Below are 57,671 nucleotides of genomic sequence, written 5' to 3'. Positions count from 1 at the left end.
TTACATGGAGGATGGAACCTATGAGGTCTCCTTGACTGCAACCAATGCAGGTGGTTCTAGTATAGAAACTCAAACTATTACCATCGAATTGATTGTCATCATAACCGATGAAGATCCTCCGGTGATTACCCTTACAGGTGAACCTGTGATTGAACTTGAAATCGGTGATGAATTTACCGATCCAGGGGCTGTGGCCAATGATGAAGTCGATGGAGATATTTCAGAGAATATCGAGGTGACTGGGGAAGTAAATCCACTTCAGCCTGGAGAATATGTCCTTACTTATAATGTATCAGATGCTGCTGGAAATGCAGCAGAAGAAGTGACCCGAACCGTCACCGTAAATTATGATGATGGGCTATTGGTCAATGGGGACTTTGAGCAGGGAGAGGAAGGCTGGATTGGTAATGGCCTGGAAGTTAGAGAAGAAGGTGGTAATCAGTTTTCTTTTTCAAACGTCACTACAGCTGGCAATCCATTTGATGTCAATGTCAGTCAGGTACTACCTATCCGTTCAGGTAGTACTTATCGACTTTCTTTTAATGCCGTCACAGACGTGGAAGATGGGAGAACTATTTTGGCTGGTATTGGTCTCAATGAAGATCCCTTTACTAATGTAACCGAGGAGTTTTCCTTGACCACAGATGAACAGCGCTTTAGTGCTGAGTTCACTGCAAATTTTGATAGTGATAACAGTCGAGTAATTTTTGACATGGGGGCTGAATTGGGAGTAGTTGTTTTAGATAATGTTTCTCTGGAGCTTCTATCTCAAAATATAACCTCCCTCCCGCTAACTTTTGAAGACGGTGAAGTGCAAACTACCGTTTTCAATGGAGCCGCATTCGAAGTCGTTGAAGATCCTGAAAATTCAGGTAATACAGTGGGTAAGTTGACCAATTCTGGAGTTGAGTTCGAGGGTATGTTCTTTTCACTGTCTACACCGGTAAATTTCAGTAGTGATAAATTGATCTCAATGCGATTCAATACTTCTACAGCGGGTGTGCCGGTTTTGATGAAGTTTGAAGGCGGGACCGCAGATCCTGTAGAAGTTTCAGTGGTAGCAGAGACCACAGGTTGGCAAAACCTTATTTTCGATTTTGATGCTGCGACAGCCTCGTATTCGCAACTTACCCTTTTTGTAGACGGTCCGGGAGCTACTGCTGGAGACTTTTACATAGATGATATTACTCAGACTAATGGCCAAGGCTCGGGAGGCGGCGGTGAGGCTGGCTGCGAGGGAGAACCAGTTGCTGCGGTTTCTTTTCCAGTGACTTTCGAGACTTGCGAGTCTTTCATCAACACCTTCTTTGGTGAAGGCAGCCTAACTACTGAATTGGCCCCTAACCCATCTCAATCCGGTAACAATACCTCTGCCAACGCTCTGAAAGTAGTCAAAGCTGCTGGAACCAATCGATGGGCTGGTTTCCAAAATCCTTTCCCTGAAAACTTTGATACCAATAAAGCACTCAGGCTCAAAGTTTATTCATCTAAACCAAACACAGTATTTAGATTTGAATTGAATAGCTCACCACAGCCAGAAGGGTCTGGCAATCCTGGACCCCAATTCCGTACAGTGGAGGAAGCCAATACTTGGGTAGAATTAGAAGTATTGTTTACTGGTATTCCACCATCAAATACTGGCCTGAATCAAATAGTAATCAAGCCTGATAATCCCGATGGATCGGATGGAACATTCACAGAAACTACCGAGACCTACTACTTCGATGATATCACTTTTGTCGATGTTCAAAATGGAGGAGGAGACAATGGCGGTGGTGATAATGGTGGTGAAAATGAAACGGACAGTGGAACCAACATAGCCATCAATGGTGATTTTGAAACGGGTGATGATACTGGATGGATTTTGTTCCAAAATGGAGGTTTAGCTGAGCTAGACAATACCGAAAACAACGGCGGGTCTTGGTCTGGAAAATTAGCGACCGGAGGTCCAAGTAATCCAGCATTTAAGCAAGAAGGAATCGGTGCTGGTCAGGTGAGTGCAGGTGATGAGATTAGAGTAAGATTTGATCATAAAGGAGTCATCGTTCCACCTGGAGGAGTATTTAACGTATTGCTATTCGGAGAAGGAGCAAATGGTGCTTCATTCACTCACGTGTTTAATCCTGCTCCAGTCCCAGGAGAAGACTGGACTACCTTTACAGGATCCTTCACAATCCCCGCTGATGCTGATGTATCAAATGGGCTTTCTTTGTTGATTGAGGCTGTTTGTGGAGGAGATGCAGGATGTAGCGTAGAAGCTAATATTGACAATGTGAGGGTTTTTATAAATCCTTAATTAAATTACTCTTCTGAATGTATTTTAAAAGGTCAGGCCTAAAAACCTGACCTATTTCTAAAAATTATTTAATACGAACCCAATTAATATTGATTTCTAGTGAAGAAAAGTGAGTCTACCCAACTAAAGCAAGTTGAGATTAACAAGGAGGTTTATTATCAAATTTCAAATGTTGATAGCATCCCTCCCTTTTTTATAAGCCTTATCAGTCCGTTTAATCACTGGATCTTCATAGGAAGTAATGGTGGATTGACAGCTGGAAGGAAAGATCCTGAAAATGCCTTGTTTCCTTATTATACCGACGATAAGATTATCGAGTCCTCTGAGGTAACTGGCTCTAAAACGATTTTTAGGGTCCAAAAAGATGGTCAAACCTTCGTTTGGGAACCGTTTTCGATTCACTTTGCTACCCAATACAGATTGAGAAGAAATTTTTATAAAAATGTTCTCGGTAATAAAATCCTTTTTGAAGAAGAAAATCTTGACCTAAATCTCAGTTTTCAATATCAATGGGCTAGCAGTGACGTTTACGGCTTTGTCAAAACAAGTAAAATCACCAATCTCTCTAAATCCAACAGAAATATTTCATGCATAGACGGCATTCAAAATATCATGCCGCATGGTGTGGGAAGTGCGCTTCAAGGCATTAGGAGTAATCTGGTAGATGCTTACAAACGAAACGAATTAGAATCAGAAAGCGGAATAGGGATTTTTGCCTTGAGTGCAATCATTGTGGATAAAGCCGAACCTAGCGAGGCATTGAAAGCGAGTATTGCTTGGTCGGTAGGATTGGAAAATGGAAAAAGGCTTCTCTCCTCTTCTCAGCTCGATGCTTTTAGAAGTGGACAATCCATCAAAGAAGAAACTGATATCAAAGCTCAAAGAGGAGCTTATTTCGTAGTCAAAGATTTTGAATTATCGGCTGATGAAAGCAAGGAATGGATGATTGTAGCCGACATCAACCAAAATGTCTCTCAAATTATGGCCTTGGCTAAGGCGATCAAAAATGATTCTGAATTAATTTCAAAAGTCAAAGCTGATATCCGTAGGGGTTCTCAGGAATTGATCAAACTTAATGCTGCTTCGGACGGATTACAATTGACCGCCGATAAGTTGAAAGATACCCGGCATTTTGCCAATACGATGTTTAACATCATGCGAGGCGGGATTTTCGATAATAATTATCTAATTGAAAAATCTGATCTAAAGAACAATCTCCTGAATGCCAACCGTGAGCTTTTCGCACTGCACAAAAGTAGTGTTGAAGCTCTTCCTGACGTATTTCCAATTTCTCAATTGAAAGAATTGGCTAATAAATCTAGCGATCAGGATTTCAAGCGACTCTGTCTTGAATATCTTCCCTTGAAGTTTAGCCGAAGACACGGAGATCCTAGCCGACCTTGGAACAATTTTTCTATTAACACACGCAACGAATCCGATGGATCCAAAGTGCTGGATTATGCAGGAAACTGGCGCGATATTTTTCAGAATTGGGAGGCTCTAGCACTCTCCTACCCTGAGTTCATCGAAGGGATGATTCTAAAGTTTCTAAATGCCTCAACATTTGATGGTTATAACCCCTATCGAATTACCAAAAATGGGATTGATTGGGAAAGAATCGAAGAAGATGATCCTTGGTCTTACATTGGATATTGGGGAGATCATCAGATCATTTACCTACTCAAGTTTTTGGAGTTTGCGGAAAATTATGCACCCGGTCGGTTGTCTCAGTATTTTTCCGAGGACATTTTTGTTTATGCCAATGTTCCATACAAGATCAAGCCCTATGAGGACATTTTGTCCAATCCAAAGGACACGATAGACTTCGATCATGAACTTGACCATGCTATCCAAAAGCGCTGGACTACAATTGGTTCGGATGCTGCTTTATTGCAAAATCGAAAGGGCACTATCCATCATGTCAATTTTATAGAAAAGATTTTGTGCTCTGTCTTGGCCAAAATCTCCAACTTCATCCCTGAAGGAGGAATTTGGATGAATACCCAAAGACCTGAATGGAATGATGCCAACAATGCCTTGGTGGGCAATGGGGTGTCAATGGTTACTCTTTATTACTTGAGGAGATTCTTAAGCTTCTTCGGTACTATTCTTGGCAAAAGTGCGAAAGGAGATGTCCAAGTTTCAGCGGAATTATTAGAATTTTTTAAGGGGACTTTCAAAGCGCTGACTGAAAGTCAACATTTGCTTTCCGGCAAAATCAGCAATAGGGATAGAAAAAGGGTTTTGGATAATTTGGGTATTGCAGGAAGTAAGTATCGCTCAAAAATCTATAAGGAGTCCTTTAGCAGTCAGCGGAAAGCATTGAGTATTCAAGAGGTGATTGATTTTTGTTCACTTTGCCAAAACTATCTAGAGCATACTATCCAAGCCAATAAGCGTGAGGATAATCTCTATCACGCTTACAACTTGATGACTTTAGAAAATGAAGAGGAAGTTTCTATCTCCTACCTCAGTGAAATGCTTGAGGGCCAGGTTGCGGCGCTTAGTTCTGGATACTTGAGTTCAGAAGAGGCACTTTCTACTTTAGACAGTCTCCGAAAGAGCAAATTGTATAGAGAAGATCAAAACAGTTATTTGCTTTATCCGAACAAGGAGTTGCCGGGCTTCTTGGAAAAAAATAACATCTCTTCTTCAGATGTGGCCAAGTCAGGGCTTTTGAAGCAATTGCTAGAAAATGGAAATAAAACGATCATTGAGCAGGATGTCAATGGAGACTACCATTTCAATGGGTCTTTCAAAAATGCAGCTGATTTAGCTTTGTCCTTAGAGAAGCTTGAGCAGGAGGAATATTCATTGACCCAATCGGATAAAAAAGAAGTATTGGACATCTTCGAAAAGGTCTTTAACCACAAGGCTTTCACCGGTCGATCAGGTACATTCTATGGGTATGAGGGGCTTGGATCCATTTATTGGCATATGGTTTCCAAACTTCAGCTTGCCAGTCTCGAGTGCTGTATCAAGGCTTCAAAAGAAAATGGTACCGATGAGACTCTCGCTATGTTAATCTCTCATTATTATGAAATTAACGAAGGAATTGGGGTTCACAAATCTCCGACAGCTTACGGTGCATTTCCCACTGATCCTTATTCCCACACTCCTGCAGGTAAAGGTGCTCAGCAACCTGGAATGACAGGTCAAGTAAAAGAAGACATTATTAGCAGGTTTGGAGAACTTGGAGTTTTTATTTATCAAGGAAAACTCATCTTCGATCCATTTATGCTAAAGAGATCAGAATTTTTGACCAAGAGTCAGATTTTTGAATATGTAGATGTACAGGGTGAATCTATCAAAATCCCAATAGGAGAAAATGCACTTTGTTTTACGTTTTGTCAAGTTCCTATGATATATGAATTAGGTACAGAAAACTCAATAGAGATATTCCTAGAGAAGGGAATCAAAAAGTTACAAGAGGACACATTAGAACTAAACAAAGACTTAAGCCAAAAAATATTCAACCGGACAGGAGAAATAAAGAAACTAGTGGTCCGCCTCAAAAAATCGGATTTGAAGTAAGGAATCTTTTTTCAAAATTTCATGACAAAAAAATTCAACACGGAACAGGACCATTCGCAAAAAGTCGAGACACTTATTGCTCAGATGACTCTTGAGGAGAAAATCGGGCAAATGAGTCAAATACGGCATTTTGATGAGGGCTCTCCAGAAGCAATCAAGACCAAATTTATCGGTTCGGTGATCCATACCCAAGGGCCGCTACCGGGAAAAGATGCCTTCGAGTGGCAGGCTACGTTTATTGAGCTTCAAAAAAAGGCTTTGTCCACTCGACTAAAAATACCTCTACTTCTGGCAGTCGATGCAGTACATGGACAAAATACCTACGAGGGAGCGACTATTTTCCCCCATAATATCGGTTTGGGTGCCGCTGGAAATGCGGATTTGGTAGAAAAGGCAGCCGCCATCACAGCCATTGAGTCCAAGGCAACCGGCTTCAATTGGGTATTTTCTCCCTGTGTAGCTATTCCCTTCAATGAAAAGTGGGGACGATTCTATGAGGCGTTTTCTGAAAGTACTGATCTCACCACTAAGCTGGCCCAAGCTTCAGTATTGGGACACCAAGGCCACAATGGAGTTTTGGGAGTAATGGCTACGGCCAAGCATTTTATCGGAGATGGTGCGACCGACTTTGGGCTAGAGGGTGGCAGTACCAGTCTTAGCCAAGAGGAAGTGATCGAGCGATTACTCCCCCCCTATCAAGCTGCCATCCAATCAGGTGTAGCCAGTATCATGGCCTCTTTCAATACCCTAGATGAGATTTCTATGCATGCGCACAAGGCTATGATTTCGGGTCTTTTGAAGGAGCGTCTTAATTTTCAAGGAATAGTAGTATCGGACTGGAAGGCCTACTCTCGTTTTGGAGAAAATGATATTATTAATGCCGGTATTGATATGGTAATGGCAGTTGATGGTGACCTGGATGACTTTCAAAATGGACTCCAGGAGGCTGTAAGGCAGGGAATAGTTCCCATGGAGCGAATCAATGATGCAGTGAGAAGAATTTTAAGACAGAAATTCCGCTTCGGTCTTTTTGAAAATCCTTTTCCCGAAAAAAGTCTCATTACCAAAATAGGCATTCCAGAACATAGAGAAGTTGCCAGACAAGCAGTACGAGAATCCTTGGTGCTTCTGAAAAACGTAAATAATACGCTACCCTTAAACCCAACTTCTAAACTAGTGGTGGTGGGTCCATTTGCTGATAACTCCGGTTTACAATCCGGTGGTTGGACAGTTGATTGGCAGGGAACTTCTGAAAATTATACTGGAGCGACTACGATTTTGGATGGTATCAAAAAGTTTTCACATCAAGAAGTGATATACGACCCAGAGGGAAAAGCAGAGGTAGAAAATGTAGATGTCGCTGTGATAGTAGTTGGAGAAAATCCCTATGCAGAGTTTTTTGGAGATGTAGGTGGGGAAATGGACCTCTTTCAACTTTCACTTACTGAAGAGCATCAGCGTTATATCAAAGCCTATCAAGAAAAAGGGATCAAAACAGTAGTAATTCTGATTTCAGGCAGGCCGCTGCTCATCTCTCAAGAGATCGAGCAGAGTGATGCTTTCGTTTCGGCCTGGCTTCCTGGTTCAGAAGGGGATGGAATAGCTGAGGTACTTTTTGGCCTATTTGATTTTAAGGGAAAGCTTCCTCATTCCTGGCCAAAATCACTTAACGATTTTAAGGGAAAGTACGGCCCTAATTTTTGGGATGTGTCTATCAAACCTCTTTTCCCTTTGGGTTTTGGCTTAAACTATTCATCGTCGAAATGAAACTGAAAATACATAAGTACTCGCTCACCAAACTATTTTAGCATGCATTCGATCTTCAAATCATTTATTATCGGAGCAGCCGTAATGGCTAGCTTTTCCTGCAGCGAAAAATCAACCGATGTTCAATCAGAAAAACCAAAAGAAGTGACCGCAAAAGACATTTTAGGAAATCCCGCATACCAAGCCATATCATTCGGAGGCTATAGAGAACGATCAAGGGATATACAGCCTACAGTAAAACAACTCAAGGAAGACATGAAAATCTTGTCGGCTATGGGTATCAGAATCGTGCGAACCTATAATGTGCAGTTGCCTCATGCTTCTACCCTACTGAAGGCGATTAGGGAACTCAAGAACGAAGATGAAAATTTTGAAATGTATGTGATGCTTGGGGCTTGGATAGATTGTAAAAATGCATGGACAGATTTAGAGCCCGACCACAATGTGGAAAGCGAGCAAAACGAAGGAGAAATCGAGCGAGCCGTCGAACTTGTCAATCAATATCCTGACATTATCAAGATTCTGGCCGTAGGCAACGAAGCGATGGTCCGATGGGCTACGAGTTATTTTGTACAACCCTCTGTGATTTTGAAATGGGTCAATCATCTTCAAAGCTTAAAAGATGCCGGAGAGCTTCCAAAGGATCTTTGGGTCACCAGTTCGGATGATTTTTCATCTTGGGGTGGCGGTGATCCAAGTTACCACACCGATGACTTGATGAAGCTTGCCCATGCCGTTGATTACGTTTCTATTCATACCTATCCGTATCACAACAGCCATTATAATCCGGATTTTTGGAGAGTACCTGTAGAAGAATCTAAGCTTTCAGAACTGGAAAAAGTCGATGCGGCTATGCTTCGTGCACGGGATTTTGCCAAAATGCAATATGACTCCGTGGCCAATTACATGAAAAGTATAGGAGTAGAAAAACCTATTCATATCGGAGAAACCGGTTGGTCTAGCGTTTCTGACGGGTTTTACGGTGATGAAGGTTCTCGTGCTGCCGATGAGTATAAACAAGCGCTCTATTACAAGCACATGCGGGAATGGACTAATGAAGCGGGGATTTCCCTTTTTTACTTTGAAGCTTTTAATGAGCAGTGGAAAGATGCTGCTAACCCCATAGGTTCAGAAAACCACTTCGGGCTTTTTGGATTAAAAGGCGAAGCCAAATTTGCGCTGTGGGACTTGGTCGATCAGGGGATTTTTGAAAATCTTACCCGTGATGGTAACCCTATTGTGAAAACTTATAATGGAGAAAGAGACAAGTTGCTCAAAGAAGTAAAGGCACCACCTGTCAAATGGAATCAGTAAAAATCTAATTCAAATTCAATCTAACCATGTAATCACCAAACCCTAAATAACTATGTCAACCACATCTAAAACAGTTCCGATGGGCCAAAAAATTGCCTTCGGAATGGGTATGTTAGCCAATCAAATGTTTCCTGCTTCTCTAGGAATATTCATGGTGGTGCTGGTACAGAACTTGGGATTCCCAGGCTGGATGTGGGGAATGGTTTACTTCCTTCCTCGCGTTCTTGATGCTGTAACAGATCCTATTATGGGCTTCATCTCAGATAATACCAAATCTGTTTGGGGAAGAAGGAAACAATATGTGTTTTTAGGAGCTATCGTCATGGGAGTCACCTTTTCAGTGATGTGGCAACTCTACGGGGAAAATAGTGTGAATTATAACTTCACCTATTTCCTACTTTGTTCATTTGGTTTTTATATAGGGCTTACCATTTTCAGTGTGCCTTATGTGGCTATGGGCTATGAGATGAGTGAGGATTTTCATGAACGTACTCAAATTATGGCCATAGCTCAGTGGATTGGACAGTGGGCTTGGGTGATCGCTCCATGGTTTTGGGTCATCATGTATGAGCCCTCTTGGTTTCCTAGTCCCGAAGCAGCTACCCGTCAGCTTTCAATTTGGGTAGGTGTCATCTTTGCCATTTTTGCCATGGTACCGGCTATTTTCATTCCCAGTAAATCGACCAAAAACGAGAACTTTTCTCCACTGACTTTCAGTGCAATAGGTGATAGTGTCAAGCAAATTATCAAGGGCTTTAAAGAAGCTTTTTCTTCTCGACCATTTAGAAAACTGTGTATCTCTACATTTTTCATTTTTAATGCTTTCAATACTGTTGCTGGCTTTGTGTTTTTTATAGTGGTTTGGCATTTGTTCAGCGGAGATGCAGGAGCTGCCGGCTATTGGACTCCCATATTCGGGAGTGTTGGGGCTTTGGTAACTACTTTTATTGTCATTCCTATCGTTGCTTGGATGTCTAAAAAAATCGGTAAGAAAAATGCCTTTATGGTGTCTCAGGGTATCGCATTGGTAGGTTATGCATCTCTTTGGTTTCTTTTTGTGCCTGGCAAGCCTTGGATGTTTATTTTTTCTCTTCCGTTCCACTCTTTTGGTATCGGTAGCCTTTTTGTCTTGATGATGTCCATGACTGCCGATGTGATTGACCTCGACGAATTAAACTATGGTGTACGTCGTGAAGGTGTTTTTGGAGCTATTTACTGGTATATGGTAAAGTTCGGATTTGCTATTGCCGGTGGATTGAGTGGTTTGATTTTGACAGTAGTAGGCTTTGATGGAAATGCTGCAGTACAACCAGAAGGTGCAGTAGAAGGGCTTAGACTTTTCTTCTCAGGGCTTCCTATGCTTGGAACTATCGCTGCAATGTACCTTATGCATGACTACGATGTGGATGAGAATAGAGCTAATGAGATTCGTGCAGAGCTAGAAAAAAGAAAAGCTGAAAAGCTGAAACCCGAAAATATCTATACCTCCTATCAAGAAGCACCGCCTATTTGGCTTTCTGAAGTAGATAAAGCTGAAGTAGCAAAACTCAAAAGTAAATTTGAGGGTAAATCAACTGCTGATATCAAAGCGATGTTTGCTCAAGTCCTAGAGGGTGGATTTCATGGTTTATGTTTCAGTCCTTACCTGCAGGGTCAAAACATCGGTGATACCCTTTCCGAAGAACAGATTAGACGTAGGATGGAAATCATCGCACCACATACCCAGTGGGTACGCTCTTTCTCCTGTACGGATGGCAATGAACTGATTCCAAAAATAGCACGTGAAAAAGGCTTGAAAACGATGATTGGTGCTTGGCTAGGTACCGATAAAGCCAAAAATAAAGCAGAAATAGAACAACTCATCCTTCTGGCTAAAGCTGGTCTTGTCGACATCGCTGTGGTCGGGAATGAAGTATTACTTCGAGGCGAACTTACCGAAGCTGAAGTCCTTCAGTACCTAAAAGAAGTAAAACAAGCGCTTCCCGATGTGCAGGTGAGCTATGTGGATACTTACTTCCAGCTTTCGCAGCGGCCAGATGTTGTGGAGGCTTGTGATTTGGTCCTGGCCAACTGCTATCCATTCTGGGAAGGTTGTAGCATAGATCAAGCGCCTGTCTACCTACAGAAAATGCATGAAATGGTCAAAAATTCAGCCCAAGGCAAAGAGGTTATCATAACAGAAACAGGGTGGCCTGACTCAGGAGAAGCAATGCATGCGGCACTGCCTTCTCCAGAAAATGCAATGAAGTACCTTACTGCTTCCAATGAATGGGCACAGAATGAAGGCATAGCTTTGTTTAACTTCTCTTCATTTGACGAACCGTGGAAAGTGCATCATGAAGGTGAAGTAGGGCAAAGCTGGGGAATTTGGAACAAAAACGAAACCTTAAAATACTAATACCTATGTCATTTAATGCTGACAAAGTGATGGCTCTTGCCGGCAAAAACCTGCAAGGACTACCCTATCAACAATTAGCAGAATCCCTCAACGAATTGCTTCAAGAAGGAATGCATGGAATCTGTTTTAGCCCCTATGTGGAGGGACAGCAGCCCGGAGATACGCTGACTGAAGAGCAAGTGCGCAGAAGACTTGAAATTATCCGTCCATATACCAATTGGGTGAGGTCATTTTCCTGTACCGATGGAAACGAATTGATCCCTATTATCGCAAAAGAATTGGGAATGAAAACACTAGTCGGAGCCTGGCTGGGAAAAGATGATGAGATTAACCAAAAAGAAATTGAAGGGCTGATCAAACTAGCCAAGGAAGGTCATGTGGATATTGCTGCTGTGGGAAATGAAGTCATGTACCGAAAAGATTTAACTGAAGATCAACTGCTTGAATTTATCGATAGGGTTAAAAAAGAGCTTCCCAAGACTCCGATAGGCTATGTCGATGCCTATTATGAATTTGAAAATAAGCCAAGAATTACCGACGCCTGCGATGTGATTCTTGCCAATTGCTATCCATATTGGGAAGGTTGTGCTTTAGACTACTCCTTATTGTACATCAAAGACATGTACCATCGAGCAGTAAGGGCTGGAAAAGGAAAAAAAGTAATTATTACGGAGACTGGCTGGCCAAGTCAAGGAACACCTCTATACGGCGCTGTGCCCTCCGATGAAAATTTTATGAAATATTTCATCAACATTCAAAGCTGGTCCAAATTGGAATCTGTTGATGTATTTTATTTCTCCTCTTTTGATGAGTCCTGGAAAGTCGGTGCTGAAGGAGATGTCGGTGCTTATTGGGGGATTTGGGATAAGGATGAAAAGTTGAAATACTAAAGTCACAAGGGCTATTTTGATTTTGAAATAGCCCTCTTTTATTTTTTTTGGTAAATGAAGGAGTGATTTTTTTGATTTTCCACTAAATTTTTTCCCGACTTGCCTAAATAAATCTAAGGATTTTTCCGATTTGATTTCTAAAGAAAATTTTGGCCTTTTCTCCTGTTTAAGAGAAACATGATGGTTGTATATATCCAAATCTTCCTATTTGGTTGGATTTTAATTTTAGCTTAAAAAATTAGCTGGGTCAGGTTTTTTCAGATTTTAATTCCTAGAACCAGCTTAACATGTCCGGCCTCAATTCAAAAAAATTGAAATTTTTCTGTGGTCACACAATCCAATACGCTATACCACTGCGTAATTCCCTACATCAAGATCATATAGATCTTTTCATTCTAACCCTTTATAAACATTTAACTATTATTTATTATGAACTACAGCAAACAAATTTTTGGAGGACTGTTAATACTCTTCTCCGGATTGTTTTTCGCTTGTAATGACAACGAAGAACCCATGATGCCCGCACCCATGCCAACGGGTGATTCGAAAACATTTCAGTTAGGCTCAGTTTCTAATCCTTCTATATCCGGAACGGCTGAGTTTATTGAAAACGATGATAATACAACTACTATCAATCTACGACTTTCCAATACTAGTCCTGGAGGAATGCATCCTGCACATATTCATATGAATACTGCGGCTGAAGGTGGTGACATTGCCTTGACTTTAGGTGTAGTAGATGGAAGTACAGGTATGAGTACTATTACTGTGGATTCGTGGGACGATGGTACGGCAGCCTCCTATTCGGATTTTCTTTCCTATGACGGTTATATCAATGTTCACAATTCTATGCAGGATTTAGGAACATTGCTAGCTCAAGGCGATATCGGGGTAAACGAACTCACAGGAGAAAGCAAAACATATAATCTAGCCGCCGTAGACATAGAATCCATCAGCGGTACGGCGACCTTTAGTAAGCGTGTTAATGGTGAAACATTAGCTCAAATCATGCTGATGAATACTCCTGAAGATGGAATGCATCCAGCCCATATTCACTTCAATACTGCAGCTGAAGGAGGAAATATTGCAGTTTCTTTTAATCCAGTCGATGGAGCAAGCGGAAGAAGTGTGACGAATATTTCAAGCCTAGATGACGATACTGCCATTTCTTATGATCAATTATTAAATTTTGATGGCTATATCAATGTACATCTCTCGATGGAAGATTTGGGTACTTTGGTTGCTCAAGGTGATATTGGACAGAATGAACTCACAGGAGAATCAAAAGAATATGCGCTTGGTGAAAGAGACGTGGAAGGAATTTCCGGTACGGCTACATTCTTTGAGCGAGTAAACGGTGAATCATTGGCTGAAATCATGCTCATGAATACTCCTGAGGACGGTATGCATCCCGCTCATATTCATTTCAATACAGCTTTAGAAGGTGGAGATATAGCCTTTTCATTTGAACCGGTTAATGGCGCCACAGGTATGAGTAAGACGAATGTATCTACGCTAGATGATGGTACAGCTATCTCCTACTCAGAGATTCTTGATTTTGATGGCTACATCAATGTGCATTTGTCAATGGATCAATTGGCTACTATCGTAGCCCAAGGTGATATTGGATCCAATGAGTTAACGGGTGAGTCCATGAGCTACAACTTGATGGAAGTAGATTTGCCAGGAGTAAGCGGAACGGCCACATTCAGAGAGCGTAAAGATGGCTCCACACTAGCTATTATTGCTCTTGAAAATACAGAGGAAGGTGCTATGCATCCTGCTCATATTCATGAAAACAGTGCCGCTGAAGGTGGAGATATCGTCTTCACATTTAACCCTATCGATGGCACAACAGGAATGAGCATGACCAATATCATGACGCTGGATGGCGGTATGGCAATTTCTTACAGCGATTTATTGGATTACAACGGCTATATCAATGTTCATCTTTCTATGGAACAGTTAGCCACCCTAGCAGCTCAGGGTAATATCGGAAGTAATGTGAATTAATTAGGTTTTTGGTTAGAGTTGGGAAGGCTCGGTTCATTGGACCGGGCTTTTTTTATTTTTCCAGATCCTCTAACCTCAAACTCAAATCGTACTGCAAATCTTCATGGAGTCCTGAAAGCAATTTTTTCGCTTTGCCTACTTGAATCTGGTACAAGTTGTCAATCACCAGATTGCGAAAATTTAAAAATCCATATTCCTTCAAGCGCTCACAGAAAAAAATGATTGCTTCTACTTGATCTTCCTTCTTTTTAGAGAGCTTGAGCAGCTTATTCAGTTTCCTTCTAATAGCTTGAGCCGATTTTTTTGCATAATAAGCATGATTCGTATTAGACTTTTGAAATTCCATTTCCAATTCCTCCTGAACCATTTCCAAGTAGAGATTTGGATTGTCTTTTTCCTGAAGTTTGAAAAATAAATAGGCTTTGTTTTCTCTATTGAACTTAGCTAAATCTGCTATAACCTCAATTAATTCTTTTTCTGACAATAGCCCTAACTCTTTTTTTATTTGGGCAAGACTGGGGAAATTCATCATCATTTACTTTACGAGTACCTACTTTTAAATTTGGTTTTGAAGGTATAAAAATAGCCAGAGATAAAGTTATTCGTTTATCAATTCAATTTTGCGCTAGATCAATTTATAATTACCGCTTACCAAAATTTATTGATGAAATACCATCAAAGTAGTAAGTTTAAGACAACAAATAGGATAAGATGGAAGCTTACGGGCAAATATTATTGATAGCGATGCCAGCCTTTTTTGGTTTGGTCTTGTTTGAGAAGTTCTACGGAATTTGGAAAGGAAACGATACCGTTCCTCTCAATGATATGATTGCCAGCCTAAGTTCGGGCATTACCAATGTCACTAAAGATGTTCTAGGTCTCAGTTTGGCTGTAATTTCTTACCAATGGCTACACTCCAAGTTGGGTTTTTTTCAGATTGAAGACAGCTGGCTAGTTTATTTGATTGCTTTTTTCGCTTTGGATTTTGCCGGTTATTGGACGCATCGAATCGCACATGAGTACAATTTGTTTTGGAATAATCACATCATCCACCACAGTAGTGAGGAGTTTAATTTAGCCTGTGCGCTGAGACAGAGTATTTCATCTATAGTGAAGATTTTTGCCATCTTTCTACTGCCTGCAGCGCTTTTGGGGGTTCCGCCTGAGGTAATCGCTATCGTGGCCCCTTTACATTTATTTGCTCAGTTTTGGTATCATACCCGACATATCGGCAAGATGGGTTTTTTGGAAAAAATCATTGTCACTCCCTCTCACCATCGTGTACACCATGCCATCAACCCAGAATATTTGGATAAAAATTACGGACAGATTTTCATCTTTTGGGACAAATGGTTTGGTACGTATCAAGAAGAGCAAGATGATATTCCTGCTGTCTACGGGGTCACACGGCCTGTCAGGACTTGGAATCCGATAAAGATTAACTTTATGCACCTGTGGCTATTGATCAAGGATGCATGGAGAACAGAAAAGTGGTCCGATAAACTTAAAATCTGGTTTATGCCCTTAGGTTGGAGACCAGACGATGTCACAGAAAAGTATCCGGTCGATAAAATCGAGGACGTTTATCATTTCGAAAAGTACAATCCCGAACTATCAAAAGGTCTGTTGATCTGGAGTTTTGGACAGTTGATTGTTTTATTACTACTTATCAGTTATTTATTTAGTAATCTCGCAGCTATTGGCTCACCAGGCATTTTTTATTATGGCGCTTTTATCTTTTTGACGGTTTACTCCTACACTGAACTGATGGATAGAAATCCAAATGCCTGGGCTTGGGAACTCTTAAAGAGCGCATTTGCTTTTTATATCTTATTGAGTTCGGGAGATTGGTTTGGTCTTAATTCCTATTTACCCGGCGCTGTTTATTTCTTGGTTTTCTACCTTGCTTTGTCTTTCATACTCTCGATTTGGTTTTCCTCCAAAAAGGAAAGTATGGTCATCGCCAATTAACCCATTCCCCTTTTTATGAAAGAGCTTCGAGATATTATCCATGCTTACGAAGTGTCAAAATCGGAAAATCTCGCTGTTGCTTTGGCTACGGTGGTCAAAGTCGATGGTTCTGCGTATAGGCGTCCCGGTGCACGGATGCTTGTGACTCAGGAAGGAAATCTCACTGGAGCAATCAGCGGGGGCTGTTTGGAAGGAGATGCGTTAAGAAAGGCACAAGCGGTTATTTTTCAGCAAAAATCAATGCTTGTAACTTATGACACCACGGATGAGGATGATCAGAAATTTGGAGTGGGTTTAGGATGTAATGGGATAATTCATGTCCTCATAGAACCAATAGAATTTGAAAATCCTGAAAATCCAATCGAATTAATCAAGTTGGCCTTGTCTGAAAGGACTCCTTCTCTACTCCTTACCTTGTTTTCTGTTCCTAATTCAAAATCTGAGCAGGTTGGAACTATCTATTTACAAAAAGCTGATCAAAGCTATGGGAACTTAGATTCCTTAGAGCCCGAATTTAAGGCTTTGCTTTTGCGAGAAATGGAGTTAATCGAGCCTTCCCAAAACCGGATAAAAGAGTATCCGGGTGAAGCTCAATTTTCTGTTTTCTTTGAATTGATAAAACCTGTGACTCGACTATTACTTTTTGGTGCAGGCAATGACACCATGCCCCTCGCCAAAATGGCTGACATCCTGGGTTTTGAATTGATCTTGGTAGACGGAAGAAAGAATCTGGCAACTAGTAGCAGATTTCCTTCTGCAAAAAGAATCATTCAAGGGCCAGCAGAGGAAATTATTGATCAAATTGAAACGGATATCTATACCGTGGCTTTACTGATGACCCACAATTTCGAGTACGAGGCTATTGTTCTCAAAAAGTTACTCGGATTCATGATCCCCTATATTGGGATATTAGGGCCGAAAAGGAAAACCGAAAAACTAATTCAACGATTGGAAAGTCAAGGGATTCAAGTTAGTACAGCTAATATCTACGCTCCTGTGGGGCTGGAAATTGGTGCAGAGACTTCTGAAGAAATTGCACTTTCTATTCTAGCTGAAATCAAAGCTGTTTTAACTAATAAGAATCCCATATTTCTTCGAGAAAAGCCAGGGCCTATTCACGAGGAGTTATTATGAAAACCGGGTTGATACTATTGGCTGCAGGCTCATCTTCTCGTTTAGGTAGTCCAAAGCAACTGATTGAATTTCAGGGTAAAAAGTTGCTACAAAAAGCTGTAGAAGAAGGGCTTAAAAGTAAGGTAGATTCGATGGTAGTTGTACTAGGCTGGAATCCAGAACTGATCAAATCAAGTTTTGATCCTAAAAAAACTCCTTTTGTAGTCAATACCAATTGGGAAGAAGGTATGGCTTCCAGCATGCAGACGGGACTTCGGTTTTTGATGGAGAAGGAAGATCCCGACCAAGTTATTTTGATGCTATGTGATCAGCCTTTTGTCGATGTATCTCTTTTGGATCGGATGATATTGGATAAAGAAGAACCTCGTAAAGGTATAGTGGCATGTGCTTATTCAGATACTTTGGGAGTTCCCGCCTTATTCGACAAGCATTATTTTGAGGAGTTGATGGCTCTGAAAGGTTCTGAGGGTGCCAAAAAAGTAATTCTCAGCCATGTAGAAGAGGTAATTGCTATAGATTTCCCTGAAGGTGAAATCGATTTGGATACAAAGGAAGACCTTATTCGGATACAAAAGTTATTTCCTTCCACCGAAGAATAAATACTTTTAAGCGTCTCTTAATTTATGGATAACTTGTCTGACCCAATTCACCGCTTGCTCTACCTCTTGGGAAGTGGTGCTTCTTCCCAAACTAAACCGAATCGAGGCCCTACCCAAATCTGAATCCAATCCCATAGCCTTGAGCACATGACTGGGTTTTGGTGTAATCGAAGTACATGCCGAACCCGAGCTCACCGCTACTTTTTGGTTAATTTTTTTGAGCAGCTCCTCTCCTTCTACGCCTGCAAATGCTATATTGGTAACATGCGGAAGCCGATTGTTTTGACTACCGTTCAAAAATGTATCTGAAAGCTCTAAAACTTGATTTTCTAATTGATTTCGAAGGACTTCTAGCCTCACCACCTCCTCTCCCATTTCTTGGTTTCGTAGGGAGCAAGCCTTTCCAAAACCCACGATTCCAGGAACATTTAAGGTTCCGCTTCGCATATTCTTTTCGTGACCACCTCCATGTATTTGTGGCCAAGGTTTTGGGAGTGAATGATTATGGCGTACGTAAAGTGCTCCAATTCCCTTTGGGCCATAAAGTTTATGTGCAGAAATAGCCATTAGATGAATTCCCTGAGTGAAAATCGGAATCTTTCCAGCTGCTTGTACTGCGTCCGTAAACAAGATAATATTCCTCGACTCAGCTAGCTGTGCAATTTTCTCGATGGGATGAATTATCCCTGTCTCATTGTTTGCCCACATGAGACAAATCATTTTGGTATGTGGAAGAATAGCTTTTTCCAGTCCTTCCAAATCAATTTCGCCAAGGGAATTAACGGGTAAATAGCTTACTTCAGCACCTTTTTTTTCGATTTCCTCAAACGTGTCAAGTACTGCTTTATGCTCAGATTTTGCAGTAATGAAATGTTGTCTTTCTCCTTGAAAAGCCTCAAATATTCCTTTGATTCCCAGATTTATTGATTCGGTAGCTCCAGAAGTAAAAACGATTTCTTTGGATTTGGCACCGATCAACCTAGCCACTGCTTCTCGAGCCTCTTCCACCGCATTCTCAGCTATCCAGCCATAGGGATGATTTTTACTTGCTGCATTACCAAAATGCTCAGCAAAAAATGGAATCATGGCTTCAATCACTTCAGGCGCACATGGAGTTGTAGCATTATAATCTAGATAAATGGGATAGTTCATGGCTTGAAATTAAGGATTCTACTCCTTTTACTTAGGAGAATTGAGGCTCTTTTTCTTGTAGAATGTGATAAATAAGTTGAAATTCGATCATGCAAGAAACTTGGACCATAGATTTTCCCGCTACTACTGAACCTCTAGCTCTACTTCAACAGACCCTGAAGGAAAAGCAAATAGAGTTGGGTATTTTTCTCTCCTACTATTACAAAAGTGAAGGAGCTGTGGCAGAAAAGGCTGTTCTAGTGGAAACTCCTGAGTTTAGCACAGAAACAAGTGGTAATTTTACACTACAATTTGATTTGATACATTTTAATGCTTGCTTGGCCATTCATGAACAGGCCAAGGAAGAGATGAAGATCAGTTTTGAAATAGATGTGCAAAATGAAACTTTGCTGCTGAAAGGTGCCTACTGGCCGAGTAGGGAAATGGATGAAATTTAGTGCAAATTTCCAATGGATAAGAATCGAATCCCTATTTTATTGTAGTTGTAAATCCCTTCATTTAAAGTAATTTTGGCTTTGAATTTTAGGTCTGAAGCCTTTTATAATCAATTGTAATCACGTGAAAGAATCTACCGAATCACTGAATTTTATAGAACACATCATCGAGGAGGATTTAGCAAATGGTTTTGCTAAGGATAATCTTCGATTTCGTTTTCCACCCGAACCCAATGGATATTTGCATATAGGTCATGCAGCCTCAATTTGCCTAAATTTTGGTTTGGGAGAAAAATACAATGCACCCGTTAACCTTCGATTTGATGACACCAACCCTGCCAAAGAAGAGCAGGAATATGTCGATGCTATCAAGAGAGATATTGCATGGTTGGGCTTCAAATGGGCCAAAGAATGCTATTCTTCTGATTATTTTCAGCAGCTCTATGATTGGGCCATCCAATTAATCAAGGAGGGAAAAGCCTATGTAGATCAGCAGTCTTCAGAGCAAATTGCAGCTCAAAAAGGAACTCCGACTAGCCCTGGTAGTCCTAGTCCCTACCGAGATCGATCTGTCGAAGAAAATTTGGATCTATTTGAAAAAATGAAGAATGGGGAGTTTGAAGCAGGTTCTTATCTTCTTCGTGCAAAAATCGACATGGCTTCTCCTAACATGCACATGCGAGATCCTATCCTTTATCGAATCATCAATAAAGCGCATCATAGAACCGGTACGGAATGGTGCATTTATCCTATGTATGATTGGGCTCATGGACAATCTGACTATGTAGAGCAGGTTTCGCACTCTTTGTGTACGCTGGAATTTAAAGCACATAGGGAATTATACGATTGGTACTTGGATCAAATTTATGATTCTAAGTTGTTGAGGCCTAAACAGCGAGAATTTGCCCGAAGAAACTTGAGCTTCACAGTGATGAGTAAAAGAAAACTGCTCGAGTTAGTACAGAAGAAGATAGTGGCGGGTTGGGATGACCCTCGAATGCCTACTATTTCCGGCTTGAGAAGAAGAGGATATACTCCTGACTCTATTCGTAAATTCAGTGATGTGGCAGGGATTTCCAAAAGGGATAATGTCACGGAGGTTTCTCTTTTGGAATTTTGTATCCGAGAAGATCTCAATAAAACTGCCACTCGTGTCATGGGAGTCTTGAACCCTGTCAAACTCATCATCACAAATTATCCTGAAGGAAAGTCTGAAATTCTGGAAATGGAAAATAATCCTGAATTACCCAATTCAGGAACCCATGAAGTACCCTTCTCTAGAGAATTGTACATCGAACGTGAGGATTTCAAGGAGGAGGCAGGAAAGAAATTTTTCCGTCTTTCTTTAGGAAATGAGGTTCGGTTGAAGAGTGCCTATATCATCAAGGCCGAATCGGTAAAAAAAGATGAAAATGGGAATATTCTTGAAATTCACTGTACTTATGATGCCGACTCCCGGTCTGGAAGTGGCACAGAAGCTAGTCAGCGAAAGGTAAAAGGTACCTTGCATTGGGTATCCATAGCACATGCAATCAAAGCAGAAGTTCGTGAATACGATCGATTGTTTTTGGATGAAGCCCCCGATTCGCATGAAGACAAAAATTTCTTAGACTTTGTCAATCCTGATTCTTTGAAAATTATCAAAGAAGCTTATCTCGAACCTTATTTGGCAAATGCATCTATGGATGAGAAGTTTCAGTTTCAGCGTTTAGGGTATTTTTCCCTAGATCCTGATAGCAAGTCTGATGCGTTGGTTTTTAATAAAACCGTAGGATTGAAGGATACTTGGGCAAAACAAAACATCGAAAACCCACCTCAAAATCAGCCAAAACAGCCACAAACTCAAACTTCAAACCAAGGCAAGCGCAAAGCTTTGAATGAGATTCAGCAAATCAGTAAAAAGTTGACGAATTTTTCTGGCGAAAAATTAAATGGGGCAATGAGTTCAATTTTAGAACTAGCGGAGGAAGTCAGCTACGAGGAACTGTCTCCATTATTCAATACAGCTGCCAAGAAAGTGGGAACGAGAATTGGCGTGATGCTTACGCTAAGTGTACTGTTGAATAAGGGTCAAGAAAGAAATGCTGAAATTGACGCCTTTATTCAGTCTGGACTAGAGGATGAACATGAGATTTTAAAAGCGGAAGCCCAAAAGTTGGTTTAGTCAATCTATACTAACATAAAAAAGCCACTCAATTTAATTTTGAGTGGCTTTTTGTATTTAAACCAAGAGATTTATGCTCTTTTGATTTCCAGTTTGATATCTGAGAATTCCTTTTGCTCAATAAAAGGCTGACTTCTTAGCCTTCTACCGGTTGCAGCAAAAATGGCATTTGCGATAGCTCCACCCGTGGGAGGAAGTGCCGGTTCACCCAATCCCGTCGGGTCAAATCCAGTATCCAAGAAATGGGTTTCGATTTCTGGCACCTCTTTCATTCTAATCAACCTGTAGGTATCATAATTTTTCTGTTTTGGAACCCCATTATCAAATGTCAGATTCGTGTACATTGCATGGCCCATTCCATCTACAATACCTCCCCTCACTTGATGATTGGCCCCTGTAGGGTTGACGACCATTCCGCAATCAGTCACTGCAGTGATTTTTTTCAAAGTGGGAGTACCATTCTCCATGGCAATATCTGCCACCTGTGCTACATAGGATCGATGGGAGAAATAGACACTAAAGCCTTGTTTAACATCGGTGTTTTTACCCCAATTGGATTTCTCAGCTGCAGCTTCTACCACACCAATCATTCGATCCACATCGTAGCCTAGTTCACCGACCGGATTGTTTTTTGCACGACTGAGAAGCTCTAACCTAAACTGAACAGGATCCTTACCAGCGGCTAATGCTACTTCATCTAAGAAGCTTTGCTCTGCATAGGCTAGGAAATTGGTGATAGGAGCTCTCCAAGCATTGGTAGTGATACTAGATTCATAATTGATATTTTCTATTAGCACATGGTCTACAGCGCCGGAAGGGAAATTATTTTCTCTGGTACTGTTTCCAGCGTTCATCCCAACTCCTCTCAGTTTATATCCAATCATCGTTCCTGATTGATCTAGTGCCGCTTCAAATCGATAGCGAACAGCTGGTCTATAAGCACCACCAGTCAGTTCATCTTCTCGATCCCAAACCACTTTCACAGGTGCATTGACTGCTTTGGATATATGTACTGCTTCTTCTACGAAGTCCGCTCTAAGTCTTCGACCAAAGCCACCGCCGAGGCGCGTGATCTCCACGGTCACATTTTCAGCAGGTATACCTAAAATTCCAGCAGCCGTTTGTCTGGCTCTATCAGGAGTCTGTGTAGGACCTATTAGTTCACATTTATCACCTTTTACATGTGCAAAGAAGTTTTCAGGCTCCATGGGTGAGTGTGCCAGGAAGGGACACTGATATTCTGCCGTAACTACCTGATCAGCAGAACTGAAAGCTTGCTCCACATTTCCGTCTTTTCTTCGGACTTCAGCTTTTCCGTTGGTGATGAGGTCTCTGAAAATCTCCTCATGGTCGGATGAGCTCTCCACATTTCCATCGGGTTCATAATTTATTTTCAAAAGCTTTTTGGCTTTTAACAGAGGCCATGTTTTATCTCCGACGACAGCCACACTATTGCCAAAAGTGACCACATCTTTAATTCCATTGACACCTCTTGCTGCACCATCATCCACTGATTTAATTTTCATTCCAAAAGGAGCTCGTTGCACCATTGCATGGAGCATTCCTTCCCGATAGAAGTCCAAGCCATACATAGGCTTACCAGTGTACATCTCCTTTGCGTCAACATTTTTGACAGGAGTACCGATGATCGTAAAATCTTTTTTATCTTTCAGTTTAATATCATCGGGAGCAGTCATAGTGGCTGCCTCTGTGACAAACTCCCCAAAATGTCCTTTTTTATTGGAGCCTTTGTGGGAAATCATTCCTTTCTCTACTGTGATTTCTTCAGCAGGAACATTCCAAGTTTTGGCTGCAGCAGCTATCAATACATACTTGGCTGTAGCCCCTGCTTTTCGAAGTCTCTCCCAGCTATGGGGCATGGCTCCTGATCCTCCAGTAAGCTGACGGTCGTATTTTTCAGTATCTAAATTGGCTTGTAGTACTCTTACTTTTTCCCAATCTGCCTCCAGTTCTTCGGCCACAACCATAGGGAATGAAGTTTTGATATTTTGACCCAATTCAGGATTTGGGGAGTAAATTACCACATCGCCACTAGGTGAAATGGACAGGTAGCTATTAAAGCTTTTAGCCTGAGCAAGTACCTCTTCAGTGCTAAGTACTTCCACTTTTGGAGAGTCACAGCTAAACATATTAAATCCGATAAATAATCCCCCAGCACTTGTGCCGGCTATCTTCAGAAAGTCCCTTCTGCTTGTTTTTGTAAGTGATTTCATGATTATTTGGATTTAGCGGCTAAAGCTACTGCCTCGCGGATTTTGTGATAGGTCCCGCATCGGCAAAGATTTCTATTCATTGCATTGTCAATTTCCTCCATGCTTGGACTAGGATTGTTTTTGAGAAAAGCTACCGCTTGCATAATTTGACCGGCTTGACAATATCCACATTGAGCGACATCTACTTCTTCCCAAGCTTTCTGAACGGGATGATCTCCTGCTTCCGAAAGGCCTTCTATGGTCACAATTTCTGATTTTCCGACACTGGATATGGGCGTGACGCAGGAGAATGTTGCATTTCCATTTATATGTACGGTGCAAGCTCCGCATTGGGCGATTCCACAGGAAAACTTAGTACCCACCAAATCAAGATGGTCTCTCAACACCCACAACAAGGGGGTATCATCATCGACGTCTACTTGATGGCTTTTCCCGTTTACTTTGAGATTAAATATGGCCATGATTTTTGTTTTGATTCTGTCCTAATTTAAAGAAAATCAGTTCATCATAAAAGAATAATATTTGGAAGTATGGATAATTTACATGATCTGCTATGGGCATTTTTGAATGAAAGTACTCCCATTGTCACAGAGATGGTTTTTTAAAAAGGAAGTTTGAGCTATATTTCTAATCCAAATCAATTTCAATTATCCTAAAAACCTATTATGAAAAAGATCAATGCGGCAATTGTGGGGACTGGTTTTATCGGACCGGCTCATTTGGAAGCTTTGAGAAGAATCCCTAATGTAGAAGTCACTGGATTGGTAGAAGTCAATCAAGAATTGGCTGATCAAAAAGCACAGCAGCTAGGAATTCCCAATGCTTATACCTTCGAAAAAATGCTGGCTGATGATACCATCGATGTAGTACATATCTGTACTCCTAATTTTCTTCACTTTAGCCAAGCCAAAGCCGTCTTAGAAGCGGGAAAGCATGTGATTTGTGAAAAACCTTTAGCAGTCAAAATTGAAGAGGCTGAGGAATTGGTTGCTCTAGCAGCCCAAAAAGGATTGGTCAATGCGGTTCATTTCAATTTGCGCTATTATCCCATGGTACGTCAAATGAAAACCATGCGCGAGAAAGGAGAATTGGGAGATGTATATGCGATCATGGGATCTTATCTTCAGGACTGGCTCTTTTTGCAGACGGATTACAACTGGAGACTAGAGCCGGATAAATCTGGTGATTCCAGAGCGATTGCAGATATTGGTTCTCATTTGCTGGACATTACAGAATACGTGACAGGATTGAGAATCACCGAGGTAATGGCTGACTTCTCTACCGTTCACAAAACTAGACTGAAGCCACTGAAAGACATCGAGACCTATTCGGGTAAGATGCTTTCTATGGAAGACTATGAGGAAGTTCCAATCAATACCGAAGATCACGCTACAGTTTTGCTTCGGTTTGACAATGGTTCCAAAGGTTCAATTACAGTTTCGCAGGTCAATGCCGGTCGAAAAAACCGTTTGAATATCGAAATAGCAGGTTCTAAGTCTAATTTTGAATTTAATTCAGAAAGACCAAATGAGCTTTGGATTGGAAAAAGAGAAACAGCCAATCAGCAATTGATGAAAGACCCTGCCTTGTTTCATCCCGAAGCTTCGGCATTGATTTCTTTTCCAGGAGGCCACAATGAGGGATTCCCTGATACCTCAAAGCAAATGTTTAAAGAAGTATATGCGGCAGTGAGAGAAGGTAAGCCTTTCTCCAAACCCTCTTATCCGACTTTTGCTGACGGGTTAAGAGAATTGATCATTGGAGAGCGCATTATTGAAAGCAACAAAAAGCAAACTTGGATTAAAATTTAAAAACCTTCTGAAGCTTTTGTCAGTATTTGGACATAGTGATTATTAACCTTTCCCTTTATTTACCAAAAATTTAAACTTATGAATTTAAAGAAAAGCCTTTTTGCATTTACCATGGCTGTATTTACAGTTTTATCTGTAAATGCCCAAGAAAAAGCAAGCCCCGCGAGAACTGCCTCTGGCACTGCGGCAGGATCTGAGATTACGATTAATTATTCCTCTCCAGCCGTGAAAGGCAGAGTGATATGGGGTGATTTGGTACCAATGGGTGAAGTTTGGAGAGCGGGTGCGGATGATGCCACTACTTTCACGACTTCAAAAGACATCACGGTACAAGGTCAAAAATTACCTGCAGGAACCTATTCCTTTTTTGTAATCCCAGGAGAATATGAGTCTACTTTCATCTTCAATAAAGTGGCCAAGCAGTGGGGAGCCTATTCCTATGATGCCAAAGAAGATGCCCTGCGCGTGTCCGTTCCTTCAGAGCAAACTTCTACTATGGAAGAGAATTTGGTGTATGAAGTAAATTCTGACAGCTTTGAGATTCGTTGGGAATACGGTAAAGCTAAGGCCAAAATCGGTTCTTAACTACCATTAGAGCCAATGTTCAAAAACCACTGCCCTTTAGGGGTAGTGGCTTTTTTATTTTCAGTCAACTCAAATTCAAGTGAAACATTCTCAGAGAAGCTATAAATTTGCCACTGATGGCAAATTTTGATCCTTATTCTTTCGATCTTCCGGTAGCGGAGATTATTTCCGATGTCAAATCACACTTCTCTGAATTTAATTCGCTGATTTTACAAGCTCCTCCCGGCGCGGGTAAAAGTACTCTCCTACCCCTTGCTTTATTGAATCAGTCCTGGCTTAGAGGAAAAAAGATTCTGATGCTGGAACCACGTAGACTAGCCACAAAAAGCATCGCAGAACGAATGGCCTCCATGTTGGGTGAAAAAGTAGGCCAAACAGTGGGTTATAGAATCCGTTTTGAATCGGCGGTTTCAGAAAAAACTAAAATAGAGGTGATTACCGAGGGCATTCTAACCCGTATGATGCATCAGGACAATGCCTTGGAGGAAGTAGGGTTGATAATTTTTGATGAGTTTCATGAACGCAATCTTTTCTCTGAAGTTGGACTAGCCCTTGCTAGGGAAGTGCAGCAAATCCTACGTCCAGATCTGAAAATTCTTTTAATGTCTGCTACTATAGACGCGGATCAACTCGGGAAATTACTAGGCGCTGAGATTATACAAAGTAAGGGTAGGCAATATCCGGTAGCTATTCATTACCTCAGTGAAGTAGACGAATACGCTATAGGAGAAGATACAGCAAGACAGATTATACCGTTAACCAAAAAGCACTCAGGTGATTTTTTAGTGTTTTTACCGGGCCAGGGAGATATCAAAAAAGCGGAAGCTGTTCTAAGAAAGGCTCTGCCAGAAGACATGATTCTTCCTCTCTATGGACAATTATCTCCTTCGGATCAGCAAAGAGCCATTCTTCCACACCCCAGCGGAAAAAGGAAAATTGTACTGTCAACTGACATAGCGGAAACTTCTCTTACTATCGAAGGAGTGAGTGTGGTCGTGGATAGTGGCTTTGCCAAATCCAATCGTTTTGATACTAGGACAGGTCTTTCGAGATTAGTACTACACCGAATCAGTGCGGACTCTGCGGATCAGCGAAGTGGTCGTGCAGGACGCTTGACGGCCGGACACGCCTACCGACTCTGGACAAAGGCTATTCAGAATCAATTGGTTGAATTCAGAATCCCTGAAATTTTAGAAGCAGATCTTACGGGCTTGGTGTTGGATATGAAAGCTTGGGGAAAAGAAGATATTCGGTCGATGACTTGGCTTACACCCCCTCCCTCAGGCACTTTGGCTTTGTCAGAAAGGGTTTTAGAGGCTATAGATGCGGTAGAAGAAGGTACGCTGACTGAGCATGGTAAAGAAATTCACAAGCTTCCCGTTCATCCCCGAATCGCCCATATGCTTATTTATTCTAAGCGTATGGATCAGTTGGCTCTTGCAACGGATATAGCTGCTATTTTGGAAGAACGAGACCCCTTAACGTCTGATGCCGGTGTTGACCTTAATTTGCGAATAGATGCATTGAGAAGATTTAGAGATCGAGGTGTTAGCATAGCAAGGATCAAGAAAATCGAAAAAGTTGCTGCTCAATACAGAAAGCTTTTCGGAATAAGGGCCGAAAATTCACCTGCTGATCCTTGGGCCACGGGATTATTGCTGGCTTATGCCTACCCTGAAAGAATTGCCGCCGCTAGGCCGGGAAATAATGCTCAATTTCAGCTATCCAATGGAAAAATTGCACAAATAGGACATCGAGATGATTTAGCTCATGAATCATGGCTGGCTGTAGCTCACGTGGATGCCCGAGAAGGAATGGGTAAAATTTGGCTAGCCGCTCCTCTAAACCCCAAAGATCTAGCACCACTTCTCAAAACTCGCGAGGTCTTAGAGTGGAATAGAAAAAAGGGTGGATTAATAGCAAATGCTGAAGTTAGAATTGGAGCAATTATTTTGGGTACTAGGCCTTTAAAAAGTTACAGTAGTGATACGGCTTTGCAAGCTGTTCTTGATGCGATCAAAGAAGATGGAGAGTTATTACTAAATTGGGATGAAGCTGCCCTACAACTTATTTATAGAATTCAATCTCTGAAAGCTTGGAATCCCGGACAGTCTTGGCCTGAATGGAGCATCCAACGGCTTTGTGATCGTGCTGATCAGTGGCTCGCTCCCTACCTATCAGATGTTTCTAAAAATGAGGATTTGAAAAAGTTGAATATAAGTCAAATCTTGGTGCATAGTCTGGATTTTGACAGGCAGAAAGAATTGGAAAAGCTAGTTCCTTCAAAAATATCTGTTCCTTCTGGAAGTCAAATACCGATTACCTACAAGGAAAATGGAGACACTCCCCTATTGTCAGTTCGATTGCAAGAAATCTTTGGTCTTTTAGAAACCCCTAGAGTAAATAATGGAAAAGTCCCTGTTTTGATCGAGCTTCTCTCTCCAGGGTTTAAACCAGTCCAAATCACCCAAGATTTAAAAAGTTTTTGGGAAAATGGCTACTTTGAGGTTAAAAAGGAACTAAAGAGAAGATATCCCAAGCATGAATGGCCCGAAGACCCTGTAAGTGCAGAGGCAGTGAGAGGTGTAAAACGCAAAACCTCCTAATATTTTGAATCTAGAAAATTCAGAAATTGTAAATAGGAGGCTATAGTAATGGGGGTAATTCCCTGATTTTCCAATTGAGAAAGAAAAAAAGATCTCAACTCGTGGTATTTTTCCGGTGCTACTAATTTTGATAAGGCTGTGGCTCGGAATACGTGAAAGGCATAGTTCTGGTTGACAAAACCTTTAGCTTTCTTCGTCTCAAACTCCTCTTGTAATCGCTTGACCTGAACTAAATCATCCAGCCATTTGAAACCCTTTTGAATAAAAAAGTTTTCTATTTCTTTTTGAGCTTTTAGCAATGGATTAGCTGCATCGAGGATAAACCTCCTAGGTAAATTTTGATCAATTTTATTAAGAGGTTGAATGAGGGTCAACGAACGGTCTTCATAGCCTTGGAGACTTGGAAGAAATTGATGGACCATCAACTCGACTTGGTCGATTCTCACCCCTATATTATACTCTAAAAAAGCCTCCTCTTCGTATTCGGCATAATGAATAAAGATGGCTTGCTTTCCTTGGGGAAAATCCTTGTAAAATAACCCATGGGAATTGTGGTATTCAAAACCAAAATCCTGAAAAAAATCAAAATGGCGCGCTATGACAACATCCTTTTCCACGTAGTAAAAACTCCAATCCGCTGTCGAATGTTGTATCTTATTATGAAAATAATTCCTTCATTTCCAGAAGCATAGGCTCTATTTCAGATTTTTTGATAGCCACACTGTCCTCATCTTCGGGATTATGAAGGTAGTGTTTCCAGTGTTTTTCTGCTTTTCGGATCGTTCTGGGAGTAATATCAAATTCCACTCCATCAAGATAGTCCTTGGCCAAGGTACTAGCTTTGAAATTACCGAAAAGATAGATTTTAAAAATATCTACAAAGCGCTGACTGAGATCAAACTCCTCAAGAATCTGAACAAATGCACCTTGTCTTTCTTTATTTTTGCGATCAAAAATCACTGAAAATATCGCATCCAGGGCTTCTTCTTGCCAATGAGTTTTAGAAAGTGCCCTGCATGACAAATAAGCGACTTCCCAATCCTCCCCCTTAACCAGCTCGATCAATCGATTTTTAGCTTCTTCATCTGCTTTGATTCCCAGCTTATCTGCAAATACATAGGCATCAGATTCCTTAGGGTCACACATTTTTTCGAAAAGTCGCTCAAGCTCTGCTTCCATTATTTTTTGGTTATTTTGTACAAATATAGGCCAATAAAATCGGCTTTGCATGAAAATACCCAATACTCAGACCGTACAGATAGATCAAATCAAGCCACTTATTGATTTTTCAAAGAAAATGAATTGGCTTCTTGAATATGATTCTGATAAGCATCAATTGATTGCCAACAGTCAAGGGGGTTGGCTTTTTAAGCTTTTTCTTCCTTGGAATTATCAAATCAATTCGGATTGGGAGTTAATAAAGCTTCCGGACTTTCATCTTGGGGTAGTGGCCATCAGATCAGGGCAAGCGGTATGTGCTTATTTTCACCAGGATGAACTGCTTGACCATAAAGTTTTCAGAGCTTACATGGTACGGAAAAAACAAGGTAAATCTCAAATTAAATACCTGAATACCAAAGGTAAATCTAGGGCAGGTTCTAGGATTCGATTGGAAGAGACTGAGCGGTTTTTTGAAGAAATTAATGGTAGACTCCAATATTATCATAGCACCTATCCTATCGAACGCTGGGGAATTGCTTGCTCCAAAACACTTTGGCCATATTTTTTTCAATCTGAAATATCCCCGCCATTTGATCAGCAGTCCTCCTCTTTATGGCAGCTCCCCGTACATTTTAATCAAGCCTCCTTTGAAGAAATAAAAGCTTTAGGTAAGGTACTTTTCCAAGGCCACCTACTTTTAGCTGAGGAGAAAGAAAATGCATTAGCAAATCTCAAGCTAACCAAATCTCAAGATGATGAGAACACTGATGAGGATTGGTAAAAAAAAAGCCCCAAATCAATGGGGCTCAAGTTGGTGGTAAAGGGTATTAGCTTGCACTATTTCCAGCATCCATAGAAGGATAATTGTTGCTCAGCATAGCTAGAGTTTCATGAGCCATTTTGACATTGTATTCATAGGCCAAACTTTTATAGTTAACTAAATCTACTATAGTACCTATAAAACAAAGTCCTACAGTCAATATGTACAGGATTCCTAGTCCTATTTGACCTAAAATGAATCTGTGAAGGCCAGCAAAGCCAAAGAAACCTAAGAGAGTCAAAATTAGAATCATTTGAGAGTCTTTTCTTCTTGCTCTGTAGACTTGAGCAAAAAGTGACGCTTGATCATCATCCATATTTTTCATCAATCCCTGGATATATCCCAGTTCCATTCCTTCCAGTTCAGGAAGATGTCTTAATACATTAGCCATAATTGTGTGTTGTTTTAAGGTTGTTTATTAGTTTCCAAATCCGTGAAAGAATTACCAAATAAGCTAAAGAAGCCAGAGGGTGCATTTCCCATGATGCTCGAAAATCTCCATGGGCCATCAGGCTCATTGATCTCCCAAGACCGCATCCAGGACACCAGTCAAAACCCAGTTGATCTAAGGGGCATAGACTAAAATGATGAGCCGAATAAGGGTCGATGAGCAGCACTCCTATGATACTTCCTATCCAGAATAGAAGCTCAAGGGGTAGCTTATTTATCCAATTTTGGATTGCTTTCATGCCAAGAAAAGTACGAAAAGGATGCCAGCCGACAAATTCCCCTCAGATTGGTTGGAATCGCAGTTTACGTTTTTGGACTGCTTAGCTAGCGTACAAAAATATGTCCGATTATGGACGTTTTAGGGTCGGGATTTTGATTTTCATCAGCTCTCCAAATTGTTCGAGCTGTTGAGTTTCCATCATTTTTTGAATAGATGCATGGCTTTTTGTATTTCCGTAAGATTTCCAACCGGAAAATTTAAAAATCAAATTCAACAATTCGGGCGGAATTTGATTCTTGACGGGTATTGCTAATGCAGCAGCCACTTCTTTTCCCATAAAAAAATAAAAGATATCATCTACTTGCCTATTCAGTAATGGGTCAGGAATTGAGAGTTTGTAGTAGTTTCTCAGTGCTCCTATGAGTCGTAAGCCTGCATCAGATTTTCTTAAGTGTCTTTTTCGAATCAGCTTATCCAATTCAAAGGCTTCTTTAGCTGTTTCAGGCCAATACTCTATTTGTAGGCCCATAAGATTCCCAACCCACTTCCAATAGGCTAAAAGTGATGCAATTTGATTTTGATTTACGGTTTTGCCCAGTTTAATCAATCCTCGGATGACAATAAAGCTGAAGGCCAAGTTGGTCCCGATCAAATCCTCCTGATTGATAGGTCTCCCAAATTTTGGGTCCCAATCCTTGGCATATTTTTCAATAAAATACCGGCTGAAGGCATGAATTAGCCTCACTTTGGCACAAGTCAAAAATGCCGAACGATGACTGTAAAAGGCACCTGGTTTGAAAATTTCCAAAACAAACGTACCTGTTTCCGAAAGCCGCTGTCCAATTTGGTTTACAATTCTCTCAGAGCGTACCAATACTTCTGCCCCATCTCCGAAAGCATAGCAATAAGGCAAGGAATAAAAGCCCAACATTCCCAGATAAATATCACCTTCTTTAGAAAAAAAATCCTGTCCAGCCTTTAAGGTATCTTGAGGTGCTAGCTCATATTGATCAAGGTAAAACTGAAGGTAATTCTTCAAAGAGACAGGAATCTCTGAAGGTAATGGACTGGGGATTTCTTCCCATTGATTAATGATATCAGACCATTTGGGGGATTTGACGATGTCTACTACTGCAGCATCAGCGAGTGGATCTACCTGATTCCTCAAGCGATCAAAATTTGAATTTGTATAAAGGTTCAATTTATCCACAGCATTCTAACTGGCATTTTGTAATTTGGTTGCCGAAGTCACAGAATAGTATGCAAAAGAAACTCACTTCCCTATTCATCCTTACTTATTTTATCTCCCAGTCTTTACTCATCGGGCAAACATCTTTCGATCTTTGGACCGTGCAAGTTAAAGGCAAAGGAGCTCGGATTCAATTAATTGAAGGGACTGAAAAAGCCCTCACTAACCGTGAAGAATATGACAATCAGCCGTCCTTTATCAATGAAAACCAAGTTGTATTTTCTGCTGCTGATGAAAATGGTAATCATGACATCATTGTCTATAATTTCGAAAATCAAAAATTCACCAATCTGAGTAAAACCTTAGATCGGAGTGAATTTTCCCCAACGATTACGGATTGTGGTCAGTACATCTCTACAGTAGTCGTTGAACCGGATGGAAAACAACGACTTTGGCTTTATCCCACCAATTTTGGGGAACCTGAATTGCTCTATGATGATATTGCACCTGTGGGATATTATGATTGGTATGACAATAAAGCAGCGATGTTTGTCTTAGGTAGCCCCAATCAGCTCATCTATGCCAATGGAAGAAATGATCTCATCACCATCGATCAAAATGTAGGTAGAGCTATCCAAAAACGCCCCAAGTCTGATCAAATCACCTATTTGGATCAAGATGCAGGGCTTGAGTTTCCTGACGGGGAGGCTTTCGAAGTGAAATCTTATGATTTTATCAAGAAACAAAGCTACGCCTTCGGTTTAGGATTGCCAGGCTCTCAGGATTTTATCTGGCTGGATAAGAAGACGTTGATGATGGCGAGAGGAAATTCTTTTTATGTTCGCAAGTGGAATGAAAAGAATTGGCAACTGGCAGGAAGAATCTCATCTGATACGCATAAAAATATCAGTAGAATTGCCTACTCTTCAGATCAGGAAGTACTGGTCTTTGCAATGGAAAGAAATAACTAATCACTATGAAAATACAATATTTACTCACCCTGCTAATAGCAGTCTCTCCTCTTTATTTACTTATGGCACAGATAGAAGACAAAAAGAAAATAATAGAAAAAGGAGCTGAATTGATTAAAGTTCAAGATGGTTTCAGTTTCACCGAAGGTCCTGCAGTGAGTCGTGTAGGCGACGTTTACTTTACGGATCAACCTAATAATCGAATTCATAAATGGAATGCCATTTCTGATGAGATTACGGTTTTCAAAGAAGATGCTGGCCGGTCAAATGGCATGTTTTTTATGTTGGACGGAACCTTGATTTCTTGTGCAGATGAGGAAAATCAACTTTGGGCCATCGATGACGCTGGCAAGGAAGAGGTACTAGTCTCCGCTTTCAAAGGAAAAAAACTCAATGGCCCTAACGATGTCTGGGTTCGGCCCAAAGGTGGCATGTATTTTACTGACCCACTTTACCCTAGACCATATTGGGAGGGAATAAGAGGAGATGAAAAAGAACAGGATGGTGAGCATGTATATTTTCTTTCTGCTGATCGTACAGAGCTCTTTAGAGTAGCTGAAGACTTAGAGAAACCAAACGGAATTATTGGTACACCCGATGGAAAGTACCTCTATGTAGCCGATATTGGAGCAGGCAAAACTTACAAATACGAAATCCGCGAGGATGGTTATTTGATCAACAAAGAGTTATTCTGTGAGATGGGTTCGGATGGTATGACCATTGATCATCGAGGAAATGTGTACCTCACTGGAGATGGTGTAACTGTTTTTGATATGAGAGGACAAAAAATAGCTCATATCCCTGTGCCGGCAAGTTGGACGGCTAATGTTACTTTTGGAGCATTGGATCGGAAAACGCTATTCATCACCGCAATGGATGCAGTCTATACTATTCGCATGAAAAACCGAGGAGTCTGGTAAGATCAAAAAAGAATCGGCCCAAAGTAATTGCACTTTGGGTCGATTTTATTTTTTAAGAAATACAATTTGGATCATCCACATCACAGCTGTCAGAGGAGCTCCCAGAGATGAGTTCAATCCCATTTTCTTTTTGGAATTCCTTCCAGGCTTTCTCTATTGTTTGATCAAACACTTCATCAGGCTGGGCACCGGAAATACCTAATTTTCTGTCCAATACAAAAAAGGGCACACCCTTTACACCTATAAGTCTTGATTCATAAATATCTTGATCTACAGCATCTTCATACCTACTGGATTGAAGCAAAGCTTTCACTTCTTCTCCATCTATACCTACTTCCACAGCTAATTGGATTAGCGTGCTTTCATCGTCTACATTCTTTCCTTCGGAAAAATATGCGCTTAGGAGTCTCTCTTTCATTTCGCCTCCTTTTCCGAGGGATTTTGCTAAATGAATTAATCGATGGGCATTCTTGGTATTGGCGACCACTGCATTTTCAAAGTCAAAATGTAGCCCCTGCTCTTTGGCCATGTCACTTACTTGACCAGAAATCTGACGCGTCTGCTCCAAGGACCAGCCTTTGGATTGAGAGAGGTGCTCGATGGTGCTGATATTCGGATTGGTTTTTTGCTCAGGGTTGAGTTGAAAGCTTTTCCATTCGATACTCACCTGATCTCTAAACGGGAATTTTGCAAGCGCTTTTTCTAATTTTCTTTTGCCGATATAACAAAATGGACAAACTACATCCGACCAAATTTCGATTTTCATAGACTTTTGATTTAATTATGACTTAAATCGGATTTTAATCAAAAGAGTTCACAGCCTTTGAAAACAAAAGAATGTCCCTCCTGCGCCATGGAGGTAGACGAAAAAGCCAAAATTTGCCCCATTTGCCAATTTGAATTTCCACAAAGATCTCCTTGGATTACATGGGTAGCTATCTTGCTTTTAGTCGTTTGGATTATTTCTTACATCCTTTAAACTCCTCACCTATGAATAAGCGATCCTTTCTCAAGTCCCTAGCCTTTTTTGGAATGAGTGCCAGTTCATTCCTATCAAGCGCTAAAGCAGCATCACTGAAGTCTATAGATTTTGATTCCTCGGATTTTTGGGAACAAATACGATCGGCCTATAAATTGAAACCAGATTACATCAATCTCGAAAATGGCTATTACTGTTTTTTGCCGGAGGAAACCTTAGAAACATATATCCAACACATCAGGGAGGTTAATTATCAAGGATCCAGCTACATGCGCTCTGTACAGTGGGAGAATAAAGAAAAAAGTGCCCATGCTATAGCCAGAATTGTAGGGGCAAAACCTAATGAAGTGGTAATTACAAGAAACACCACCGAATCTCTGGATTTAATCATTTCGGGTTTTCCATGGGAAAAAGGAGACGAGGCCATCATGGCTAATCAAGACTATGGCAGTATGCTGAATATGTTTGAACTGGCGAGTAGAAGGTATCAAATGAAACCGGTGCGGATAGATATTCCTATGCTTCCGGAATCAGACGAGGAAGTAGTTGCCGCCTACGAAGAGGCGATCACCCCCAAGACCAAGTTGATCATGATCCCGCATATCGTAAATATCACAGGGCATATTTTGCCCGTGAGAAAAATTTGTGACATGGCACATCAATACGGAATTGAAGTAATGGTTGATGGTGCACATGCTGTAGGTCATTTTGAATTTAATATGTCTGAGCTCAACTGCGATTATTACGGTTCAAGTCTGCACAAATGGCTCAGCGTACCTTTAGGAGCGGGTTTACTGTATGTCAAAAATGGCAAAGCTGAAAAAATTCGACCACTTTTTGCACCATACGAATTGGATAGACCGGGCATCGCCAATCTAAATCATACTGGTACTCATCCTGTTGCTACAGATTTGGCTGTGATCCAAGCGATAGCATTTTATGAAAAAATAGGGGCCAAAAGAAAAGAAGAAAGATTGAGGTACATTCAGCGGTATTGGAGCGACCAAGTGAGAGAACTTCCAGGAATTACCGTGAATACGCCTAAAGATCCTCAGCGATCTTGTGCCATAGCCAATGTAGGTGTAGATCAAATGAAGCCTTCAGAAATGGCAAAAAAACTGCTGGAAGAACATCAGATTTTTACCGTGGCTATAGATGGTGCAGGAGTTAGAGGATGCAGAATTACTCCAAATATTTATACAAGCACTGCTGAACTGGACCAATTTGTAAAAGCCCTTAAAATCCTATCAGGGAATAAATCCTGATTTAAAATTGCCAAATAATATTTGGTTTCATTATTTTCCAGGAAATTTTAAGGTGAAATATTGTCTTTTGATCAAGAATTGGCGGGAATTTTTAGAATTTTTGAAAAATTTCTTGCAATTCCTTCACAAAGCATTCAACTTTGGCATTCGAAAATGAAAATCAAGGCCAACATAGCTTCTTCACTTGTTTCTGCTAGCAATCATATTTTGCTAGAAGTTGCTACGCCTATTTTTTCTCCATTCAGGAGGCAGACGTTCTTTTTTAGGGTTTGACCCTATGATATATTTTGTTTTCCTACGCGGAAAACTGTTCCTTTCAAATCCCCATTCAAATTAAATTCTAACCCTACCCATTCTTGGGTAAACCCACTTTCACAATACGATGGAAGATATTTCCTTTAAAATTCTTGTTGCCAATTCTACTCATAAGTCTTATTCAGAGGTGATCACCGATGAAATGGCTAATTCTGCAAAAGCTAGAGGAACTGGTATCGCTAAGCGGACCCCTGCCTATGTAGAAACAAAGATGGAGGAAGGAAAAGCTGTTATTGCCCTGACTACCTCGGGAGAGTGGGCTGGGTTTTGCTATATTGAAGCTTGGGGCCATGGAAAATATGTCGCTAATTCTGGCTTGATCGTAGCCCCACAATTCAGAAAGTATGGTCTCGCCCGAAAAATCAAAAGAGAGATTTTCAAGCTTAGTCGTTTGAAATACCCCGAATCCAAAATCTTTGGTCTCACTACTGGCGCAGCAGTTATGAAAATCAACTCTGAACTAGGGTATATTCCTGTATCCTATTCAGACTTGACGGATGACAATGAGTTCTGGAAGGGCTGTCAGAGTTGTATCAACTACGAAATATTGATGGCTAAAAATAGGCAAAACTGTCTTTGTACAGCTATGCTTTACGATCCTAATGCGAAAAAGAACCATTCTGATGATTTGGCACTAAGAGATGATTTCAAAAAAGAAATTAAACTCTTTGACCGATGGGTCAGACTAAAAAAATATGTAATGCTCAAATTGAATAAGTCCAAAAATTCTATCACGGGCATTTTCTTCTAACAAACAAAATTTAAGAAAATGAAAAAAGTCGTTTTGGCCTACAGCGGAGGTCTAGATACCACCTTTTGCGCTTTGCACTTGACCAAAGATTTGGGATACGAGGTGCATGCGGTCTTGGTTGATACGGGCGGATTCTCTGCCGAAGAGCTCCAAGAAGTAGAAGATCGAGCCAAGATTCTTGGTATTGCTTCTTTCACGATCTTGGATGTGGTAGACACTTATTACCGAGAAGTTATCAAATATCTTGTTTTTGGAAATGTCTTAAAAAATCAAACTTACCCTCTTTCAGTTTCTGCCGAGCGAATTTTACAGGCCAAATCCTTAGCGGAATATGCCAAATCCATCGGTGCCAAAGCCGTAGCACATGGCTCCACAGGTGCTGGAAATGATCAGGTTCGTTTTGATATGATTTTTCAAACTATCGTGCCGGACATAGAGATCATCACCCCTATTCGAGATTTGAAGCTTTCTCGACAGGAAGAAATAGATTACTTGAAAAAGCATGGCGTTTCGATGAATTTCGAAAAAGCAACTTATTCAATCAATAAAGGAATCTGGGGCACTTCAGTCGGTGGAAAAGAAACCTTGACTTCCTCTGAGTACCTACCCGAAACTGCTTGGCCTACTCAAGTGACTCAATCTGAGCCTAAAGAACTGGTTTTGAACTTTGTTCAAGGAGAGCTAAAGGGTGTAAACGGAGAAAAATATACAAATCCTGTTGAGGCCATTTTAAAAGTTCAGGAATTGGCCGGTCCCTACGGAATAGGAAGAGATATACATGTAGGCGATACGATTATTGGGATTAAAGGTCGTGTGGGTTTTGAAGCTGCCTCACCCCTGATTATCATTAAGGCACATCAACTTTTAGAAAAGCACACATTAACCAAATGGCAGCTTTTCTGGAAAAATCAACAAGCTGAATTTTACGGAAACCATCTGCACGAGGGACATTATTTGGATCCGGTAATGCGTAATTTGGAGGCATTTATGCAAAGTACACAAGAGTTCGTTTCTGGTGAGGTTCGTGTGATGCTTTACCCGTATCGCTTTACGCTTTTGGGTATTCGATCCTCTCATGATTTGATGTCCAATAAATTTGGTAGCTATGGAGAGATGAATAAAGGATATACTGGAGAGGATGTAAAAGGCTTTACTCGAATTCTTGGTAATCAAACGGCTATTTTTCATCAGGTAAATCAAAGTGACGATGCATAAAATCAAAACAGCTGTCATTGGAGGTGCTGGGTACACTGGAGGTGAATTGATTCGCTTGTTACTTCATCATCCGCAGGTGGAGTTGGTTTATATTCATTCGAATAGCCAAAAAGGCAAAAAAGTCTACGAAGTTCATCCGGATTTGATCGGTGAATCGAATTTGGTATTTAGCGATCAGGTCAAGACTGAAGGAATTGAAGCTGTATTTTTGGGTTTACCCCATGGAGAGACCAAAGGCTTTTTGGCTACTCATAGTTTTGACAGCCAAACCGTCATCATCGATCTATCTACTGACTTCAGAGACGAGTCAAATGGTTTTGTATATGGACTTCCTGAAATAAATGAATCGAAAATCAAAACAGCTAAGAGAATCGCCAATCCTGGATGTTTTGCCACGGCGATTCAATTGGCCCTTGCCCCTTCAATAGCTCAAGGTTGGATCAAAGGTTCTGTCCATATAACCGGCGTCACCGGAAGCACTGGTGCAGGTAAAAAGTTGGCAGAAACCTCTCATTTTAGCTACAGAAATGGCAATCTGTCCGTTTACAAATTATTTACCCATCAGCATTTAAAGGAAATCAAGCAGACATTCAGACAACTAAAAGAGGATTGGGATTCCGAACTTCTTTTTGTCCCCTACCGAGGCAATTTTACTCGGGGCATCTGGATTACAGCTTATTTTCCTTTTGAAGGAGATCTTGATTCTGCGATCAATGCCTATAAGGATTACTACCAAAGCGCAGCATTTACTTTTGTTTCCGATCTTGATATTGATTTGAAGCAGGTTGTCAATACCAATAAATGCATTCTGCATCTCAAAAAAGAAGCGGGCCAACTGGTGATATACTCGGTGATAGATAATTTGCTAAAAGGAGCTTCAGGACAAGCCCTCCAAAACTTTAATTTGGCATTTGGACTGGAGGAAAAAACAGGTTTAAACCTTAAATCCATTGCGTTTTAAAAAATAAGATTAAGCTTCTGAGGGTCGAAATCCTTTTTTAAAAAGTAATTCTTAAATCAAAAATAAAAATGAATTTATTTGATGTATATCCGCTTATTCCTGTCACCCTGAACAAGGCATCGGGTAGTTTACTTTGGGATGAAAATGGGCAAGAATACACGGACCTTTATGGAGGTCATGCGGTGATTTCGATCGGCCATAGCCATCCACATTATGTCAAGAGAATTTCAGAACAAATAAAGCAGATCGGTTTTTATTCCAACTCCGTTCACATCCCTATTCAAAAAGAGTACGCTCAAAAGTTGGGCAACTTATCTTGTCTTCATGATTATCAATTGTTTTTGTGCAATTCTGGAGCTGAGGCCAATGAAAATGCCATCAAACTTGCCTCATTTGCCACTGGAAAATCGGGGATGATCGCTTTCAGTGGTTCTTTTCACGGAAGGACTTCCGGGGCTGTTGCCCTTACCGACAATCCAAAAATCATTGCTCCATGTAATGAGCGAGAGGATTTTCATATACTTCCCTTTGGTGATTTGATAACCGTAGAGCAGGTTTTAGAAAAGGGAAATATAGGAGGGATTATCATCGAGGGGATCCAAGGTGTAGGTGGAATTCAAGTACCTGATCCCGATTTTCTTTTGGGACTGGCTCAACTGGCCAAAACCTATGATGCCAAATTGATTTTGGATGAGGTTCAGTCTGGTTTTGGACGAACAGGTAGGTTCTTTGCTTACCAATGGGTAGACGGTCTTACTCCTGACCTAGTGACTATGGCCAAGGGAATGGGAAATGGTTTCCCCGTAGGTGGGGTATTGATTTCTTCTGAATTCAAATCGAGTTATGGTTTATTGGGAACTACCTTTGGAGGGAATCATTTAGCCTGTGCTGCCGCCTTAGCAGTTTTGGAAGTACTGGAGAAAGAAAAACTCCAAAATAGAGCAAAAGAACTTGGAGATCAATTGATGGAAGCTCTGAGAGAAATTCCTCAAATCAACGAAATACGAGGGAAAGGTTTGATGATTGGGATTGATTTGGACAGGGATGCAGGTCCCGTACGTTCAGAATTGGTGAGCAAATACAAGATTTTTACTGGATCAGCAGCTAAAAAGCAAACCATTCGATTACTCCCTCCTTTGTCTATAGAATGGAATCAATTAAATTCGTTTGTAACTGCTTTGAAAGAAATTTTGAGCGTCTAACAGTATAAGAATGAATTCTAAACTAAAACATTTTACTCGATTTGAGTCCAAAGAGTTGGGAGAGCAATTAATCCATTCAGCCTTGGAGTATAAGTTGGATCCCAAGAAAGATCATCAAAAAGGTGCTGGAAAAAGAATTGGCTGTATTTTTCTAAATCCCTCCCTACGCACACGTGTGAGTACACAGCTTGCTGCTCTTAATCTGGGCATGGAGCCTATCGTGCTCAATATGGACAAGGAAGGTTGGGCTTTGGAAATGCGTGATGGTGCAGTCATGAATAAGGGTACCGTCGAGCACATCAAAGATGCAGCTGCTGTTTTGGGGTCTTATTTTGATCTTTTGGCTATTAGGGCATTCCCAACCTTGACCCATCGTGATGAAGATATCAATGATTTTGCTTTTGGTCAATTTTTGAAATATTCCGGAAAACCGATTATCAGCTTGGAGTCGGCTATTCGTCATCCTTTGCAAAGTCTTGCCGATCAGATAACTATGAAGGAAATTTTTGCAGAGAAAAGAAAGCCTAAAGTTGTCCTGACATGGGCACCTCATATCAAGGCTATTCCTCATGCCGTGGCCAATAGCTTTGCAGAATGGACGCTGGGTATGGGACACGAACTTACCATCACGCATCCGGAAGGATATGAGTTGGATCAACGCTTTACAAAAGGGGCCACTATAGAAACCAATCAGGCCAAAGCGCTGGAAGAGGCAGATTTTGTATATGTGAAAAACTGGTCTTCCTTCAATGACTATGGTAAAATTCTATCCACTGATCCCTCTTGGATGCTTACTGAAGATAGCCTTTCTCATGCCCCAAAAGCCAAAGTTATGCATTGCCTTCCGGTAAGGAGGAATGTAGAACTATCCGACGAGATACTTGACGGTAACAGATCTCTGGTTCAAACTCAAGCTCAAAACAGAATATTTGCTGCCCAGTCAGTTATCAGTTATTTATTGGATTCCTGATTAAATCCTCCGAAAATGAAAATAAGTATCATAAAGATTGGCGGTAATGTAATCGACTTCCCCGAAAAGTTGGATGAATTTTTAGGTCAATTTTCAAAATTCCCAGGTAGTAAAATTCTTGTCCATGGAGGTGGAATTATGGCTTCCCGCTTTGGAGAATCCCTAGGAGTCATGCCTGAGATGGTAGATGGAAGACGCATCACCGACAAGGATACTTTGGATGTCGTAACGATGGTCTATGCAGGCCTAATCAATAAAAATATCGTGGCCAAGCTCCAAGCTTTACGGGTCAATGCAATCGGAATGACTGGTGCTGATGGTAATATTATTCGCTCTGTCAAGCGTCCTGTGAAAGGAATAGATTATGGATATGTAGGTGATATTGTTGAGGTTGATATAAAGTTGATCAAGCATTTTTTAAGTGGTGATCTTGTCCCTGTACTGAGTGCTCTTACCCATGACCAACAAGGACAACTTCTTAATACAAATGCCGACAGCATTGCTTCAGCTTTGGCTACTAGTCTAGCTAAGGAGCATGAAGTGAACTTGTATTATTGTTTTAATAAAAGTGGTGTCTTATTGGATGAAAAAAATGAAAGCTCCATTATCCCTCTGATCAATGAGGACATCTACGAAGAACTAAGACAAGAAAATGTGATTCACTCAGGGATGATTCCCAAATTGGACAATGCCTTTGAGGCGCTACAAAAAGGTGTCAATCATGTGTGGATAGGGAAAGCCGAAAACTTGTTGCTTTCGACAAAAGGCAAACTGTCAGGAACCATTATAGAACGAAACAGATACGACCTTTACTGATGTCTATTCAAGAAGCCCTTTTCCAAAAATCATTAAACCTACTCCAAGAACTCATAGCTGTCCCTTCATTTTCTAAAGAAGAAGAAGGAACAGCTTCTGTTTTAGAACGATTTTTTAATGAAAACAAGATAGATTTTCAACGTCAAGGGAATAATCTATGGGCTTTTGCTGCTGAATTTGACCAAGATAAGCCTACCCTTTGGCTCAACTCTCATCATGATACTGTCAAGCCCAATGCAGGCTATACCAAAGATCCATTTAATCCCCAAATTGAGAATCGAAAACTATTCGGTTTGGGTTCGAATGATGCAGGAGGTCCCCTTGTTTGCCTGATTGGGGCCTTTTTGTTTTTTCAGAAAAAGAACTTGCCTTTCAACCTATTGCTGATCGCCTCAGCAGAAGAAGAAATTTCTGGACAAGGAGGGATTTCTTCTTTGATTACAAAATTACCAAAGGCAAATCTTGCACTGGTCGGTGAACCTACCCTGATGAGAATGGCGGTGGCAGAAAAGGGGTTGATGGTTATTGACGCTCAGGCAAAAGGCAGGGCGGGGCATGCAGCACGCGAGGAAGGCATTAATGCCATTTACAAAGCCTTGGATGATTTGTCTAAAATAAGAGATTTTAAATTTAAGAAGGTGTCTGATTTTTTGGGGGCGAGTAAGGTCTCCGCGACCATCATTCAAGCAGGAAGCCAACACAATGTAGTGCCTGATACTTGTAATTTTACGCTTGACGTAAGAGTAACAGATGCCTACACGCTAGAAGAGGCTTTTGAAGAGCTGAAATCAAAGCTTTCTTCCGAACTAAAGCCCCGATCTATGCGGTTGCAATCTTCCCGAGTACCCGAGGAACATCCAATTCTGCAGGTAGCCAAAGATCTAGAAATCTCGCTTTTCGGTAGCCCTACCTTATCAGATCAGGCCTTAATCCCCTATCCTTCTGTGAAAATAGGTCCCGGTGACTCTGCCCGCTCTCACTCAGCCGATGAATTTATTTTTGTAGAAGAAATTAAATCAGGCTTAATCGGTTATATATCCATCATTGAAGCTTATTCTAAGCAAATCACCAACACGCAACCATGAAAATCTGGCAAAAAGCTACTGACAGTAGCAAAGAAGTTGAAAAATTCACCATAGGAAGAGATCCGGAGTTTGATTTGATTCTTGCGCCTTTTGATGTATTGGGTTCAATGGCTCATGCAAAAATGCTGTGTAAGATCGGACTTTTGACAGAGGAAGAGAATGCTCTTCTTCAAAAAGGGCTGAAGGAGATTTACATCGAAATAGAAAAAGGCTTATTTAAAATTGATGAGGGTATAGAAGACGTACATTCTCAGGTGGAATTTTTGCTCACTGAGCGATACGGGGAAGTTGGCAAAAAATTGCATTCTGGAAGAAGTAGAAATGATCAGGTTTTGGTGGATTTGAAACTCTACTATCGTGCTGCCATCAGAGAGCTGGTTCATGAAGTTGAAGCGCTTTTTGATCTTTTGATTCAATTATCAAAAACTCATCAAAATGATCTCATGCCTGGTTATACGCATACCCAGCTGGCCATGCCTTCTAGTTTTGGGCTTTGGTTTGGATCTTTTGCTGAGGGACTAAGTGAAGACTTGGGCTTGATGAAGGTAGCTTATGATCTCAGTAATAAAAATCCTTTGGGTTCAGCAGCAGGATACGGTTCGAGTTTTCCTTTAGATCGAACCTATACAACCGAACTTTTGGGTTTTATGGATTTACATCATAACGTCATCAATGCCCAAAATAGCAGAGGCAAAACCGAGCGAACTCTGTCATTTGCGCTCTCAGGAATAGCCGCTACACTTAATCGACTTTCGCAGGATTGCATTACGTTTATGAATCAGCATTTTGCATTCATTAGCTTTCCAGACGAACTTACTACTGGGTCGAGCATCATGCCTCATAAAAAGAACCCTGATGTTTTTGAACTGATTCGGGCCAAAACTAACCAAGTTCAGGGGGTTCCTAATTCTGTTGCACTTCTGCTGACGAATACTAGTACTGGCTATCATCGGGACCTTCAGCTTTTGAAGGAAGAGATTTTTCCTGCCATCGAAAATCTGAGTGATTCTATCCGTATGAGCACATTTATGCTAAAATCTATCCGTGTTAAAAAAGAAATTCTGTCAGATCAATTTTACAAGCATCTTTTTTCTGTTGAGGTGGTAAATCAGCTGGTTCTGAGTGGTGTTCCATTCAGAGATGCTTACAAACAGGTAGGCTTTGATATAGAGAATGGTACTTTTCAGCCTGATCAGAGTAAAATAAACCATACCCATGAGGGAAGTATTGGGAATCTTGGTTTGGATGAAATCAAAGGCAAATTTCAAAAAGCACTTTCTCAATTCTCCTTTCAATCGGTAGATAAGAAGCTCGAGCAATTGTTGAGATAGTTATATCTCCGATCATAGGAATAATTGAAGCTGTTTCATAAGAAAATCTTATTTTTGAAAAAGTAATCTCTTATAGAAACCCAAAAAGCCCTATGAAGACAAACCTTCTCGGAAGTAATCTCAAATATGATCTTAAAGCTAGTCTTGTAGTTTTTTTAGTTGCACTTCCGCTGTGTCTAGGAATAGCCATAGCCAGTGGTGCTCCTCCAATGTCAGGACTGATAGCAGGGATCATCGGAGGTATTGTAGTCGGTTCTCTTTCAGGTTCACATGTCAGTGTAAGTGGGCCGGCAGCAGGTTTGACCGTAATAGTCCTTGATGCGATTTCTTCTTTAGGGACTTTTGAGTTGTTTCTTGCGGCAGTGGTAGCTGCAGGTGTGATTCAAATCATTTTAGGCTTTTTAAGGGCGGGTGTTTTAGGTTATTATTTTCCGCATTCGGTCATCAAGGGAATGCTCACTGCAATAGGTCTTATCCTTATTCTTAAGCAAATTCCTCATGCATTAGGTTGGGATAAGGACCAAATGGGAGATTTAGCCTTCAGGCAAATGGACAATCAAAACACCTTTTCGGAAATTTGGTATGCTATCCAATATTTTAGTCCGGGTGCTATTCCTATTGTTTTGGTTTCCTTAGGCCTGATTTTGTTTTTTGAAAGGCCCAAAATCAAAAATCATCGTCTGCTTGGAGTCGTTCCTGGCGCTTTATGGGCGGTGATTTCGGGAATATTGATTAATCAATTTTATGGAATAATCAAGCCGGAATGGAAGCTAGATGAGGAGCACTTGGTGACAATCCCTGATGTAGATTCTCTGAGTGACCTGAGCACTTTGGTCACCTTTCCCAATTTTGGAATGATCACTACGCCAGAGTTTTGGGTAGTTGCTGTCACCATTGCAATCATCGCGAGTATAGAAACACTACTCAGCCTAGAAGCGGGTGATAAAATGGATCCTCAGCGAAGAATCTCCCCCGCTTCCAAAGAGCTTGTTGCCCAAGGTGTAGGCAATACAATTTCAGGACTGATTGGTGGCTTACCATTGACTGCTGTAATCGTAAGAACTTCAGCTAATGTCGCCTCAGGTGCTAAAACAAAGCTATCAGCCATTCTGCATGGAGTTTTGTTACTTGTTTTAGTGATTGGAATAGCCGAGGTTCTCAATCTGATTCCTTTAAGTTGTTTGGCAGCGGTGCTATTTGTAGTGGGATATAAATTGGCTAAGCCCAGTATTTTCATTCATGAATATCAAAAAGGGAAAAATCAATTTATCCCCTTTGTGGTGACAGTATTGGCTATTCTATTTACAGATTTATTGACAGGAATCGGGATCGGGATTGTTTTTGGGATCTTCTTTGTGATCAAGACCAATTATCAACAGTCTGTGATGGTCACCGAGCGAAATGGCAAATACTTAGTAAAACTTCAAAAAGACGTTTCTTTCCTGAATAAAGCGCCACTTATGCGTCAACTGAGTCAAATACCAAACGGAAGTTTTGTGATTTTGAATGCCAGTAAGGCCAAGTTTATCGATCATGATATCCAAGAACTGCTCAACGATTTTATCTCTACTTCTGAGGATAAAAAAATTAAAGTAGAATTAGAAGGTTTTAATTTTAATCTAAAAGAAACACTATGAATCAATACGAAAAGCTTTTATTACAGAATAAATCATGGTCAGAAGAAATGTCTGCCATGGATGAGAAGTTTTTTTCTCGACTAGCACATCAGCAAAAGCCAAAGTTTCTTTGGATTGGATGTTCAGATAGCCGCGTTCCTGCCAATGAAATTACAGGTACTGATCCAGGTGAGATTTTCGTTCATCGAAATATCGCCAACATGGTGGTACACACGGATTTGAACTTATTATCCGTTTTACAATACGCAGTCGAAGTACTTCAAGTTGAACACATTATTGTCTGTGGTCATTACGGTTGCGGTGGTGTAGAAGCGGCTATTTCTCACAATAACCTAGGTCTAATTAACAAATGGCTTAGAAATATCAAAGAAGTCTATCGTATCTATGAAGACGAGCTCGATAAGATTGAGGACCATGCCACCAAAGTAAATCGATTAGTCGAACTCAATGTACGAGAACAATGCACTGACTTACTTAAAACCTCCATTGTCCAAAAGGCATGGCTGGAACGTAAAGCTCCTCAGATCCATGGCTGGGTATATGGACTAGATAATGGTTTAATCAAAGAACTTTTGACCATTGAGCCGAATATTGAAAGTATCAATCCGATATTCCGATATGATGAAGATCAGTTGAAAAAATTACCCTAAATTTTAAATAAAGGTGTGTGAGATCGCTTTGATAATTCACACGCCTTTACTTTATTTGCAGTATCCTTTCACTTTTTAGTGCTAGGATTTATAAAGAAGAGGTGAGAGACAGGCTCTATGACCCTCTGGCAACCTGGAAAATCCAAGGTGCCAATTCCTGCCGTTTGAGAGGGTCTCAAATGGAACTATAAATTCTTTGCAAAATGAAAGTCAATCACTCCCCCATTTCCATCTCAAAACTAATGCAATCGCTACTTTGGACCTTTTGTCAAGGTTTAAAAGTAAAATGCTATTGCCTATTTTAGGGTCCTAGCGATCCATTATTATTTCTAAAACCCTTTAAACCCTATAAATTATGTCTACTAAATTAAGATTCGAAACACTTCAGCTTCATGCTGGACAAGCACCTGATCCTACCACCAATTCTAGAGCTGTACCGATCTATCAGACTACTTCCTACACCTTCAATTCTGCCGAACACGGAGCCAACCTTTTTGCTTTGAAGGAATTTGGGAATATTTACACCCGAATCATGAATCCCACCACGGATGTATTCGAAAAACGTATTGCTGCCCTCGAGGGGGGTGTGGCCGCTGTGGCTACTGCTTCAGGACAATCTGCCCAATTTCTTGCCCTTAACAACATCATCAGCGAAGGGGAGAATTTTGTGAGTTCATCCTTTCTTTATGGGGGTACTTACAATCAATTTAAAGTAGCTTTCAAGCGAATAGGAATTGAAGCACGATTTGCAAAAGGAAATCAACCTGAGGATTTTGAAAAACTAATCGATGAAAAGACAAAGGCGATTTACTTGGAAACGATAGGTAATCCTGAATTTAATATTCCTGATTTTGATGCTTTAGCTACTCTAGCCCAAAAACACGATTTACCACTGATCGTGGATAATACATTTGGTGCGGGTGGCTTTTTATTTAGGCCTATCGAGCATGGAGCAGCAGTGGTGACTTCCTCTGCTACCAAGTGGATCGGAGGTCATGGCACATCAGTAGGTGGCATTATTGTAGATTCTGGAAATTTCAACTGGGGAAATGGAAAATACCCTCAATTCTCTGAACCTTCAGAAGGTTATCATGGTCTCAATTTCTGGGAAGTTTTCGGTGAAGGCAATCCACTTGGACTACCTAATATTGCCTTTGCTATCAGAGCAAGAGTGGAAGGCCTGAGAGATTTTGGACCGGCCATCAGTCCTTTTAATTCTTTTATGCTTTTGCAAGGAGTGGAAACTCTTTCTCTTCGCGTTCAGCGAACTGTTGACAATGCCTTGGCGCTTGCAGAGTGGCTTGAAAACCACCCCAATGTTCAAAAAGTAAATTATCCTGGACTCAGTAGCTCTCCTTATAATTTGTTGGCAAAAAAATATCTCAAAAATGGTTTTGGCGGTGTATTGAGTTTTGAGTTAAAAGGGGATAAAGAAAAAACAAGTCAATTCATTAATAGCCTTGAACTGGTTTCACACCTAGCCAATGTAGGGGATGCCAAAACGCTCATCATTCAACCGTCAGCTACTACCCATCAGCAACTCAGTGAAGCTGAGCAGCTAGCTGCAGGGGTTACTCCTACCCTCTTGCGAGTTTCTTTGGGAATAGAGCATATAGAGGATATCAAGTCAGATTTTGAGCAAGCATTCAAAGCTATTTCCTAATTATTTTCAATGAATCTTCAAAGTCAATTCGCTTCAATTTCTATGTCTCAGCAAGTATTTAAGTCAGCCTTACCCTTGGTACTTGAGTCAGGTGAAGAGCTTCCAGAATTGGAAATTGCATTCACCACTATTGGCAGTTTAAATCCGGAAAAGAGCAATGTCATTTGGGTGGTACATGCTTTGACAGGTGATGCCAATGCCTCAGAATGGTGGAGTGGACTGATCGGTGAAGATAAATTTTATGACCCGGCAGATTATTTCATTATATGTGCAAATCTGCCGGGGTCTTGCTATGGATCCACGAGTCCTTTATCCAATAATCCCAAGACCGGAATTCCTTATTACTATGATTTCCCTCAGTTAACCCCTAGGGACTTGGCTTCCTGCTTGGAGCGATTAAGAAAGCATTTGGGGCTGGAAATGATTCACACACTCATTGGGGGGTCATTGGGTGGTCAGGTAGCTTTGGAATGGAGTGTTGAATTGGGCAAAAAGCTACAAAATGCTGTTATAGTGGCTTCCTCTGCCAAAACTTCCCCGTGGACGATTGGCTTTAATGAAACCCAGCGGATGGCCATAGAATCCGATTGTAGCTGGGGTGAACATTCAGAAACAGCCGGAAAAAAAGGCTTGGAGACTGCACGTGCCATCGCAATGCTCAGCTATAGACATCCTGCTGACCTAGCTAGAAAGCAAAAAGAAGTCGGAGAGAAATTAGATCATTTTAAAGCTTCTTCTTACCTACGGTATCAGGGGCAAAAATTGGCAAAGCGATTTAATGCCCTATCCTATTGGACGCTTTCTAAAGCAATGGACAGTCATGATGTCGGACGAGGTCGAGGTGGACTAAAAAAAGCCCTCAATCAAATAGAAGCTAAAGTATTGGCGATAGGAGTCAATACAGATCTATTGTTTTTGCCCGAAGAATCTCAACAAATCAGTGCAAATGTAGTTCGGGGAACCTATAAAGAAATCATCTCTCCGGCAGGACATGATGCCTTTCTGATCGAATATCAGCAACTAGCCTATTTACTCAAGTCTTTCTATTTAGAACAATCTTAAATCTATTTGCTTTAAAGACTGGTTTGTGTCCACTCTACTGTTCGCCCAATAAAAGAAAAGCCCAGATATCCCTTCACCTCTAGGGTATCTTCTCCCTTGAGTCGAATTTCACAGGAATAGGTATTCCCAGATTTGGGATCGTAAATGGCACCTCCTTTCCACATTCCCTTAGAAAAAGTAAGCTCCTCTAAAATGGTCAAGCCCATTAATGGTCTCTTTTGTAATTCATCATCGTCGTTTTCCAGATCTAAAGCAGGACTTCCATCAGGATTAGGCTCTTCTAGCCAAACAATCTTCCCTTGAAATTTTCCGTTTATTTTACTGATTTTTACTTTGGCAGTTTTCTCGGTATTGTACCAGATTCCTAAGATATCATCTGACGACTGGGCCAATAGCTGAAAAGAAGCCATTACCATAATTAAGGTAAAACCTGAAGCAATTTGTCGTAGTTTCATTACGGTATAGTTTCGAAAATTAAAATCATACTAGATTTGAAATTGTTTCTCAAATTAATCTTTTAAACACTTGAACCAAGTTCAAATAAACCATTTAGGTACGGATTTAACATTATTAAAAGAAAGAGCGCTTTATCTTGTCCAAACCAAAGTTCTCTTACTGTCTGACTTACATTTTGGTAAAGCAGCTCATTTTAGGAAGTCCGGCATTCCTATTCCCGAACCTATCCATGATAAAGATTTAGAAGTAATGAACAATCTTTTTTCTATCTATTTGCCAGAACAAGTATATTTTTTGGGAGATTTATTTCACAGTGACTGGAACAATCAATGGGAAATTCTCAATCAGTTTCTAAGCCAATTTCCAGAAATTAATTTTCATCTTGTGCAAGGTAATCATGATATACTAAGTAGTAGGTATTATCAAAGTTCAGCATTAAAATTTCACAAAAACCCGGTTAAACACCTTAACTTGATTTTTTCGCATGAGCCGCTCAGAGAGGTAGAAGAAGGTTTTTTGAATATTTGCGGGCATATTCACCCGGGAGTATTACTAAGAGGCCTAGCAAGACAATCTTTGCGAATTCCCTGTTTTTACTGGGATGAGCAGCAATTGATTTTACCTGCTTTTGGTAATTTTACAGGCTTGGCTCTAATGCAAAAAACTAGCACTTCAAAAATTTTTGGATTAACCTCAAAAAAAGTGATTCCCATCCTTTCCTAAGATTAGATTGGCAAAATCCTTGGGGTTGGTTAGCTTTGATGAGAATTTTGATAAGCTATGGCAAATTACCCTCGAAAGAAAAAACGGTTAGGGCATTTTAAGTTCGGTAGTGTACTATTCAGCACCACACTTTCTTTATTTATAGTAGGCCTCTTTGGAGTGATATTGATTCAAGCCAAAACCTTGACTTCTATGATTAGAGAAAATGTAGAAGTGCAATTATTTTTGGATAAAAATCTAAGCGATGTTGAATTGCAGCAACTTAAAGACAATTTGTCGAGTCGACCCTTTATCCTACAAAAAGCAGACACCCTAAGTCTTCGATTTATCAGCAATGCAGAGGCTGCTTCCGCTTTTATAGAAAGTACAGGAGAAGATTTCACCAAGTTTCTAGAGGATAATCCTCTGCGAGATAGTTTTGTGTTGACGGTCTCTGAGGAATTTCAAACTGCTGAGCAACTTGAGGCTATTGCTCAGGAATTGGAAACTATTCCAGGAGTTTTTGAGGTCTCCTATATGACGGATTTGGTAGATTCTATCAATAAAAATCTCCTTAAGGTAAGTTTGGTGATGGGAGGATTTATACTAATTCTGATTATTACGGTGATTATGTTAATCAATAATACCATCCGGCTAGCCTTATTTTCTCAGCGGTTTCTGATTCGATCCATGCAGCTTGTCGGTGCTACACGTGGTTTTATCCGCAAACCTTTTCTTCTACGGTCATGGATATTTGGGATGTTGGCAGGCTTGATGGCTTCGGCAGTACTTTTTATCATCATTACTTATACCCAATCCGCTATCGAAGGCTTTGCCTTGCTGCAAAATCAAGAACTACTCCTTGTGCTTTTCGTTTCTTTAATTGTAGTAGGAGGTTTTCTATCTTTACTAAGCACCTTGAGAGCTGTAAATAAATATTTGAATATGTCACTTGACGAACTATACTAACTATGAGTAAATCTTCTTTCCCCTTTTCTCGAAAAAATTATAAATTGATGTTTATAGGAATAGGCCTAATCGTTTTGGGATTTGTCCTGATCGGCTTAGACCCGGAACCACACGGAAACGGGGTTTTGGGATTGACTATAGGGCCTATCGTTACTTTGTCGGGATTCATTTTTGAGTTTTATGCGATTTTTGCAAAAACAGAAAACAACGTCTGAAGCCAATTATTCATATCATGCAATCAGAGCCCTATGGTGAATTCTTTTTGGTCAATAAGCCGCTAGAATGGACTTCATTTGATGTTGTAAAAAAAATCCGAAATGCCCTCAAAATCAAAAAGGTAGGCCATGCGGGCACACTTGATCCTTTGGCTACAGGTCTACTAATTATCTGTGCAGGCCGTATGACCAAACAGATAGATAATTTTATGGGTCAGGAAAAAGAGTACACCGGAACCTTCAAAATCGGCGAAACTACAGAATCCTTTGACCTAGAACAACCCATTCAATTTGTGGCTGATGCCTCGCATATCACCAAAAATCAAGTTGAAGAGTCGATCCAAAAGTTAACAGGTGAAATTCAACAAATTCCTCCCATGCACTCAGCTATTAAAGTGGATGGAAAACGCGTCTACGAATCAGCAAGAGCTGGAAAATCCGTAATAATGGAGCCTAGGACGGTTTACGTTCGTGAATTTGAATTGACACATTTTAAAGACAATGAAATAGGGTTTCGGATTTCTTGCTCCAAGGGGACTTATATCCGTAGTCTTGCTAGAGATTTAGGAGAAATCTTAGGTGTTGGGGCTTATATGAGTAGTCTCTGCCGAACTAGAATTGGGGAGCATTTACTTTCTGATGCCAAAGAGCTCACCTCATTGATCGAAGAAATTAAAGCCAGAAAAACCGATGAAAATTTATGAAGGTCTTCAGGACTTTGCACCTATTCCAAACCCTGTAGTCACAAGCGGAACTTTTGACGGGGTACATCTTGGCCATCAAAAAATTTTACTTCGACTCAAAGAGTTGGCTAAGCTTCAGGGAGGGGAAACCGTACTGATCACTTTTTGGCCGCATCCCAGATTAGTTCTGTATCCCAAGGAGCATAAGCTCAGGTTGCTTTCCACTTTTGAAGAAAAAGCCAAATTACTTCGGCAATTCGGGGTCGATCATTTGATTTCTATTCCCTTTACCAAGGAGTTTTCACAGCTCAGTTCCGAGGAATTTATCCAAAAAATACTCGTTGATAAAATAGGTACCAAAAGATTGGTCATCGGATACGATCACCGTTTTGGTAAAAACCGGGAAGGCAGTTTTGAATACCTTCAAAACCACAGCGATCAATTTGGGTTTGAACTTGAAGAAATCAGCCGCCAAGATGTCGATGCTATAGGTGTATCAAGTACTAAAATCAGAAAAGCCCTAGAATCCGGAGAGGTCATTACTGCAAATCAATATCTTGGAAGACCCTACGAGCTAAATGGTATAGTGATCAAAGGTCAGCAAATAGGGAGGTCGATTGGATTTCCTACTGCTAATATCCATATCCCTAATGACTACAAACTCATCCCTAAAGATGGTGTTTATGCCGTGAGGGCTTTGGTAGCAGGGAAAATACACAATGCCATGCTAAATATAGGCAATCGACCTACTGTGGATGGAAACAAACAAACAGTAGAGGCGCACCTATTTGATTTCAAAGGTGATTTGTATGACCAGCAAATCACGATTTACTTGGAGTCCTATTTGAGAGAAGAGCAAAAATTTGAGAACTTAGAGGGGCTCAAAGCACAACTGATTATCGATCAAGAAGAAGCAAAATCACAACTATAAACCCAATATAATGATAAATAAAACTGTAAAAAATGCCCATGAGGCGGTTGCAGATATACCGACCGGGGCTTTTTTGATGATGGGAGGCTTTGGACTTTCTGGTATTCCGGAAAACTGCATTTCTGCATTGCTAGAACGGCCCATCGATAACCTTACCATCGTATCCAATAATGCTGGAGTCGATGACTTTGGAATAGGTCTTTTGCTTAAAAAGAAAATGGTCAAGAAAATGATCTCTAGCTATGTAGGGGAAAATGCTGAGTTTGAGAGGCAATTGCTAAGTGGAGAGTTAGAGGTAGATCTTATTCCACAGGGTACCTTGGCGGAGCGTGTGAGAGCGGGAGGAGCTGGGATTCCTGCATTTTTCACTCCTGCAGGAGTGGGTACAGAGGTGGCCGAAGGTAAAGAAATAAGAGAATTTGAGGGCAAAAAGTACCTTTTAGAATCTTGGCTTAAAGCTGATTTTTCCTTGGTAAAAGCTTGGAAAGGTGACACTGCAGGAAATCTCATTTTTAAAGGGACAGCCCGAAACTTCAACCCGATGATGGCTGCTGCCGGTAAAATCTGCATCGCCGAGGTGGAAGAATTGGTTCCGGCAGGTGAATTGGACCCCAATCAAATACATACGCCGGGGATTTATGTGCAGCGGATCTTTCAAGGGAAAGATTATGAAAAACGTATAGAGCAGCGTACCATCACAAAATGATTTTTTCACTTTAAAATAAACCCAAATGTTAACGAAAGAACAAATAGCCCAAAGGATAGCCAAGGAGGTTCAAAACGGTCAATACATCAATTTGGGAATCGGTATTCCCACCTTAGTGGCAAATTATATTCCTGATGAATTGGAAATAGTCCTTCAGTCAGAAAATGGTCTTCTTGGGATCGGTCCATTTCCTAAAGAGGAGGACATTGATCCGGATTTGATCAATGCTGGTAAGCAGACTATCACCATGACCAAAGGCTCTGCCCTTTTTAACTCGGCAGAGTCCTTTGCAATGATAAGAGGTGGACATGTGCATTTAACCATTTTGGGTGCCATGGAAGTATCGGAAAATGGAGATATTGCCAATTGGAAAATTCCCGGCAAAATGGTTAAAGGCATGGGAGGTGCCATGGATTTGGTAGCATCAGCAGACAATATTATTGTTGCGATGCAACACTGCTCTCGTGATGGGTCTTCCAAATTACTCCCCTCCTGTTCTTTACCGATTACAGGAATCAGATGTGTTAAAAAAATAGTCACCGATTTGGCGGTCTTGGAAATAGACCCGAAAGGAGGCTTTATTTTAAAAGAAAGAGCTCCTGAAGTAAGTGTGGAAGAAATCCGAGAAAAAACGGCAGGAAAACTTATCATTTCAGGAGAAATTCCCGAAATGCAATTCTAAAGTGCGATAAAGGAACTGAGTAACCTGAATCTGGGTTACCATCAAAATTTTCAAAAATGAAAGATTCAGAAATCAAATTCAAAATCAATCTAGACGATAGTAATCTCCCAAAATCCATCACTTGGGATGCCACAGACAAGGAAGCTGATGGGTATGAAAGTACCAAAAGCATCAGTTTGAATGTTTGGGATAATTTAAATCAAAGCACCCTTAGAATCGACCTATGGACAGACGAAATGTCCGTAGCGGAAATGAAGCGATTCTACATCGATGTCATCGGAGGAATGGCTCAAACAATCCTCAACAGTACGGGCGATGAATACATGTCGGAAGAAATGAAAGAACTTTGCGATAGACTGGTAAGTCATGTAAACGAAGAAAACGCCAAATCTTAAGAATAATTTTCATCAAAAAAGGAAGTCTGATTTTATTGGACTTCCTTTTTTTATGACCAAAAGTGGCCTTTTATTTTTAGGAATCCTTAATAATTAATTGCCTTAGCTTAATAATTTTTAAAAAAATGTAATAATTGTTTAATAGTTTTCAGGATGTGGGCTTCAGTTTCCATTCTTGGCTGTAAAGTAGGCCGATTTTCTCTCAAGGATTTTTTTTAAAAAGGCCTTGTTTAATCAAATTTTACAATAAATTTCGTCATATATACAGGATCACCCTAGTTTCTGTATTTACCAATTTACTTAATTACCAAAATAGCCTATGAGAACATTTACTCAAAAAATGCAAGGCTTAGTGTTAACACTAACTTTGCTGGTTTCCCTGGGGCTAGGAGGTGCCTTTGCGCAATCCTCTTCCATCTCAGGAACCGTAATCGATGCTGATACCAAGGAAACCCTGGTAGGTGTCAACATTATAGTCAAAGGCAGAGTGATTGGAACAATTACCGATTTAGACGGTAACTTCTCACTTAATGTCAATCAAGCCCCTCCTTTTACATTGGTTTTTTCAATGGTTGGATTTGCGGCAATAGAAGTGGAAATCACCAATGCCAACACTTCTAATCTAAAAGTGGAATTGGCCGAGCAAACCATGTTGGGTCAGGAGGTGGTAATTTCTGCATCAAGAGTTGAGGAAAACATCCTTCAATCCCCTGTTTCGATCGAAAAGATGGATATACTAGCGATTCGAGACACTCCCTCTGATACGTATTACAAAGCGATCGGAAATCTCAAGGGGGTAGATGTGACAAGTTCTTCTATCAATTTCCAGATCATCAATGCAAGGGGTTTTAATTCCACAGGAAATACCCGATTCGTTCAGTTGACTGACGGAATGGATACACAGGCACCTGCGCTAAACTTCCCAATTGGAAATCTTAACGGTCCTTCAGAGCTTGACGTAGAAAGTGTGGAGTTTATTCCTGGTGCGGCTTCTGCACTTTATGGTCCTAATGCCTTCAATGGTATTTTATTGGTTAACAGCAAAAGTCCATTCGAATATCAAGGCTTGAGTGCTTTCTACAAACAAGGTGTCAATCACTTCGCGGGTAGACCAGGTGAACCTACTAATCCGCAGCCCATGTATGAGGGCTCCATTCGTTATGCGAAGGCCTTCAACAACAAATTTGCCTTCAAAATTAATGCTTCTTACATGGAGGCTTTGGATTGGCATGGCACAGATCAGACTGATCTTGGGGGATTAAATCAAGGAGACCTTAGCTTCAATCCTGGATCCAACCGCGTACACGTTTTCGGAGATGAGGTATCTAATAATATCGGTCTGCTGAGAAATGTGGCTGGTATTCAGCAGATTTTTGGTGCAGGAGCTAATTCATTGC

General features: G+C 40.7%; 51 protein-coding genes and 1 riboswitch (2 of these 52 cut by a window edge). Of the genes, 40 read left to right on the top strand and 11 right to left on the bottom strand.

The genetic code is table 11. The annotated features are described in order from the left end of the window. The 7 genes from BLQ57_RS04845 to BLQ57_RS04815 all read left to right on the top strand — a co-directional run. Positions 1-2,296: the 3' portion of a carbohydrate binding domain-containing protein gene (locus BLQ57_RS04845; protein ID WP_169712704.1), read on the top strand. The gene continues 179 nt to the left of window position 1, outside the view; 2,296 of the gene's 2,475 nt are visible here — the last part of the coding sequence; its start codon lies beyond the left edge, outside the window; the stop codon is at positions 2,294-2,296. Between the two features lie 99 nt (positions 2,297-2,395). Then, the gene (locus BLQ57_RS04840; protein ID WP_087938131.1) at positions 2,396-5,830 is read left to right on the top strand and encodes a hypothetical protein; all 3,435 of its coding nucleotides are present in this window, start codon (positions 2,396-2,398) and stop codon (positions 5,828-5,830) included. Between the two features lie 21 nt (positions 5,831-5,851). Further along, the gene (locus BLQ57_RS04835) at positions 5,852-7,597 is read left to right on the top strand and encodes a glycoside hydrolase family 3 protein (RefSeq protein WP_087938132.1); all 1,746 of its coding nucleotides are present in this window, start codon (positions 5,852-5,854) and stop codon (positions 7,595-7,597) included. Positions 7,598-7,639: 42 nt separating this feature from the next. Further along, a complete protein-coding gene (locus BLQ57_RS04830; protein WP_087938133.1) occupies positions 7,640-8,911 on the top strand; it encodes a glycosyl hydrolase family 17 protein in 1,272 nt (423 codons plus the stop codon). A 52-nt stretch (positions 8,912-8,963) separates the two neighbouring features. Then, positions 8,964-11,309: an MFS transporter gene (locus BLQ57_RS04825; RefSeq protein ID WP_240507735.1), complete on the top strand. Its 2,346-nt coding sequence runs from the start codon at positions 8,964-8,966 to the stop codon at positions 11,307-11,309. A gap of 5 nt (positions 11,310-11,314) precedes the next feature. Continuing rightward, entirely contained in the window at positions 11,315-12,199 is an 885-nt protein-coding gene (locus BLQ57_RS04820) for a glycoside hydrolase family 17 protein (RefSeq protein ID WP_087938134.1), read from the top strand. 429 nt (positions 12,200-12,628) lie between these two features. Further along, positions 12,629-14,212 (top strand): CHRD domain-containing protein, encoded by a 1,584-nt coding sequence (locus BLQ57_RS04815; RefSeq protein ID WP_087938135.1) that lies wholly within the window; start codon positions 12,629-12,631, stop codon positions 14,210-14,212. 52 nt (positions 14,213-14,264) lie between these two features. Here the strand turns inward: BLQ57_RS04815 and BLQ57_RS04810 are convergent, their stop codons facing one another. After that, positions 14,265-14,747, bottom strand: coding sequence for a hypothetical protein (locus BLQ57_RS04810; protein ID WP_317042214.1), 483 nt, complete (start codon positions 14,745-14,747; stop codon positions 14,265-14,267). Positions 14,748-14,923: 176 nt separating this feature from the next. Here BLQ57_RS04810 and BLQ57_RS04805 point away from each other — a divergent pair, with 176 nt between their 5' ends. Genes BLQ57_RS04805 through BLQ57_RS04795 form a run of 3 tightly spaced genes read left to right on the top strand, consistent with a single transcriptional unit; the run spans position 14,924 to position 17,916 of the window. Continuing rightward, positions 14,924-16,183, top strand: a complete 1,260-nt coding sequence (locus tag BLQ57_RS04805) for a sterol desaturase family protein (RefSeq protein WP_087938136.1) — start codon at positions 14,924-14,926, stop codon at positions 16,181-16,183. Between the two features lie 15 nt (positions 16,184-16,198). Continuing rightward, a complete protein-coding gene (locus BLQ57_RS04800; protein ID WP_087938137.1) occupies positions 16,199-17,317 on the top strand; it encodes an XdhC family protein in 1,119 nt (372 codons plus the stop codon). Continuing rightward, entirely contained in the window at positions 17,314-17,916 is a 603-nt protein-coding gene (locus BLQ57_RS04795; protein WP_087938138.1) for a nucleotidyltransferase family protein, read from the top strand. The genes BLQ57_RS04800 and BLQ57_RS04795 overlap by 4 nt, the downstream gene beginning before the upstream one ends. 6 nt (positions 17,917-17,922) lie before the next feature. Here BLQ57_RS04795 and BLQ57_RS04790 read toward each other — a convergent pair whose 3' ends face one another. Next, complete coding sequence (locus BLQ57_RS04790; RefSeq protein WP_087938139.1) at positions 17,923-19,068, bottom strand: cysteine desulfurase family protein; 1,146 nt, start codon at positions 19,066-19,068, stop codon at positions 17,923-17,925. 89 nt (positions 19,069-19,157) lie between these two features. Between BLQ57_RS04790 and BLQ57_RS04785 the strand changes: the two genes are divergently transcribed. Next, positions 19,158-19,505 carry a hypothetical protein gene (locus BLQ57_RS04785; protein WP_087938140.1) on the top strand — a complete coding sequence of 116 codons (348 nt, stop codon included), beginning with the start codon at positions 19,158-19,160 and terminating at the stop codon, positions 19,503-19,505. 121 nt (positions 19,506-19,626) lie between these two features. Further along, positions 19,627-21,666: a glutamine--tRNA ligase/YqeY domain fusion protein gene (locus BLQ57_RS04780; RefSeq protein WP_087938141.1), complete on the top strand. Its 2,040-nt coding sequence runs from the start codon at positions 19,627-19,629 to the stop codon at positions 21,664-21,666. A 71-nt stretch (positions 21,667-21,737) separates the two neighbouring features. Here the strand turns inward: BLQ57_RS04780 and BLQ57_RS04775 are convergent, their stop codons facing one another. Together BLQ57_RS04775 and BLQ57_RS04770 are read right to left on the bottom strand one after the other, a co-directional pair. Continuing rightward, positions 21,738-23,900: a xanthine dehydrogenase family protein molybdopterin-binding subunit gene (locus BLQ57_RS04775; RefSeq protein ID WP_087938142.1), complete on the bottom strand. Its 2,163-nt coding sequence runs from the start codon at positions 23,898-23,900 to the stop codon at positions 21,738-21,740. A 2-nt stretch (positions 23,901-23,902) separates the two neighbouring features. Continuing rightward, entirely contained in the window at positions 23,903-24,361 is a 459-nt protein-coding gene (locus BLQ57_RS04770) for a (2Fe-2S)-binding protein (protein WP_087938143.1), read from the bottom strand. A 204-nt stretch (positions 24,362-24,565) separates the two neighbouring features. On the opposite strand from BLQ57_RS04770, the gene BLQ57_RS04765 reads away from it, so the two are divergent. The 3 genes from BLQ57_RS04765 to hrpB all read left to right on the top strand — a co-directional run bounded on the left by BLQ57_RS04765 (position 24,566) and on the right by hrpB (position 28,902). Continuing rightward, the gene (locus tag BLQ57_RS04765) at positions 24,566-25,711 is read left to right on the top strand and encodes a Gfo/Idh/MocA family protein (protein WP_087938144.1); all 1,146 of its coding nucleotides are present in this window, start codon (positions 24,566-24,568) and stop codon (positions 25,709-25,711) included. Between the two features lie 78 nt (positions 25,712-25,789). Then, complete coding sequence (locus BLQ57_RS04760; RefSeq protein ID WP_087938145.1) at positions 25,790-26,296, top strand: DUF2911 domain-containing protein; 507 nt, start codon at positions 25,790-25,792, stop codon at positions 26,294-26,296. A gap of 116 nt (positions 26,297-26,412) precedes the next feature. Then, entirely contained in the window at positions 26,413-28,902 is a 2,490-nt protein-coding gene (gene hrpB, locus BLQ57_RS04755; protein WP_169712705.1) for an ATP-dependent helicase HrpB, read from the top strand. Here the strand turns inward: hrpB and BLQ57_RS04750 are convergent. After that, the gene (locus BLQ57_RS04750) at positions 28,899-29,519 is read right to left on the bottom strand and encodes a hypothetical protein (protein WP_087938146.1); all 621 of its coding nucleotides are present in this window, start codon (positions 29,517-29,519) and stop codon (positions 28,899-28,901) included. The genes hrpB and BLQ57_RS04750 overlap by 4 nt on opposite strands. Before the next feature lie 40 nt (positions 29,520-29,559). Then, positions 29,560-30,081, bottom strand: a complete 522-nt coding sequence (locus BLQ57_RS04745) for a hypothetical protein (RefSeq protein WP_087938230.1) — start codon at positions 30,079-30,081, stop codon at positions 29,560-29,562. Between the two features lie 49 nt (positions 30,082-30,130). On the opposite strand from BLQ57_RS04745, the gene BLQ57_RS04740 reads away from it, so the two are divergent. Beyond that, the gene (locus BLQ57_RS04740) at positions 30,131-30,844 is read left to right on the top strand and encodes a hypothetical protein (RefSeq protein WP_087938147.1); all 714 of its coding nucleotides are present in this window, start codon (positions 30,131-30,133) and stop codon (positions 30,842-30,844) included. A 46-nt stretch (positions 30,845-30,890) separates the two neighbouring features. On the opposite strand, the gene BLQ57_RS04735 is transcribed toward BLQ57_RS04740, so the two are convergent. The 3 genes from BLQ57_RS04735 to BLQ57_RS04725 all read right to left on the bottom strand — a co-directional run bounded on the left by BLQ57_RS04735 (position 30,891) and on the right by BLQ57_RS04725 (position 32,721). Then, the gene (locus BLQ57_RS04735; protein ID WP_087938148.1) at positions 30,891-31,274 is read right to left on the bottom strand and encodes a TM2 domain-containing protein; all 384 of its coding nucleotides are present in this window, start codon (positions 31,272-31,274) and stop codon (positions 30,891-30,893) included. Next, positions 31,267-31,401, bottom strand: a complete 135-nt coding sequence (locus BLQ57_RS21425) for a DUF2752 domain-containing protein (RefSeq protein WP_240507738.1) — start codon at positions 31,399-31,401, stop codon at positions 31,267-31,269. Before BLQ57_RS21425 ends, BLQ57_RS04735 begins: the two co-directional genes overlap by 8 nt. Before the next feature lie 279 nt (positions 31,402-31,680). Next, the gene (locus tag BLQ57_RS04725; protein WP_139162661.1) at positions 31,681-32,721 is read right to left on the bottom strand and encodes an oxygenase MpaB family protein; all 1,041 of its coding nucleotides are present in this window, start codon (positions 32,719-32,721) and stop codon (positions 31,681-31,683) included. A 92-nt stretch (positions 32,722-32,813) separates the two neighbouring features. Here BLQ57_RS04725 and BLQ57_RS04720 point away from each other — a divergent pair, with 92 nt between their 5' ends. Further along, a complete protein-coding gene (locus tag BLQ57_RS04720; protein WP_087938151.1) occupies positions 32,814-33,713 on the top strand; it encodes a TolB-like translocation protein in 900 nt (299 codons plus the stop codon). Between the two features lie 5 nt (positions 33,714-33,718). After that, positions 33,719-34,633, top strand: coding sequence for an SMP-30/gluconolactonase/LRE family protein (locus tag BLQ57_RS04715; protein ID WP_087938152.1), 915 nt, complete (start codon positions 33,719-33,721; stop codon positions 34,631-34,633). A 52-nt stretch (positions 34,634-34,685) separates the two neighbouring features. Here BLQ57_RS04715 and BLQ57_RS04710 read toward each other — a convergent pair whose 3' ends face one another. Beyond that, on the bottom strand, positions 34,686-35,399 hold the full coding sequence (locus BLQ57_RS04710) for a DsbA family oxidoreductase (RefSeq protein ID WP_087938153.1): 714 nt from the start codon (positions 35,397-35,399) through the stop codon (positions 34,686-34,688). Between the two features lie 224 nt (positions 35,400-35,623). Here BLQ57_RS04710 and BLQ57_RS04705 point away from each other — a divergent pair, with 224 nt between their 5' ends. From BLQ57_RS04705 to BLQ57_RS04640, 13 genes are all read left to right on the top strand, one after another. Then, a complete protein-coding gene (locus tag BLQ57_RS04705; protein WP_087938154.1) occupies positions 35,624-36,877 on the top strand; it encodes an aminotransferase class V-fold PLP-dependent enzyme in 1,254 nt (417 codons plus the stop codon). A 382-nt stretch (positions 36,878-37,259) separates the two neighbouring features. Next, entirely contained in the window at positions 37,260-37,943 is a 684-nt protein-coding gene (locus BLQ57_RS04695; RefSeq protein WP_087938156.1) for a GNAT family N-acetyltransferase, read from the top strand. 18 nt (positions 37,944-37,961) lie between these two features. Continuing rightward, positions 37,962-39,158, top strand: coding sequence for an argininosuccinate synthase (locus BLQ57_RS04690; RefSeq protein WP_087938157.1), 1,197 nt, complete (start codon positions 37,962-37,964; stop codon positions 39,156-39,158). Then, entirely contained in the window at positions 39,151-40,119 is a 969-nt protein-coding gene (argC, locus tag BLQ57_RS04685) for an N-acetyl-gamma-glutamyl-phosphate reductase (RefSeq protein WP_087938158.1), read from the top strand. The genes BLQ57_RS04690 and argC overlap by 8 nt, the downstream gene beginning before the upstream one ends. A gap of 68 nt (positions 40,120-40,187) precedes the next feature. Further along, positions 40,188-41,321, top strand: coding sequence for an aspartate aminotransferase family protein (locus BLQ57_RS04680; protein WP_087938159.1), 1,134 nt, complete (start codon positions 40,188-40,190; stop codon positions 41,319-41,321). Positions 41,322-41,331: 10 nt separating this feature from the next. Further along, the gene (locus BLQ57_RS04675) at positions 41,332-42,291 is read left to right on the top strand and encodes a Rossmann-fold NAD(P)-binding domain-containing protein (RefSeq protein WP_087938160.1); all 960 of its coding nucleotides are present in this window, start codon (positions 41,332-41,334) and stop codon (positions 42,289-42,291) included. A gap of 15 nt (positions 42,292-42,306) precedes the next feature. Beyond that, positions 42,307-43,107 (top strand): acetylglutamate kinase, encoded by an 801-nt coding sequence (gene argB, locus BLQ57_RS04670; RefSeq protein WP_087938161.1) that lies wholly within the window; start codon positions 42,307-42,309, stop codon positions 43,105-43,107. Continuing rightward, positions 43,107-44,192, top strand: coding sequence for a M20 family metallo-hydrolase (locus BLQ57_RS04665; RefSeq protein WP_087938162.1), 1,086 nt, complete (start codon positions 43,107-43,109; stop codon positions 44,190-44,192). The genes argB and BLQ57_RS04665 overlap by 1 nt, the downstream gene beginning before the upstream one ends. Beyond that, entirely contained in the window at positions 44,189-45,523 is a 1,335-nt protein-coding gene (gene argH / locus BLQ57_RS04660; protein WP_087938163.1) for an argininosuccinate lyase, read from the top strand. The genes BLQ57_RS04665 and argH overlap by 4 nt, the downstream gene beginning before the upstream one ends. A gap of 92 nt (positions 45,524-45,615) precedes the next feature. Continuing rightward, positions 45,616-47,160 carry a SulP family inorganic anion transporter gene (locus BLQ57_RS04655; protein ID WP_087938164.1) on the top strand — a complete coding sequence of 515 codons (1,545 nt, stop codon included), beginning with the start codon at positions 45,616-45,618 and terminating at the stop codon, positions 47,158-47,160. Next, entirely contained in the window at positions 47,157-47,810 is a 654-nt protein-coding gene (locus tag BLQ57_RS04650) for a carbonic anhydrase (protein WP_087938165.1), read from the top strand. Before BLQ57_RS04655 ends, BLQ57_RS04650 begins: the two co-directional genes overlap by 4 nt. An 85-nt stretch (positions 47,811-47,895) precedes the next feature. Further along, positions 47,896-48,004: riboswitch (SAM riboswitch) on the top strand. Between the two features lie 161 nt (positions 48,005-48,165). After that, positions 48,166-49,473 (top strand): O-acetylhomoserine aminocarboxypropyltransferase/cysteine synthase family protein, encoded by a 1,308-nt coding sequence (locus BLQ57_RS04645; protein ID WP_087938166.1) that lies wholly within the window; start codon positions 48,166-48,168, stop codon positions 49,471-49,473. A 9-nt stretch (positions 49,474-49,482) separates the two neighbouring features. Further along, positions 49,483-50,535 (top strand): homoserine O-acetyltransferase family protein, encoded by a 1,053-nt coding sequence (locus tag BLQ57_RS04640; RefSeq protein WP_087938167.1) that lies wholly within the window; start codon positions 49,483-49,485, stop codon positions 50,533-50,535. 11 nt (positions 50,536-50,546) lie between these two features. On the opposite strand, the gene BLQ57_RS04635 is transcribed toward BLQ57_RS04640, so the two are convergent. Then, entirely contained in the window at positions 50,547-50,990 is a 444-nt protein-coding gene (locus BLQ57_RS04635) for a DUF2147 domain-containing protein (protein ID WP_240507736.1), read from the bottom strand. 70 nt (positions 50,991-51,060) lie between these two features. Between BLQ57_RS04635 and pdeM the strand changes: the two genes are divergently transcribed. The 9 genes from pdeM to BLQ57_RS04590 form a co-directional block, all read left to right on the top strand. Then, positions 51,061-51,714 (top strand): ligase-associated DNA damage response endonuclease PdeM, encoded by a 654-nt coding sequence (gene pdeM, locus BLQ57_RS04630; RefSeq protein WP_087938168.1) that lies wholly within the window; start codon positions 51,061-51,063, stop codon positions 51,712-51,714. A gap of 57 nt (positions 51,715-51,771) precedes the next feature. Beyond that, on the top strand, positions 51,772-52,662 hold the full coding sequence (locus BLQ57_RS04625) for a cell division protein FtsX (RefSeq protein ID WP_087938169.1): 891 nt from the start codon (positions 51,772-51,774) through the stop codon (positions 52,660-52,662). A gap of 2 nt (positions 52,663-52,664) precedes the next feature. Beyond that, entirely contained in the window at positions 52,665-52,877 is a 213-nt protein-coding gene (locus BLQ57_RS04620; RefSeq protein ID WP_087938170.1) for a DUF3098 domain-containing protein, read from the top strand. A gap of 17 nt (positions 52,878-52,894) precedes the next feature. Next, positions 52,895-53,581, top strand: a complete 687-nt coding sequence (gene truB, locus BLQ57_RS04615) for a tRNA pseudouridine(55) synthase TruB (RefSeq protein WP_087938171.1) — start codon at positions 52,895-52,897, stop codon at positions 53,579-53,581. Then, the gene (locus BLQ57_RS04610) at positions 53,568-54,491 is read left to right on the top strand and encodes a bifunctional riboflavin kinase/FAD synthetase (RefSeq protein WP_087938172.1); all 924 of its coding nucleotides are present in this window, start codon (positions 53,568-53,570) and stop codon (positions 54,489-54,491) included. The genes truB and BLQ57_RS04610 overlap by 14 nt, the downstream gene beginning before the upstream one ends. Before the next feature lie 10 nt (positions 54,492-54,501). Beyond that, on the top strand, positions 54,502-55,197 hold the full coding sequence (locus tag BLQ57_RS04605; protein ID WP_087938173.1) for a CoA transferase subunit A: 696 nt from the start codon (positions 54,502-54,504) through the stop codon (positions 55,195-55,197). 25 nt (positions 55,198-55,222) lie between these two features. After that, complete coding sequence (locus BLQ57_RS04600) at positions 55,223-55,879, top strand: 3-oxoacid CoA-transferase subunit B (RefSeq protein ID WP_087938174.1); 657 nt, start codon at positions 55,223-55,225, stop codon at positions 55,877-55,879. Positions 55,880-55,935: 56 nt separating this feature from the next. Beyond that, positions 55,936-56,274, top strand: coding sequence for a gliding motility protein GldC (gldC, locus tag BLQ57_RS04595; RefSeq protein ID WP_087938175.1), 339 nt, complete (start codon positions 55,936-55,938; stop codon positions 56,272-56,274). Positions 56,275-56,593: 319 nt separating this feature from the next. Continuing rightward, positions 56,594-57,671: the beginning of a TonB-dependent receptor gene (locus tag BLQ57_RS04590; protein ID WP_087938176.1), read on the top strand. The gene runs 1,799 nt beyond the window's last position; only the first 1,078 of its 2,877 coding nucleotides appear in the window; its start codon is at positions 56,594-56,596; its stop codon lies off the right edge, out of view.

The sequence above is a fragment of the Algoriphagus faecimaris genome (assembly GCF_900101705.1).
In the GTDB taxonomy this organism is placed as follows: domain Bacteria; phylum Bacteroidota; class Bacteroidia; order Cytophagales; family Cyclobacteriaceae; genus Algoriphagus; species Algoriphagus faecimaris.
Note: the sequence above shows the minus strand (reverse complement) of the source record. Positions and strands in the feature narration are given on the sequence as shown.

Excerpts from the sequence above, each read along its gene's own strand:
- BLQ57_RS04705 (WP_087938154.1), top strand. The coding sequence starts at position 35,624 with ATGAATAAGCGATCCTTTCTCAAGTCCCTAGCCTTTTTTGGAATGAGT.
- BLQ57_RS04610 (WP_087938172.1), top strand. The coding sequence starts at position 53,568 with ATGAAAATTTATGAAGGTCTTCAGGACTTTGCACCTATTCCAAACCCT.
- truB (WP_087938171.1), top strand. The coding sequence starts at position 52,895 with ATGCAATCAGAGCCCTATGGTGAATTCTTTTTGGTCAATAAGCCGCTA.
- BLQ57_RS04620 (WP_087938170.1), top strand. The coding sequence starts at position 52,665 with ATGAGTAAATCTTCTTTCCCCTTTTCTCGAAAAAATTATAAATTGATG.
- BLQ57_RS04665 (WP_087938162.1), top strand. The coding sequence starts at position 43,107 with ATGTCTATTCAAGAAGCCCTTTTCCAAAAATCATTAAACCTACTCCAA.
- BLQ57_RS04635 (WP_240507736.1), bottom strand. The coding sequence starts at position 50,990 with ATGAAACTACGACAAATTGCTTCAGGTTTTACCTTAATTATGGTAATG.
- BLQ57_RS04775 (WP_087938142.1), bottom strand. The coding sequence starts at position 23,900 with ATGAAATCACTTACAAAAACAAGCAGAAGGGACTTTCTGAAGATAGCC.
- BLQ57_RS04605 (WP_087938173.1), top strand. The coding sequence starts at position 54,502 with ATGATAAATAAAACTGTAAAAAATGCCCATGAGGCGGTTGCAGATATA.
- BLQ57_RS04710 (WP_087938153.1), bottom strand. The coding sequence starts at position 35,399 with ATGAAAATCGAAATTTGGTCGGATGTAGTTTGTCCATTTTGTTATATC.
- BLQ57_RS04650 (WP_087938165.1), top strand. The coding sequence starts at position 47,157 with ATGAATCAATACGAAAAGCTTTTATTACAGAATAAATCATGGTCAGAA.
- BLQ57_RS04770 (WP_087938143.1), bottom strand. The coding sequence starts at position 24,361 with ATGGCCATATTTAATCTCAAAGTAAACGGGAAAAGCCATCAAGTAGAC.
- BLQ57_RS04720 (WP_087938151.1), top strand. The coding sequence starts at position 32,814 with ATGCAAAAGAAACTCACTTCCCTATTCATCCTTACTTATTTTATCTCC.
- BLQ57_RS04690 (WP_087938157.1), top strand. The coding sequence starts at position 37,962 with ATGAAAAAAGTCGTTTTGGCCTACAGCGGAGGTCTAGATACCACCTTT.
- argB (WP_087938161.1), top strand. The coding sequence starts at position 42,307 with ATGAAAATAAGTATCATAAAGATTGGCGGTAATGTAATCGACTTCCCC.
- BLQ57_RS04715 (WP_087938152.1), top strand. The coding sequence starts at position 33,719 with ATGAAAATACAATATTTACTCACCCTGCTAATAGCAGTCTCTCCTCTT.
- argH (WP_087938163.1), top strand. The coding sequence starts at position 44,189 with ATGAAAATCTGGCAAAAAGCTACTGACAGTAGCAAAGAAGTTGAAAAA.
- BLQ57_RS04760 (WP_087938145.1), top strand. The coding sequence starts at position 25,790 with ATGAATTTAAAGAAAAGCCTTTTTGCATTTACCATGGCTGTATTTACA.
- BLQ57_RS04790 (WP_087938139.1), bottom strand. The coding sequence starts at position 19,068 with ATGAACTATCCCATTTATCTAGATTATAATGCTACAACTCCATGTGCG.
- hrpB (WP_169712705.1), top strand. The coding sequence starts at position 26,413 with ATGGCAAATTTTGATCCTTATTCTTTCGATCTTCCGGTAGCGGAGATT.
- BLQ57_RS04795 (WP_087938138.1), top strand. The coding sequence starts at position 17,314 with ATGAAAACCGGGTTGATACTATTGGCTGCAGGCTCATCTTCTCGTTTA.
- BLQ57_RS04820 (WP_087938134.1), top strand. The coding sequence starts at position 11,315 with ATGTCATTTAATGCTGACAAAGTGATGGCTCTTGCCGGCAAAAACCTG.
- BLQ57_RS04765 (WP_087938144.1), top strand. The coding sequence starts at position 24,566 with ATGAAAAAGATCAATGCGGCAATTGTGGGGACTGGTTTTATCGGACCG.
- BLQ57_RS21425 (WP_240507738.1), bottom strand. The coding sequence starts at position 31,401 with ATGAGCCTGATGGCCCATGGAGATTTTCGAGCATCATGGGAAATGCAC.
- BLQ57_RS04800 (WP_087938137.1), top strand. The coding sequence starts at position 16,199 with ATGAAAGAGCTTCGAGATATTATCCATGCTTACGAAGTGTCAAAATCG.
- BLQ57_RS04680 (WP_087938159.1), top strand. The coding sequence starts at position 40,188 with ATGAATTTATTTGATGTATATCCGCTTATTCCTGTCACCCTGAACAAG.
- BLQ57_RS04835 (WP_087938132.1), top strand. The coding sequence starts at position 5,852 with ATGACAAAAAAATTCAACACGGAACAGGACCATTCGCAAAAAGTCGAG.
- BLQ57_RS04625 (WP_087938169.1), top strand. The coding sequence starts at position 51,772 with ATGGCAAATTACCCTCGAAAGAAAAAACGGTTAGGGCATTTTAAGTTC.
- gldC (WP_087938175.1), top strand. The coding sequence starts at position 55,936 with ATGAAAGATTCAGAAATCAAATTCAAAATCAATCTAGACGATAGTAAT.
- BLQ57_RS04830 (WP_087938133.1), top strand. The coding sequence starts at position 7,640 with ATGCATTCGATCTTCAAATCATTTATTATCGGAGCAGCCGTAATGGCT.
- BLQ57_RS04640 (WP_087938167.1), top strand. The coding sequence starts at position 49,483 with ATGAATCTTCAAAGTCAATTCGCTTCAATTTCTATGTCTCAGCAAGTA.
- BLQ57_RS04740 (WP_087938147.1), top strand. The coding sequence starts at position 30,131 with ATGAAAATACCCAATACTCAGACCGTACAGATAGATCAAATCAAGCCA.
- BLQ57_RS04815 (WP_087938135.1), top strand. The coding sequence starts at position 12,629 with ATGAACTACAGCAAACAAATTTTTGGAGGACTGTTAATACTCTTCTCC.
- BLQ57_RS04645 (WP_087938166.1), top strand. The coding sequence starts at position 48,166 with ATGTCTACTAAATTAAGATTCGAAACACTTCAGCTTCATGCTGGACAA.
- BLQ57_RS04810 (WP_317042214.1), bottom strand. The coding sequence starts at position 14,747 with ATGATGATGAATTTCCCCAGTCTTGCCCAAATAAAAAAAGAGTTAGGG.
- BLQ57_RS04745 (WP_087938230.1), bottom strand. The coding sequence starts at position 30,081 with ATGGAAGCAGAGCTTGAGCGACTTTTCGAAAAAATGTGTGACCCTAAG.
- BLQ57_RS04785 (WP_087938140.1), top strand. The coding sequence starts at position 19,158 with ATGCAAGAAACTTGGACCATAGATTTTCCCGCTACTACTGAACCTCTA.
- BLQ57_RS04675 (WP_087938160.1), top strand. The coding sequence starts at position 41,332 with ATGAATTCTAAACTAAAACATTTTACTCGATTTGAGTCCAAAGAGTTG.
- BLQ57_RS04600 (WP_087938174.1), top strand. The coding sequence starts at position 55,223 with ATGTTAACGAAAGAACAAATAGCCCAAAGGATAGCCAAGGAGGTTCAA.
- BLQ57_RS04825 (WP_240507735.1), top strand. The coding sequence starts at position 8,964 with ATGTCAACCACATCTAAAACAGTTCCGATGGGCCAAAAAATTGCCTTC.
- BLQ57_RS04805 (WP_087938136.1), top strand. The coding sequence starts at position 14,924 with ATGGAAGCTTACGGGCAAATATTATTGATAGCGATGCCAGCCTTTTTT.
- argC (WP_087938158.1), top strand. The coding sequence starts at position 39,151 with ATGCATAAAATCAAAACAGCTGTCATTGGAGGTGCTGGGTACACTGGA.
- BLQ57_RS04735 (WP_087938148.1), bottom strand. The coding sequence starts at position 31,274 with ATGGCTAATGTATTAAGACATCTTCCTGAACTGGAAGGAATGGAACTG.
- BLQ57_RS04695 (WP_087938156.1), top strand. The coding sequence starts at position 37,260 with ATGGAAGATATTTCCTTTAAAATTCTTGTTGCCAATTCTACTCATAAG.
- BLQ57_RS04655 (WP_087938164.1), top strand. The coding sequence starts at position 45,616 with ATGAAGACAAACCTTCTCGGAAGTAATCTCAAATATGATCTTAAAGCT.